Origin of the sequence: Tenacibaculum sp. 1B UA (assembly GCF_033978845.1) — a bacterium.
Lineage (GTDB): Bacteria > Bacteroidota > Bacteroidia > Flavobacteriales > Flavobacteriaceae > Polaribacter.
The window spans coordinates 115,344-173,014 of record NZ_JAKVUA010000003.1 but is presented as its reverse complement, the minus strand read 5'-3'; the positions used below and the strand labels follow the sequence as shown (position 1 = coordinate 173,014).

The 57,671-nt window shown below is 32.0% G+C and carries 56 protein-coding genes and 2 tRNA genes (1 of these 58 only partly in view); 25 read left to right on the top strand and 33 right to left on the bottom strand.

Annotated elements, in window-relative coordinates; genetic code table 11:
* From MK851_RS04900 to miaB, 9 genes are all read right to left on the bottom strand, one after another.
* Positions 1–6, bottom strand: partial view of a hypothetical protein gene (locus MK851_RS04900; protein ID WP_303509824.1) — the start only. 399 nt of this gene lie to the left of the window's left edge; 6 of the gene's 405 nt are visible here — the first part of the coding sequence; its start codon is at positions 4–6; its stop codon lies off the left edge, out of view.
* Positions 7–25: 19 nt separating this feature from the next.
* Positions 26–901: a hypothetical protein gene (locus tag MK851_RS04895; protein ID WP_320241950.1), complete on the bottom strand. Its 876-nt coding sequence runs from the start codon at positions 899–901 to the stop codon at positions 26–28.
* A gap of 125 nt (positions 902–1,026) precedes the next feature.
* Positions 1,027–2,664: a chaperonin GroEL gene (groL, locus tag MK851_RS04890; protein WP_303509830.1), complete on the bottom strand. Its 1,638-nt coding sequence runs from the start codon at positions 2,662–2,664 to the stop codon at positions 1,027–1,029.
* 107 nt (positions 2,665–2,771) lie between these two features.
* Positions 2,772–3,047 carry a co-chaperone GroES gene (gene groES / locus MK851_RS04885; RefSeq protein ID WP_047788560.1) on the bottom strand — a complete coding sequence of 92 codons (276 nt, stop codon included), beginning with the start codon at positions 3,045–3,047 and terminating at the stop codon, positions 2,772–2,774.
* Positions 3,048–3,207: 160 nt separating this feature from the next.
* On the bottom strand, positions 3,208–3,552 hold the full coding sequence (gene secG / locus MK851_RS04880; protein ID WP_047788559.1) for a preprotein translocase subunit SecG: 345 nt from the start codon (positions 3,550–3,552) through the stop codon (positions 3,208–3,210).
* On the bottom strand, positions 3,553–4,296 hold the full coding sequence (locus tag MK851_RS04875) for a hypothetical protein (RefSeq protein WP_303509835.1): 744 nt from the start codon (positions 4,294–4,296) through the stop codon (positions 3,553–3,555).
* A 2-nt stretch (positions 4,297–4,298) separates the two neighbouring features.
* A complete protein-coding gene (locus MK851_RS04870; protein ID WP_303509836.1) occupies positions 4,299–4,808 on the bottom strand; it encodes an LptE family protein in 510 nt (169 codons plus the stop codon).
* A 49-nt stretch (positions 4,809–4,857) separates the two neighbouring features.
* Complete coding sequence (locus MK851_RS04865; RefSeq protein ID WP_303509837.1) at positions 4,858–6,090, bottom strand: sigma-54 interaction domain-containing protein; 1,233 nt, start codon at positions 6,088–6,090, stop codon at positions 4,858–4,860.
* Between the two features lie 96 nt (positions 6,091–6,186).
* Positions 6,187–7,641 (bottom strand): tRNA (N6-isopentenyl adenosine(37)-C2)-methylthiotransferase MiaB, encoded by a 1,455-nt coding sequence (gene miaB, locus MK851_RS04860; protein WP_320241940.1) that lies wholly within the window; start codon positions 7,639–7,641, stop codon positions 6,187–6,189.
* Between the two features lie 199 nt (positions 7,642–7,840).
* Between miaB and topA the strand changes: the two genes are divergently transcribed.
* The 8 genes from topA to MK851_RS04820 all read left to right on the top strand — a co-directional run bounded on the left by topA (position 7,841) and on the right by MK851_RS04820 (position 17,641).
* The gene (gene topA / locus MK851_RS04855; RefSeq protein ID WP_303509841.1) at positions 7,841–10,327 is read left to right on the top strand and encodes a type I DNA topoisomerase; all 2,487 of its coding nucleotides are present in this window, start codon (positions 7,841–7,843) and stop codon (positions 10,325–10,327) included.
* A 58-nt stretch (positions 10,328–10,385) separates the two neighbouring features.
* Positions 10,386–11,546, top strand: a complete 1,161-nt coding sequence (locus tag MK851_RS04850) for a formimidoylglutamase (RefSeq protein WP_303509846.1) — start codon at positions 10,386–10,388, stop codon at positions 11,544–11,546.
* 97 nt (positions 11,547–11,643) lie between these two features.
* The gene (gene gldK, locus MK851_RS04845; RefSeq protein WP_303509849.1) at positions 11,644–13,023 is read left to right on the top strand and encodes a gliding motility lipoprotein GldK; all 1,380 of its coding nucleotides are present in this window, start codon (positions 11,644–11,646) and stop codon (positions 13,021–13,023) included.
* Between the two features lie 50 nt (positions 13,024–13,073).
* Positions 13,074–13,715: a gliding motility protein GldL gene (gldL, locus tag MK851_RS04840; protein WP_320241937.1), complete on the top strand. Its 642-nt coding sequence runs from the start codon at positions 13,074–13,076 to the stop codon at positions 13,713–13,715.
* A gap of 39 nt (positions 13,716–13,754) precedes the next feature.
* Positions 13,755–15,290: a gliding motility protein GldM gene (gene gldM, locus MK851_RS04835; RefSeq protein WP_320241935.1), complete on the top strand. Its 1,536-nt coding sequence runs from the start codon at positions 13,755–13,757 to the stop codon at positions 15,288–15,290.
* Between the two features lie 19 nt (positions 15,291–15,309).
* Entirely contained in the window at positions 15,310–16,170 is an 861-nt protein-coding gene (gene gldN / locus MK851_RS04830) for a gliding motility protein GldN (protein WP_115900185.1), read from the top strand.
* Positions 16,171–16,323: 153 nt separating this feature from the next.
* A complete protein-coding gene (locus MK851_RS04825) occupies positions 16,324–16,515 on the top strand; it encodes a hypothetical protein (RefSeq protein ID WP_115900186.1) in 192 nt (63 codons plus the stop codon).
* Between the two features lie 73 nt (positions 16,516–16,588).
* A complete protein-coding gene (locus MK851_RS04820) occupies positions 16,589–17,641 on the top strand; it encodes an FAD-dependent oxidoreductase (protein ID WP_320241931.1) in 1,053 nt (350 codons plus the stop codon).
* Positions 17,642–17,704: 63 nt separating this feature from the next.
* Here the strand turns inward: MK851_RS04820 and MK851_RS04815 are convergent, their stop codons facing one another.
* Positions 17,705–18,100: a DUF983 domain-containing protein gene (locus tag MK851_RS04815; protein ID WP_303509859.1), complete on the bottom strand. Its 396-nt coding sequence runs from the start codon at positions 18,098–18,100 to the stop codon at positions 17,705–17,707.
* Positions 18,101–18,219: 119 nt separating this feature from the next.
* On the opposite strand from MK851_RS04815, the gene MK851_RS04810 reads away from it, so the two are divergent.
* Positions 18,220–20,136, top strand: coding sequence for an ABC-F family ATP-binding cassette domain-containing protein (locus MK851_RS04810; RefSeq protein ID WP_320241928.1), 1,917 nt, complete (start codon positions 18,220–18,222; stop codon positions 20,134–20,136).
* Positions 20,137–20,196: 60 nt separating this feature from the next.
* On the opposite strand, the gene MK851_RS04805 is transcribed toward MK851_RS04810, so the two are convergent.
* The 6 genes from MK851_RS04805 to MK851_RS04780 form a co-directional block, all read right to left on the bottom strand.
* Positions 20,197–20,496 (bottom strand): type II toxin-antitoxin system RelE/ParE family toxin, encoded by a 300-nt coding sequence (locus MK851_RS04805; RefSeq protein WP_320241926.1) that lies wholly within the window; start codon positions 20,494–20,496, stop codon positions 20,197–20,199.
* Positions 20,489–20,740, bottom strand: a complete 252-nt coding sequence (locus tag MK851_RS04800) for a type II toxin-antitoxin system ParD family antitoxin (RefSeq protein ID WP_303509868.1) — start codon at positions 20,738–20,740, stop codon at positions 20,489–20,491. The genes MK851_RS04805 and MK851_RS04800 overlap by 8 nt, the downstream gene beginning before the upstream one ends.
* A 218-nt stretch (positions 20,741–20,958) precedes the next feature.
* Entirely contained in the window at positions 20,959–21,789 is an 831-nt protein-coding gene (locus MK851_RS04795) for a DUF4261 domain-containing protein (RefSeq protein WP_320241922.1), read from the bottom strand.
* Between the two features lie 223 nt (positions 21,790–22,012).
* Entirely contained in the window at positions 22,013–22,231 is a 219-nt protein-coding gene (locus MK851_RS04790) for a hypothetical protein (RefSeq protein ID WP_320241920.1), read from the bottom strand.
* A gap of 425 nt (positions 22,232–22,656) precedes the next feature.
* Entirely contained in the window at positions 22,657–23,148 is a 492-nt protein-coding gene (locus MK851_RS04785) for a hypothetical protein (protein WP_413788382.1), read from the bottom strand.
* Between the two features lie 92 nt (positions 23,149–23,240).
* Positions 23,241–23,615, bottom strand: a complete 375-nt coding sequence (locus tag MK851_RS04780) for a hypothetical protein (RefSeq protein WP_320241918.1) — start codon at positions 23,613–23,615, stop codon at positions 23,241–23,243.
* Between the two features lie 686 nt (positions 23,616–24,301).
* Here MK851_RS04780 and MK851_RS04775 point away from each other — a divergent pair.
* Positions 24,302–25,243: a 1-aminocyclopropane-1-carboxylate deaminase/D-cysteine desulfhydrase gene (locus MK851_RS04775; protein ID WP_320241916.1), complete on the top strand. Its 942-nt coding sequence runs from the start codon at positions 24,302–24,304 to the stop codon at positions 25,241–25,243.
* The gene (locus tag MK851_RS04770) at positions 25,243–26,037 is read left to right on the top strand and encodes a glucosaminidase domain-containing protein (protein ID WP_303511118.1); all 795 of its coding nucleotides are present in this window, start codon (positions 25,243–25,245) and stop codon (positions 26,035–26,037) included. The genes MK851_RS04775 and MK851_RS04770 overlap by 1 nt, the downstream gene beginning before the upstream one ends.
* Positions 26,038–26,211: 174 nt before the next feature.
* Here MK851_RS04770 and MK851_RS04765 read toward each other — a convergent pair whose 3' ends face one another.
* Complete coding sequence (locus MK851_RS04765; RefSeq protein ID WP_303511114.1) at positions 26,212–27,342, bottom strand: vWA domain-containing protein; 1,131 nt, start codon at positions 27,340–27,342, stop codon at positions 26,212–26,214.
* Positions 27,343–27,586: 244 nt separating this feature from the next.
* On the opposite strand from MK851_RS04765, the gene MK851_RS04760 reads away from it, so the two are divergent.
* Genes MK851_RS04760 through MK851_RS04745 form a run of 4 tightly spaced genes read left to right on the top strand, consistent with a single transcriptional unit; the run spans position 27,587 to position 31,741 of the window.
* Entirely contained in the window at positions 27,587–28,300 is a 714-nt protein-coding gene (locus MK851_RS04760) for a hypothetical protein (protein ID WP_303511111.1), read from the top strand.
* On the top strand, positions 28,293–30,482 hold the full coding sequence (locus MK851_RS04755) for a tetratricopeptide repeat protein (RefSeq protein ID WP_303511108.1): 2,190 nt from the start codon (positions 28,293–28,295) through the stop codon (positions 30,480–30,482). Before MK851_RS04760 ends, MK851_RS04755 begins: the two co-directional genes overlap by 8 nt.
* Positions 30,483–30,484: 2 nt before the next feature.
* Positions 30,485–31,219 carry a LytR/AlgR family response regulator transcription factor gene (locus MK851_RS04750; protein WP_303511106.1) on the top strand — a complete coding sequence of 245 codons (735 nt, stop codon included), beginning with the start codon at positions 30,485–30,487 and terminating at the stop codon, positions 31,217–31,219.
* 6 nt (positions 31,220–31,225) lie between these two features.
* Complete coding sequence (locus MK851_RS04745) at positions 31,226–31,741, top strand: gamma carbonic anhydrase family protein (protein WP_303511103.1); 516 nt, start codon at positions 31,226–31,228, stop codon at positions 31,739–31,741.
* Between the two features lie 80 nt (positions 31,742–31,821).
* Here MK851_RS04745 and MK851_RS04740 read toward each other — a convergent pair whose 3' ends face one another.
* Entirely contained in the window at positions 31,822–32,286 is a 465-nt protein-coding gene (locus MK851_RS04740; protein ID WP_303511100.1) for a hypothetical protein, read from the bottom strand.
* A 192-nt stretch (positions 32,287–32,478) separates the two neighbouring features.
* Here MK851_RS04740 and MK851_RS04735 point away from each other — a divergent pair, with 192 nt between their 5' ends.
* Entirely contained in the window at positions 32,479–33,366 is an 888-nt protein-coding gene (locus MK851_RS04735; protein ID WP_303511095.1) for an endonuclease/exonuclease/phosphatase family protein, read from the top strand.
* Positions 33,367–33,448: 82 nt separating this feature from the next.
* Here the strand turns inward: MK851_RS04735 and MK851_RS04730 are convergent.
* Together MK851_RS04730 and MK851_RS04725 are read right to left on the bottom strand one after the other, a co-directional pair.
* Positions 33,449–33,521 (bottom strand) — tRNA-Phe (locus MK851_RS04730).
* Between the two features lie 63 nt (positions 33,522–33,584).
* Positions 33,585–33,657: transfer RNA gene (locus MK851_RS04725), tRNA-Phe, on the bottom strand.
* Between the two features lie 109 nt (positions 33,658–33,766).
* Here MK851_RS04725 and MK851_RS04720 point away from each other — a divergent pair.
* The 7 genes from MK851_RS04720 (at position 33,767) to MK851_RS04690 (ending at position 41,380) form a co-directional block, all read left to right on the top strand.
* Positions 33,767–34,498 carry a type III pantothenate kinase gene (locus MK851_RS04720; protein ID WP_303510798.1) on the top strand — a complete coding sequence of 244 codons (732 nt, stop codon included), beginning with the start codon at positions 33,767–33,769 and terminating at the stop codon, positions 34,496–34,498.
* Positions 34,491–35,759: a hypothetical protein gene (locus tag MK851_RS04715; protein WP_320241907.1), complete on the top strand. Its 1,269-nt coding sequence runs from the start codon at positions 34,491–34,493 to the stop codon at positions 35,757–35,759. Before MK851_RS04720 ends, MK851_RS04715 begins: the two co-directional genes overlap by 8 nt.
* 15 nt (positions 35,760–35,774) lie before the next feature.
* Positions 35,775–37,085: a hypothetical protein gene (locus MK851_RS04710; RefSeq protein WP_303510794.1), complete on the top strand. Its 1,311-nt coding sequence runs from the start codon at positions 35,775–35,777 to the stop codon at positions 37,083–37,085.
* A 9-nt stretch (positions 37,086–37,094) separates the two neighbouring features.
* Positions 37,095–37,667: an LPS export ABC transporter periplasmic protein LptC gene (gene lptC, locus MK851_RS04705; RefSeq protein ID WP_320241905.1), complete on the top strand. Its 573-nt coding sequence runs from the start codon at positions 37,095–37,097 to the stop codon at positions 37,665–37,667.
* Positions 37,667–37,864, top strand: a complete 198-nt coding sequence (locus MK851_RS04700) for a hypothetical protein (protein ID WP_115900207.1) — start codon at positions 37,667–37,669, stop codon at positions 37,862–37,864. The genes lptC and MK851_RS04700 overlap by 1 nt, the downstream gene beginning before the upstream one ends.
* Complete coding sequence (locus MK851_RS04695) at positions 37,864–39,156, top strand: hemolysin family protein (RefSeq protein WP_320241902.1); 1,293 nt, start codon at positions 37,864–37,866, stop codon at positions 39,154–39,156. The genes MK851_RS04700 and MK851_RS04695 overlap by 1 nt, the downstream gene beginning before the upstream one ends.
* Before the next feature lie 106 nt (positions 39,157–39,262).
* A complete protein-coding gene (locus MK851_RS04690) occupies positions 39,263–41,380 on the top strand; it encodes a peptidylprolyl isomerase (protein ID WP_320241900.1) in 2,118 nt (705 codons plus the stop codon).
* 97 nt (positions 41,381–41,477) lie between these two features.
* On the opposite strand, the gene MK851_RS04685 is transcribed toward MK851_RS04690, so the two are convergent.
* Together MK851_RS04685 and lpdA are read right to left on the bottom strand one after the other, a co-directional pair.
* Positions 41,478–42,089: a hypothetical protein gene (locus MK851_RS04685; protein ID WP_320241898.1), complete on the bottom strand. Its 612-nt coding sequence runs from the start codon at positions 42,087–42,089 to the stop codon at positions 41,478–41,480.
* Positions 42,090–42,235: 146 nt separating this feature from the next.
* Complete coding sequence (gene lpdA / locus MK851_RS04680; RefSeq protein WP_320241896.1) at positions 42,236–43,636, bottom strand: dihydrolipoyl dehydrogenase; 1,401 nt, start codon at positions 43,634–43,636, stop codon at positions 42,236–42,238.
* Positions 43,637–43,733: 97 nt separating this feature from the next.
* On the opposite strand from lpdA, the gene MK851_RS04675 reads away from it, so the two are divergent.
* Both MK851_RS04675 and MK851_RS04670 read left to right on the top strand, forming a co-directional pair.
* Positions 43,734–44,204 carry a heme-binding domain-containing protein gene (locus MK851_RS04675; protein WP_303510771.1) on the top strand — a complete coding sequence of 157 codons (471 nt, stop codon included), beginning with the start codon at positions 43,734–43,736 and terminating at the stop codon, positions 44,202–44,204.
* Positions 44,205–44,208: 4 nt separating this feature from the next.
* Positions 44,209–45,441, top strand: a complete 1,233-nt coding sequence (locus MK851_RS04670; protein ID WP_320241893.1) for a glycosyltransferase — start codon at positions 44,209–44,211, stop codon at positions 45,439–45,441.
* Positions 45,442–45,465: 24 nt separating this feature from the next.
* On the opposite strand, the gene MK851_RS04665 is transcribed toward MK851_RS04670, so the two are convergent.
* The 11 genes from MK851_RS04665 to MK851_RS04615 all read right to left on the bottom strand — a co-directional run bounded on the left by MK851_RS04665 (position 45,466) and on the right by MK851_RS04615 (position 57,671).
* Complete coding sequence (locus tag MK851_RS04665) at positions 45,466–46,893, bottom strand: DUF3526 domain-containing protein (protein WP_320241891.1); 1,428 nt, start codon at positions 46,891–46,893, stop codon at positions 45,466–45,468.
* A 1-nt stretch (position 46,894) separates the two neighbouring features.
* Positions 46,895–48,298, bottom strand: a complete 1,404-nt coding sequence (locus tag MK851_RS04660; protein ID WP_320241889.1) for a DUF3526 domain-containing protein — start codon at positions 48,296–48,298, stop codon at positions 46,895–46,897.
* Positions 48,295–49,011, bottom strand: a complete 717-nt coding sequence (locus MK851_RS04655) for an ATP-binding cassette domain-containing protein (protein ID WP_320241887.1) — start codon at positions 49,009–49,011, stop codon at positions 48,295–48,297. Before MK851_RS04655 ends, MK851_RS04660 begins: the two co-directional genes overlap by 4 nt.
* An 18-nt stretch (positions 49,012–49,029) precedes the next feature.
* Positions 49,030–49,503 (bottom strand): DUF4625 domain-containing protein, encoded by a 474-nt coding sequence (locus tag MK851_RS04650; protein ID WP_303510756.1) that lies wholly within the window; start codon positions 49,501–49,503, stop codon positions 49,030–49,032.
* Between the two features lie 59 nt (positions 49,504–49,562).
* Complete coding sequence (locus MK851_RS04645) at positions 49,563–50,387, bottom strand: hypothetical protein (protein ID WP_320241884.1); 825 nt, start codon at positions 50,385–50,387, stop codon at positions 49,563–49,565.
* An 18-nt stretch (positions 50,388–50,405) separates the two neighbouring features.
* Positions 50,406–52,766: a TonB-dependent receptor domain-containing protein gene (locus MK851_RS04640; RefSeq protein WP_320241883.1), complete on the bottom strand. Its 2,361-nt coding sequence runs from the start codon at positions 52,764–52,766 to the stop codon at positions 50,406–50,408.
* A 165-nt stretch (positions 52,767–52,931) separates the two neighbouring features.
* Positions 52,932–53,270 carry a hypothetical protein gene (locus tag MK851_RS04635; protein ID WP_303510748.1) on the bottom strand — a complete coding sequence of 113 codons (339 nt, stop codon included), beginning with the start codon at positions 53,268–53,270 and terminating at the stop codon, positions 52,932–52,934.
* 135 nt (positions 53,271–53,405) lie between these two features.
* On the bottom strand, positions 53,406–55,439 hold the full coding sequence (locus MK851_RS04630; RefSeq protein WP_320241880.1) for a M3 family metallopeptidase: 2,034 nt from the start codon (positions 55,437–55,439) through the stop codon (positions 53,406–53,408).
* A gap of 79 nt (positions 55,440–55,518) precedes the next feature.
* Positions 55,519–55,998 (bottom strand): 5-(carboxyamino)imidazole ribonucleotide mutase, encoded by a 480-nt coding sequence (gene purE, locus MK851_RS04625; protein ID WP_320241878.1) that lies wholly within the window; start codon positions 55,996–55,998, stop codon positions 55,519–55,521.
* 38 nt (positions 55,999–56,036) lie between these two features.
* Positions 56,037–57,194 carry a 5-(carboxyamino)imidazole ribonucleotide synthase gene (locus MK851_RS04620; protein ID WP_320241876.1) on the bottom strand — a complete coding sequence of 386 codons (1,158 nt, stop codon included), beginning with the start codon at positions 57,192–57,194 and terminating at the stop codon, positions 56,037–56,039.
* Positions 57,195–57,260: 66 nt separating this feature from the next.
* Complete coding sequence (locus MK851_RS04615; protein WP_303510739.1) at positions 57,261–57,671, bottom strand: Rieske (2Fe-2S) protein; 411 nt, start codon at positions 57,669–57,671, stop codon at positions 57,261–57,263.

Below are 57,671 nucleotides of genomic sequence, written 5' to 3'. Positions count from 1 at the left end.
GAACATTTTACTAGTTGTTTAAAAATTAGTCTAAATTCCAAAATACATCATTCATAGTATCTGGATTAGTAGTTCCAGAAGCTTGTTCTAGCCAATCATCTTTATAAGAGTTATCCATAAAATTAGGGTTGTTATATTTGAGACTATCTTTACTATCCCATCTAGATTTCAACTCCTTTTCTATGTTTTTATACCATTTTTTTAGATTATAAATGAAATTACCATAATCATAAAAATATTTTAAGTAATTAAAATTTTCTGGAAACTTTTTGTTAGGGAATTTATATTGAAAATATTCAAACTCATTATAATCTAGTAGTAATGACTCAGTTTTATTTATTTCTTCTTTATAAATAGTATTTATGTAGTTTTTTATATAAGGGAGCTTAATGAAATCTTCATGATCTAAGTCAAACCACTCAAAATGAAAATACAACCAGTTTATATAGTTAATATCTTGTTTCATAAGTGAACTAACACTTTTATTGGGGTGTTTTTTAAAACCTTCCGGTAGTATTTCTTTTGAAAAGTTTTTAATATTTATTTCATTTTTCGATTTATTCTCTAGCTCCTCAAGTGATATTTTCTTTCTTTTAATTTCTGAAATTAAAAAACTGATCTCTATATAACAAGTCAATTGATAGTCATTATTGTTTGTTAAATCAATTTTTGAATCTATTATAAAAGAATTAGATAAATATTCAAGAATTTCATCTTTTAAAAGTTTAGAATCTTTGTAAAAGTGTGATAGGTTTTTAACTTGCTTTATTTTAAAACTTAGGTCTATTTTACTTTGAGATTCTTCATCAAAACTTAGTGTTATTTTATCTTTCCAATATTCATTTTCCTTGATAGATTTAATGTCTGTTTCAAAATCCAAAAAGAGTAAAGCAATTTTCATTAATAAACTTTTAAATTTTATAAATATACTAAAACTATTAAAGTATTAATCATGCTTAATTAAAAAGTGAAAAACCTCGAGACATGTCTCGAGGTTTTTAAATATTTAGGTGTCGAATTTCTCGACTACATCATTCCTGGCATTCCACCACCCATTGGAGGCATTCCACCACCTGCAGGAGCATCTTCTTTAATATCAACTAAAGCACACTCAGTAGTTAAGATCATTCCAGCAACAGAAGCAGCGTTTTCTAAAGCTACACGAGTTACTTTCTTAGGATCAATAATACCAGCCTCTAACATATCTACATATTGTTCAGATTTAGCATCATATCCAAAGTCTTTTTTGCCTTCTAATACCTTGTTAATTACAACAGAACCTTCACCACCAGCATTTTCAACAATCGTACGTAATGGAGATTCAATAGCTCTATTCACAATTTGAATACCTGTAGTTTCGTCTAAGTTCTCTGTAGTAATTGCTTCTAGCACTTTTTTAGCGCGTACCAAAGCAACACCACCACCAGCAACAATTCCTTCCTCTACAGCAGCTCTTGTAGCGTGTAAAGCATCATCAACACGGTCTTTCTTTTCTTTCATTTCTACTTCAGAAGCAGCACCAACATATAATACAGCAACTCCACCTGCTAATTTAGCTAAACGCTCTTGTAATTTTTCACGATCGTAATCAGAAGTCGTAGATTCAATTTGCGCTTTAATTTGGTTTACACGAGCTTTAATTTGTGTTTGCTCACCAGAACCATTAACAATAGTTGTATTGTCTTTATCAATAGTTACAGTTTCAGCAGTACCTAATAAATCTAAGGTTGCATTTTCTAAAGAGAAGCCTCTTTCTTCTGAAATTACAGTACCACCAGTTAAAATAGCGATGTCTTCTAACATTGCTTTTCTACGGTCACCAAACCCAGGAGCTTTTACAGCAGCAATTTTTAATCCACCACGTAATTTGTTAACAACTAAAGTAGCTAATGCTTGTCCGTCAACATCTTCAGCAATAATTAATAAAGGCTTTCCTGATTGTGCAACAGGCTCTAAAATTGGAAGGATTTCTTGTAAATTAGAAATCTTTTTATCAAATAATAAGATATATGGATTGTCTAAATCAGCAATCATTTTATCAGCATCTGTTACAAAGTATGGCGATAAATACCCACGATCAAACTGCATTCCTTCAACAACGTCAACATAAGTATCCATTCCTTTGGCTTCTTCTACAGTAATAACACCTTCTTTACCAACTTTACCAAAAGCAGTAGCAATTAAATCGCCAATAACTTGATCATTATTAGCAGAGATAGAGGCTACTTGTTGTATTTTTTCTGAAGAATCACCAACTTCTTTTGATTGTTTTGTTAAGTCTTCGGTAATAGCAGCAACAGCTTTATCAATACCGCGTTTTAAATCCATTGGATTAGCACCAGCAGCAACGTTTTTTAATCCTTCTTTTACAATTGCTTGTGCTAATACAGTAGCAGTTGTAGTACCATCACCAGCTAAATCGTTAGTTTTAGAAGCTACTTCTTTAACCATTTGAGCTCCCATGTTTTCTAACTCATCTTCTAACTCTACTTCTTTAGCCACAGTAACACCATCTTTGGTTACGTGAGGAGCTCCGAATGATTTAGAAATAATAACGTTACGTCCTTTAGGTCCTAAAGTTACTTTTACTGCATTTGCTAATGCATCTACACCACGCTTTAATCCGTCGCGAGCGTCTACATCAAATTTTATATCTTTTGCCATGTTTGTTGTTTTTAGCTTATAGCTATTAGCACTTGGGTGCTAGCTAAAAATTATTAATTTATTAAAGTTGTATCTAAAGGCTAAAAGCCAATAGCTGGAATCGATTTTTAGATAATAGCGAAGATGTCGCTTTCTCTCATAATTAAATAATCTTTTCCTTCTAATTTAAGTTCAGTACCAGCGTACTTTCCGTATAAAACAGTGTCACCAACTTTTACAGTTAAAGGTTCATCTTTTGTTCCGTTTCCTACGGCAACTACAGTACCTTTTTGTGGTTTTTCCTTTGCGTTGTCAGGGATGATAATTCCTGATGCTGTAGTAGTTTCTGCTGCAGCTGGTTCAACAAGAACTCTGTCTGCTAAAGGTTTAATGTTTAATCCCATTTTATATATTTTTGATTAAATTAATTTTTACTGGTTAAGTTTTGTCAGAAATTATGCCATTAGATTTTTGCTGACATTTTTTCTAACAGATTAGATTTATAAATAAAAAAAATGCCAACGTGTCATTTACGTTGGCATTTCATATTGTATTTTGTAAAAACTACTGAGCGCTATCTTTAGCAGTATCTGTTGCTGCCGGTGTAGCAGGAGTAGTTGTAGTTTCAATATTGTTTAAAGTTTCATTTAATTGAGGAGCATCAGCTGCGTTACCTCTTGGAATAGCAAAATTTGCTAATAAAATTAAAGCAAACATAGTAATAGCTAATGTCCAAGTAGTTCTGTCTAAAAAGCTATTTGTATTTTGTACACCTCCAATGTTTTGAGCACCACCTCCTCCAAATGATGAAGATAATCCTCCACCTTTAGGATTTTGAACCATTACAATTAAGATTAATGCTATTGCAACAATCAATATTAAAACTAAAAGTAAAGTATACGTTGTCATCTATTTATTGTTTTGTAAAATTTGTATTCTTTTAATTTGGTCTGCAAAGAAACCACTTTTTTCTGGATATTTCAAACTTAATATTTTATATGCTTGAATAGCACTGTCATATTTCTTCTGTTCTAAGTATACCTTAGCTAGGGTTTCGGTAGCTAATTGATTATTTTGCTGATTTTCGGATACTTTTATATCTGCAGTATTTGTTTTACTAGGACGAGATATTTTTGGAGTAGTTTCAATAAAACGATCAATAATAGCCTCGTGTTCAGATTTTACTGGAGCTTCTTGTTGCTGCTTGTTTGGAACCTTATTATCAGAAGTTCTTACAATAGCTTTTTTAGAAGATAATTGTAACCATTGATTAAAAGAAAAAGTTTCTTTTTCTGTAAACGAAAGAGGTTTTCCTATAGCTAAACCCTCTTCTATAACTGAAAATTTTGTTGTTTTTCTTCTGTTAAGAATTTTGTCTTTTAAGCTATTTTTTTCTTCTTTTTTAGGTATTTCTTTAAAAGTTTGAGAAGTAATAAAGTCAAATAAAACAGTTCTGTCATTAGTGTGAGAAGCTGTTATTTTTAACTCGTTATTATATTTATAGCTTTCTTGATTCTTTAAAACTTTTAAACGAAGGGCTCTAGCAGATTGAAAATAAGGATATTCTTGAATAATAGCAGTGATATCTGAAAGATGTTCTTGCGAAATTAATTCAGGTTTTTCTAATAATTGTATGTATGTGTCTTTTTTCAAAATTATCCCCAGTCTCCTACAGAAGCATTAAAAATATCTTGTGTAATTCGTTCTAAAATTTCATCTAACGCGGTTTCTAACACAGTACCTGTTAACTGTTGGTTAGCTCCATAATCGTAATAAAAAGAAAAACGTTTTTCAAAATTTTTCTTTTCATTTAAGTTGTTAACAAAATTTACGTTTACAGTAATTGTTAATCGGTTTTGAGCAGCAGTTTGCTGTGCGGTAGCACTCATTGGCGTAACACGGTAATCAACAATTTCACCTGAAAAATGTAAATCACCACCAGAAGAAACTAGAGTTAAGTTGGTTTGGCGTGTAAATAAATCTTGTAAGTCTTGTGTGAATTTTTGACTTAAAGTAGGCTCTACTAATGGAGCTTGGTTAGGGAAAAAATCAACCTGAATTGTTTTTGCATTTCCTGTATCTCCTCCTGTAAAAGAGTATGCTCCACAGCCTAACATTAAAATGATTGTGGTAATGAAAGTAATAGTGTAAAATAAATTTTTCATAAAATCAAATGTAAACAAATTCAAGTTTTATAATGGTATACGACTACTATTATAAGTCGTATTGTTTTATTTTTCGGTATAAAGTTCTTTCAGAAATTCCTAACTCTTTAGCAGCTAACTTACGTTTTCCGTTGTTTTTTTCAAGAGATTTTTTTATCATTTCAATTTCTTTTTCTTGTAATGATAAACTTTCATCTTCCTCAATAGTTTCCGCATAATCATACTCACTTTGGTGAGAAGATGATTTAGGTATTTGTACTACTTCGATGTTTGAAGCTTCTGACAACTCTTGATCTTGATATATACGTTCAATTAAACGATGATTGTCTTCTTGAACTTGTTCAGGGTCATCATTTTGCATTAAGTCTAACGTTAGTTTTTTTAGATCATTAATGTCGTTACGCATATCAAACAAGATTTTATACATGATATCTCGTTCGTTAGCAAAATCTGATTGATTTACAGTTTTACCCCCGACTACAGCAGGTAAATTACTACGATTTTCTGGTAAATATTGAACTAGTTTTTCAGGAGTAATTAATCTGTCTTCTTCAACGATTGATACTTGTTCAGCAATATTTTTTAATTGACGGATATTGCCAGGGAAACGATAGTTTAATAAAATTTTTACTGCATTTTCATTCAATCGTATGGTTGGCATTCGGTATTTTTGTGCAAAATCGGCAGCAAACTTTCTAAATAACAAATGTATGTCCTCTCCACGTTCCCTCAAAGGAGGCAATGGAATTTCTATAGTGCTTAAGCGATAGTATAAATCTTCACGAAATTTTTCTTTAGAAATAGCCTCGTGCATATTTACATTGGTAGCAGCTACAATACGAACATTTGTTTTTTGCACTTGAGAAGAGCCTACTTTTATAAACTCTCCATTTTCTAACACACGTAGCAAGCGTACTTGAGTTGTTAATGGTAATTCTCCAACTTCATCTAAAAAGATAGTACCACCATCAGCAACTTCAAAATATCCTTTTCTGGTCTGCGTAGCTCCTGTAAAAGCTCCTTTTTCATGCCCAAATAATTCACTATCAATAGTTCCTTCAGGGATAGCACCACAGTTTACAGCAATATATTTTGCGTGTTTTCTGTGTGATAATTGATGAATTATCTTTGGAATGTTTTCTTTTCCAACACCACTTTCACCAGTAACTAATACTGAAATATCAGTAGGAGCTACTCGAATCGACTTTTCAATTGCGCGATTGAGCTGAACATCGTTACCGATAATGCCAAAGCGTTGTTTTATAGCTTGTAAATTTTCCATATGCCTTTTTAATTTCCCCTAAAAGGGAAAATAGTTTTATAAATTTTTACCAACCACAATAGTTTTCTTCCTTTTGGGAAGGATTAAGGATGGGCTTTAATTATTGTCAGAATATCCAACAGCCGTACCTTTTAAAGTAGTTGAAGTACAGTTTTCAATTTTTACATTTACAAAATCACCTATCTTATAGTTCTCCTTAGGAAAAACTACTACGGTGTTTTGTGTATTACGACCTTTCCATTCGTTTTCGTTTCTCTTTGAAGTTCCTTCGATTAAAACTTCTTGAATTTGACCAATATTTTCTTTGGTTCTGTATAAACTGTGTTCTTGTTGTAAATCGATGATTTCCTGTAAACGACGTTTTTTGATAGCTAAAGGAACATCATCTTCCATTTTTTTAGCAGCTAAAGTTCCTGGCCTTTCAGAGTATGCGAACATAAAACCGAAACTATATTTTACATGGTGCATTAGGTCTAAAGTATCTTGATGATCTTGTTCTGTTTCTCCACAGAAACCAGCAATCATATCTTGACTTAGAGCCATTTCAGGAATAATCTTATAAATATCGTTAACTAACTCCATGTATTCTTCGCGAGTATGTTGGCGATTCATAGCTTTTAACATGGCGTTACTTCCACTTTGAACTGGTAAGTGAATGTATTTACAAATGTTTTGGTGTTTTGCCATTACATGAATTACATCCAAGGTCATATCCTGAGGATTGGATGTAGAAAAGCGGAAACGCATTTTCGGGAATTCAGTAGCACACATGTCTAGTAATTGAGCGAAATCTACAGCAGTCGCTTGTGCTAATTCTGAAGCTTTCTTGAAATCTTTTTTCAATCCACCACCATACCATAAGTAAGAATCTACATTCTGACCTAGCAAAGTAATTTCTTTAAAATTCTTTTCTTGCATACTGCGGATTTCTTCAATAATACTCTTTGGGTCACGACTGCGCTCACGACCACGAGTAAAAGGAACCACACAAAATGTACACATATTGTCACAACCACGAGTAATTGAAACAAATGCAGAAACTCCGTTAGAGTTTAAACGAACAGGAGAAACATCGGCATAGGTTTCTTCCTTGGATAAAATTACATTTACAGCATCACGACCTGCATCTACCTCTTCTATTAAATTTGGTAAATCACGATAGGCGTCTGGTCCTACAACTAAGTCGACGATTTTCTCTTCCTCTAAAAATTTCTCTTTTAATCGTTCAGCCATACAACCTAACACACCAACTTTCATAGTTGGATTTGTTTTTTTAACAGCGTTGTATTTTTGAAGTCTGTTACGAACAGTGGTTTCTGCTTTTTCACGAATAGAGCAAGTGTTTACCAATACCAAATCAGCATCTTCTAGGTTTTGTGTAGTGTTAAAACCTTGTTCAGCTAAAATTGACGCCACAATTTCGCTATCGTTCATGTTCATTTGACAACCATAACTTTCAATAAAAAGCTTTTTGCTGTTTCCTTCTTTGTGTTCTGTAACAAGGGCTTTCCCTTGTTTCTTCTCATCAATTACTTTCTCTACGTGTTCCATAAATCCTAAAATCGTACTAAATATAGGGTGCAAAGATACAACCAAAATGTGTAATTTGTGACAAATTGACATGGATAGTTTTTTTAATAAAAAGTAAAATTTTGTTAAAAATGATTCATTAAAAAAAAACTATATACTTTTGCAAACTGAATTACGCCTATATTAATAAGGTGTAAATGAGATAAGAGATATAAGACGTATGGCAAAAAATTTAGTAATAGTTGAGTCACCTGCTAAAGCGAAAACGATAGAGAAGTTTTTAGGAAAGGACTTTCGGGTTGAATCTAGTTTTGGACACATTGCAGACTTACCATCTAAAGAATTAGGTGTAAATGTAGAAGGAGATTTTAAACCGAAATATATAGTTTCTACTGATAAAAAAGCAGTGGTAAAAAAACTGAAAGATTTAGCAAAAAAAGCAGAAACTGTTTGGTTAGCATCCGATGAAGACCGCGAAGGAGAGGCAATTGCATGGCACTTAGCGGAACAATTAAAGTTAAAAGATGAGAACACAAAACGTATTGTTTTTAATTCTATTACTAAAAAGGCGATTTTAAAAGCAATTGAAAATCCGCGTACAATTAATTATAATCTAGTTGATGCACAACAAGCACGACGTGTGTTAGATAGAATTGTAGGATATGAGCTATCTCCTGTTTTGTGGAGAAAAGTAAAACCAGGATTATCTGCGGGTAGAGTACAATCGGTAGCAGTACGTTTGATTGTAGAGCGTGAAAGAGAAATAGAAGGGTTCACTCCTGTGGCTTCTTATCGAGTTGATGCAGAGTTTGTAAATGCAGAAGGTAAAAAATTTAAGGCAAAACTTGCGAAGAATTTCTCAACAAAAAAAGAAGCTGAAGACTTTTTGAATTCTTGTTTAGACGCAGAATTCTCTGTAGCAGATTTACAAAAAAAACCAGCAAAAAAATCTCCAGCACCGCCATTTACAACATCTACTTTACAACAGGAAGCATCAAGAAAATTAGGTTTTCCTGTTGCTAAAACGATGATGGTAGCACAACGTTTGTATGAAGCAGGGTTGATAACCTATATGAGAACAGATAGTGTGAACTTATCTGATGATGCAAAAAATGCTGCTCAAGCTGAAATCATTGCTTCTTATGGTGAAGAATATAGTAAACCACGTAATTTCTCTACGAAATCAAAGGGAGCACAAGAAGCACACGAGGCGATTCGTCCAACCAATATGGAGAACCATGAGATTACAGGCGAATACGATCAAACAAGACTCTATAGTTTAATTTGGAAACGTACACTAGCCTCACAAATGAGTGAAGCACAATTAGAACGTACTGTTGTAAAAATAGACAACAATAAAAACAAGAAGCAATTTACTGCAAACGGAGAGGTAATCACTTTTGAAGGTTTCTTAAAAGTATATTTAGAAGGAACCGATAATGAAGAAGAGGAACAAGCAGGTATGTTACCTAAAATGAAGGTGAAGGAGCAATTAATTAATGAGTTAATTACAGCAACTGAACGTTATACACGACCATCAGCGAGGTTTTCAGAAGCAGCTTTAGTAAAACGTTTAGAGGAATTAGGAATTGGTCGTCCTTCTACGTATGCACCTACTATTTCAACAATTCAAAGAAGACAATATATAGAAAAAGGTACTGTAGAAGGAAAGGAAAGGAATTACACACAATTAAGTTTAGCAAACCAAACAGTGTCAGAACAACTCTTAACAGAAAGAGTAGGTTCTGATAAAGGAAAATTAGTTCCAACAGATATTGGAAACATTGTAAATGATTTCTTAGTAGCTAATTTCGATACTATTTTAGACTATGGTTTTACAGCCAAAGTAGAAAATGAGTTTGATGATATTGCTGAAGGAAAAGAAGATTGGACAGCGATGATTAAAGATTTCTACAAAAATTTTCATGTAGTTGTAGAAGATGTTGCTGAAAATGCTGAAAGAGCAAAAGGAGAACGTTTGTTAGGGGTTGACCCAGAAAGCGGTAAAAATGTATATGTGCGTTTAGGGCGTTATGGAGCAATGGTACAAATAGGAGAAGCGACAGACGAAGAAAAACCTCGTTTTGCCAGTCTACAAGGAGATCAAACAATGAATTCGATTACCTATGAAGAGGCAATGGATTTATTTAAGTTACCAAAAACATTGGGAGACTATGAAGAAAAAGAGGTAATTGTAGCTAACGGAAGATTTGGCCCTTATATTAAGTTTGATGGTAAGTATGTGTCGTTAGACAAAGGAGAAAATCCAATGTCAGTAGACATGGATAGAGCTATAGAACTAATAGAAGCAAAACGGAAAGCAGATGCACCTATTGGAGAATACGACGGTATGCCAATTCAAAAAGGAGTTGGGCGTTTTGGACCTTTTATTAAATGGAATTCTATTTTTATCAATGTCAATAAAAAGTACGATTTTGATAATTTAAGTCAAGCAGACTTAGAAGAGTTAATCGAAGATAAAAAACGAAAAGAGCGTGAAAAATTAATACATAATTTTGAAGAAGTTGGTATTCGTGTTGAAAAGGCACGTTGGGGGCGCTTTAATGTAATAAAAGGAAAAATAAAAATAGAGCTTCCTAAAACCACAGAAATAGAAAAGCTAACACAAGAAGAGGCTGTTAAAATGATAGAGGCGAAAACACCAAAGAAAAAAACAACCAAAAAGAAAGCTGTCAAAAAAAAATAAAGAAGCTTTCAAAAAAAAAATAGTTTAGTATATTGCGACCCTTAAATTCCCCTTATCAATGAATATAGACTTCTTTACCCCTGTTGAAGATTCTGTAGCTGCTTATGTAGTTATACAACCTTCTGCTGTATTAGGTAGGAATATTCAGATTCATACTGTTCAAGATGGTTTTCCAGATTTAACGGAAGTTTCTATAGCTGTTTTAGGCGTTAAAGATGATAGAGGTGCAATAGATAATTTTGGTACAGGTAAAGAACTGCACGAAATACGTAAGCATTTATATCAATTATTCCCTGGTAATTGGCATACGCGTATAGCGGATCTTGGGGATATAGAGAAAGGAAATACACTAGAAGATACTTATTTTGCTGTTAAATCATCAATAGCATTTTTACTGAAAAAAAATATACTTCCAATTATAATTGGGGGAGGGCAAGATTTAACTTATGCGAATTATAGGGCTTATGATGAGTTAGAACAAACAGTTAATCTAGTCGCTGTAGATAGCAGATTTGATTTAGGAACATTAGAAGACGAGCTAAGTTCAAGGTCATATGTGAGTAGAATTGTTATGGAACAACCAAACAATTTGTTCAATTTTAGTAATATAGGTTATCAAACATATTTCAATTCACAAGAAGAAATAGATTTATTAGATAAATTATATTTTGATGCTTACAGATTAGGGCAAGTAAAGGATGTAACTTTAGTAGAGCCTATAATGCGTGATGCAGATGTTGTAAGTATTGATATTGGAAGTGTTCGGCAAAGTGAAGCACCTGGGAATAAAAATGCCTCACCAAATGGTTTTTATGGAGAGGAAGTGTGTGCTATTGCACGTTATGCAGGAATTAGCGATAAAGTAACATCCTTTGGGATATATGAGTATAATAGTAAGCTAGATTCAAATTGCCAGACAGCAAATTTAATAGCTCAAGTGATTTGGTACTTTATAGAAGGGGTAAACTCAAGAGCTAAAGATTATCCATTTGTCACAAAAGAAAGTTACCAAAAGTTTACAGTACTTTTGAATGATGATGACCCCATAAATTTCTATAAGAGTGACAAAAGTGGGCGTTGGTGGATGGAAATAAACTTAATATCAAATAATAAACACAAAAGACATGCGTTAATACCATGTAACTATCGAGATTATGAACAGGCGTTGCAACAAAAAACACCAGAAAGGTGGTATAAAGCTTTGCAAAAGCTTGTTTAGTAGAAAGTTGTATGTTCTGTAAAAAATAATAACTCGTAATTGTTTTTTAATAAAAAAAATAATAGGTTTACGCCTCTTTATATAAGAAAGATATAATATGAAAAAAATAACAGTACTTGCATTGTTAGCATCTATCATCTACTCTTGTGGTTCAAGTGGAGATAGAGGAGAATTGGTAGGAGTAAAGTCAAAAAGAAAATGGTTTGCAGAGAAGCCATACGGTATGGCTAAAATTCCAGGAGGATCTTTCACTATGGGGAAACAAGATGAAGACCCTATGGGGGCTATGAATGCTCCAACTAAAACGGTTACTGTACAGCCATTCTACATGGATGAAACAGAAATAACTAATAGTGAGTACAAAGCATTTGTTCATTGGGTTAGAGACTCTATTACAAGAACTAAATTAGCTTACCAAGCAGATTTTGCTTCTTTAGGAGGAGAAAATGCTGAAGCTACAGGTAAAAATGCACAAGGGATACAGTTATATGCTTTTGCATCAAAAGACACAGTAAATGAAACCCCGTATGAGAAATACATGCGTGAAAATTACTATGAGTTAGGTGAAGGACTAGATTCATTGAAACCATTAAATTGGGAAGAAGAACTTATTTGGGATTCTCAAGAATATCCAGATGCAGACTATGTTGAGGTAATGGATTCTCTATATATTAAGAAAGATGAAGCCTTAAATGGAATAAGAACATTTAATACAAAACTATTAAATTATAGGTATTACTGGTTTGATAATGAGGCGGCTGCAAGAACTGGTAAAAATAGAAAAGATTTCTTAAGAGATGAAGTTATAAATGTATATCCAGATACGACAGTATGGATTAAAGATTTTAACTATTCATACAATGACCCAATGCACCAAGAATACTTTGGTCATAAAGCTTACGAAAACTATCCAGTAGTAGGAGTTACTTGGAATCAAGCAAAAGCATTCTGTCACTGGAGAACTCAAACAAAAAATAACTTCCAACGATCAAAACAGAAATTAGGTTTAGTACCAGCATTCAGATTACCAACAGAAGCTGAGTGGGAGTATGCTGCACGTGGAGGACTAGATTATGGTAAATACCCTTGGGGTGGACCAAGTACGACAAGTGATAGAGGGTGCTTCTTAGCAAACTTTAAACCAGTTCGTGGAGACTATGCTGCAGATGGAGCTTTATATACTGTCGAGGCGATGTCTTATAATCCTAATGAGTATGGGTTGTTTAATATGGCAGGTAATGTTTCTGAGTGGACTAATACAGCTTATAACCAAATGTCTTATTACATGGGGTCTACAATGAATCCTAATGTAGAAATAAAAGAGAATAGAAGAAAAATTATCCGTGGAGGATCTTGGAAAGATGTAGCATATTTCTTAGAGGTAAGTTCTCGTGATTGGGAATATGCTGATACAGCAAGAAGTTATATTGGATTTAGAACAGTACAAGATTATTTAGGTACTAATAAAAGTAATTAACAAGAAAACAAGAATAAATATTAATCCCCAAAATTTAAAAATCAAGAATTATGGCACAATCAAAATCAACTAAGAAAATGTTCAATATGGCTTACGGTTTAGGAGCCGCAGTAGTTATTATTGGAGCATTATTTAAAATTTTACACTGGCCTTTTGGAAATGAAGTATTAATGGTAGGTATGATTGTTGAAGCAGCAGTTTTCGCATTGTCAGCGTTTGAAGCAGTTGAAGACGATTTAGATTGGACAAAAGTATACCCAGAGTTAGCAGATGGACAATCACTAGGAGGTAAAAAAGGTAAAGAAGCATCTCCAGAAGAAGCACAAAGCATGTTATCTCAAAAGTTAGATAATATTTTAAGCGAAGCTAAATTAGATGCTCAATTAGTTTCTCGTTTAGGTGATAGCATTAAAAATTTCCAAGGAGCAGTAGAACCATTAGCTTCAGCTTCTCAATCAATTTCAGCTACTAATAGTTACAATGAGCAAATGTCTAGAGCAGCAGCTCAAATGGAGTCTTTAAACAGTTTATATCAAACACAAGTAGAAAGCGCTAGTAAACAAGCTGATTTAAACTCTGCAATGGTAGAGAACTCTCAACGTTTACAAGAACAAATGCAATCGTTAGCAACAAACTTATCTTCATTAAATGGAGTATATGGAGGAATGTTAACTGCAATGTCTAATAAATAATTAGTTTATCTAATTTATTAACTAAACAAACTAATTAATATGGCAGGAGGACAACTATCACCAAGGCAGAAGATGATTAACCTTATGTACTTAGTATTTATTGCAATGTTAGCAATGAATATGAGTAAAGAGGTATTATCAGCCTTTGGATTAATGAATGAAAAATTAACAGTAGCAAACGAAAAAGCAACTGAGAAAAATAAAACAGCTTACGAAACGTTAGCTCAAAAAGCAGCAGAACAAGCTAAACAATATGGTGAAGCTAAAGAGAAAACTGATAAGTTAAAAGTAGCTGCGGATGAATTGTATGCTTATGTAGGAGACTTAAAGAGCCAAATGACTGGTGATTTAGAAGACAAGGAAGCATATGAAACAATGGATAAGTCTAAGTTTTTAGATGAGTTATTCTTTAAAGGAGGTAAAATATCAAAAGCAGGACAAGAGTTTGTAGCTAAGATAGATGCTTTCAGAAACGATGCGGTAACAGCTTTAGAAGGTACAGAGGTAGCTGATGTAATTGCAGCTCGCTTTAGTACAGCCAAAGAAGAAAACAAAGATGGTAAAAAAATTGACTGGTTAAAATATCATTTTGAAGGATTTCCTTTAATTGCATCTTTAACTAAGTTAACTCAAATCCAAGCAGACATTAAAGCCACAGAATCAGACGCTTTAACGGCTTTATTACAAGGAGAATTACAAAGTGCTGTATCTATGACCAAGTATGAAGCAATGGTTGTTTTTGATAAGAGTGCTTATTATCCAGGAGAAAACTTATCAGGTAGAATTGTATTAGGAAAAAAAGACCCTAATTTAACTGCTGAGAAAGTTATTATTAATGATAAAGAAGTTGAGCAAGAAAAAATTCAAGCAGGACAAGTTATTTTAGATGGTCCAGCAGGAAATGTAGGAGATAAGGAGTTAAAAGGAGAGTTCCAATTTAAAGAAGGTGATTCTATTGTAAAGATTGATATCAAAGGAGCTTATGCTGTAATTCCTAGACCAAATGAAGCGTTAGTTTCTGCCGACAAGATGAATGTTGTATACCGTGGTTTATCTAATCCATTAACAATATCTATTCCAGGAGTACCAGGAAACAAAGTTAGCGCAAGAGCTCCAGGACTGAAAAGAGTTAGGGGAGATAAGTATGCTATGTATCCAGGTAAAGGTAGTGAGGTAAACATCGTAGTTACAGGAACTCCAACAGGTGCATCAAAAGGTGTACGTTCTGTTAAGAAATTTAGAATTAAAGACATACCACCAGCAGTAGGTATGGTTAGAGGTCAATACGGTACAGTAAAAATGCCTAAAACTAGTTTAGGAAGAATAAGTGTAGCAGCTGGTTTACCAGATTTCTTATTCGATTTAAAACTAAACGTATCTAGCTTTAAAATTAAGGTACCAGGGCAAGTTGCTATTCCTGTGAATGGAAGATCTATGAACTCAAGAGCTAAAGCGGCAATTACTAAGGCAAGAAGAAATGATGTAATTACAATTTTTGATATCAAAGCATCTGTTTCAGGATCTAATTATAGAATCAAAAAAGTATTACCTGTTAGTGTAGAAATTACAAATTAATAAGTAAAAATAAGAAAGTATGAATTGGAAGCGTTTTTATATGGTTTTATTCGTATTTGCAGCAACAAGCTATGCAAATGCCCAAGCCAACCTTTTAAATGCAAAAAAGGTAGATGAAATTGGATTTAAATCTGAAGCTCAAATTGCTTCAGAAGATGACAAACCACTTCCTTATGGCTTTATTAGTGATAGAGATGTATTGTGGTCTAAAGTGGTGTGGGAATATGTAGATTTAAATCAAAAAATAAATCTTCCTTATTATTACCCAATTGATACTATGAATGCTGGGTTAACAAGGCGTTCTTTATTTGATACCCTATTAAAAGGGATTAAAAACGGTGAAATTACAGAGGTTTATAATGATTCTTACTTCACTACAAAAATAGGGATGGAAGAAGTTAAATTGATGACCTATAACCAACGACAAAATGGTGATTATGTAGATGACTATTACGTGCAATCTCTTGATATAAAGGGGTTTAAGTTGAAAGGTATTTGGTATTTTGATAAACGTCAAGGTGAGTTAAAATATCGTTTATTAGCTTTGGCTCCAATGGGACCAGATGTACAAGTGATGGGAGTTGAAGAAATTGATGATAGCGAAAGTGTATATCCTTTATTTTGGGTGTTTTTCCCAGATGCTCGTGAAACATTACATGAATCTAAAGTATTCAATCCAGAAAATTCAGCTCAACCACTTTCTTATGACAACTTGTTAAATGCAAGACGTTTCAACTCTACTATCTTGAGAGAGGAGAATATTTATGGAGACAGAGCAATTTCTGATTATGTTCGTGGTAACTCTTTATTTCAATTATTAGAAGCAAATAGGATTAAAGAAGGTATCCGTAATAGGGAAATGGATATGTGGAATTACTAATTATTCCTTTTCTATATAAAAAAAGAGCTTGCATTGCAAGCTCTTTTTTTGTTGTAATAATAGTATTTCAGGGTTAATAAAAAAACATATATAATTATTGTATTTTAAGTAAAAAGATAATATATTAGTTGTTAATTTAAAAATTTATATATTATGATAGGAAAAATTCTAGAACTAGAAGGAGTGACTAAGTTATCTAAATCAAACTTGAATGCAGTTAAAGGAAAAGGGTGTTCATGTACAGACCCAAGTGGGGGAGCAGATTATCATCCACCGTTACATCACCCATCACATAAAAGTGTACGAGCATGTTGGGATTACTGTGATGAATGGAGAGCTAGTTAATTCAATAGTAAAAGATAAAAAAAGAGCTTGCAATGCAAGCTCTTTTTTATTGCAATAGTAGTACTTTTGAATTATGAATGCAGAGGTAGATTATATCATCGTTGGTTTAGGGCTATCAGGAATAGCTTTTACAGAACAATTAATAAAAAACAACAAAAGCTTTATAGTTTTTGAAAATAACTCACAAGTATCATCGGTAGTTGCTGGTGGGGTTTACAATCCCGTAATTTTAAAACGATTTACTCCAGTTTGGAACGGACATGAGCAATTGCAAAAAGCAATCCCTTTTTATAAAGAATTAGAAGAAAAGTTACAACTTACCTTAGATTATAAATTTACCACAAAAAAAGTATTCACAAGTGTAGGAGATGAAAACAACTGGTTCATAGCATCAGATAAACCGATGTTATCTTACTACATGAATCCTAAGGTCTCAAAAGAAAGAATAAAAGGAATTATAGGTGATTATGGATTTGGAGAACTAAAAGGTACAGGGAGAATCGATACGCCTCTATTGGTGAAAACCTATAAAGAATATATCAAGTCATTAAAAAGTCTAGTAAAAGAAGCCTTTGACTATTCAAAAGTAAAGATTGAAAAAGAAATAGTTAGATACCAAGACATCACAGCAAAAAGAATTGTGTTTAGTGAAGGGTTTGGTTTGAAGAAAAATCCATTTTTTAATTATTTACCTCTAAACGGAACCAAAGGAGAAACCATAACAATACATGCTCCTGAATTGAAAATAGATTTTTTATTAAAAGGTAGTGTTTTTATAATGCCACTAGGTAACGATACTTATAAAATAGGAGCAACATTTAACTGGACAGATAAAACCTCGATTCCAACAGAAGAAGGAAGAAAAGAATTGGAGGATAAACTACAAAAAGTTATATCTGTTCCATATACAATAATAGAGCAATCAGCAGGAATACGCCCAACAGTTAAAGATAGAAGACCTTTAGTAGGAAAACATCCAAAATATCCAAAATTAGCCGTTTTAAACGGTTTAGGTACGCGAGGTGTAATGGTAGCTCCAACTGTAGCTGAAAACCTCTTTAATCACTTTGAAAGAAATGAAGAGTTAGATAAAGAAATAGATATTGAAAGATTCAGACAAGAATAATAGAATGTATTGTATAGAAAAAACGACTTCTTAAGTGATTAGGAAGTCGTTTTTGTTTTTTTATTATTTTTTTGATTGTAATTCTTCAGCCTCTTTTTTATAACTCACAAAAAGATTAATCCAAATAATTCTTGAAAGTCGTAAGGTAACAGGTGTTAGAATCAAAGAGACAGCAACAATAGCAATGAAACTATGTAAAATAGATAGTCCAATAAATACTTTAGCAATGATAAAAATAGCAACAAAAAGAGCAACTGCTAAACCATAATTAACATACATTGCACCAAAAAAGAAAGAAGGCTCCATCATGTATTTTAAATTACATTTTGGGCAGTTCTCGTGTAATGTAGTAACTTTTTTAGGGTTGAAGTTAAGCTTGTATTTAAAAAACTCCCCTTCATGACAACGAGGACATTTACCATTAAAAATACTATACAATTTACTTCCTTTTCCAAACATTTCTTATAGGTATTAAGTTCAATTAACTATTTGCTTTTTGTAAGTTTGCACAAATTTCAACAAAAATAAAACTATCATTTGTAACTCTAGTTACAAAACCAAAGTAATTTGCTAAAAATATGTTAAACGTACACGATGTATCAGTTTCATTTATGGGAACAGATTTGTTCTCCGGAATCACTTTTAAATTAATAAAAGGAGATAGAATTGGATTGATTGGAAAAAATGGAGCAGGAAAATCTACTTTATTAAAAGTTTTATCAAAAGATATTGAAAGTAGTGGTGGAACGCTAGCATTTGATAAAGATGTACGTATCGGATTTTTACGTCAGGATATTGATTTTGTTCAGGGAAGAACTATTTTAGAAGAAGCCTATCAAGCATTTACTGAAATTAAAGCAATAGAGTTAGATTTAGATGAGATAAACCGACAATTAGCTGAAAGAACCGATTATGAAAGTGAGTCGTATAATCAGTTAATTATTGATTTAAACGAAAAAACAGAACGTTACGAGTTACTAGGAGGTTACAATTATCAAGGCGAAACTGAAAAAATATTACAAGGTTTAGGGTTTCAACGAGAAGATTTTGATAAGTTGACAGATACCTTTTCTGGAGGTTGGCGTATGCGTATTGAGTTAGCAAAACTACTTTTACAGAATAATGATATCTTATTACTCGATGAGCCTACCAACCACTTAGATATCGAGTCGATTATTTGGTTAGAAAACTTCTTAAAAAACTATGCTGGAGCTATTGTGTTGGTATCGCATGATAAGATGTTTTTAGACAATGTAACTAACCGAACGATAGAAATTTCGTTAGGTCAAATTTACGATTATAAAAAACCGTATTCTGAGTTTTTAAAACTACGAGCTGAAATTAAAGAAAAGCAGTTACAAACGCAGAAAAATCAGCAAAAGGAAATAGAGCATACCGAAAAACTAATTGAGAAATTCCGTGCGAAGGCGAGCAAAGCTTCCATGGCACAATCGCTAATTAAAAAATTAGAAAAAGTTGAGCGTATTGAGGTAGATCAAGATGATAATTCAGTAATGAATGTTCGTTTTGCCATATCAAAAGAACCTGGTAAAATTATTGTTGAAGCTGAAAATTTAACCAAGAATTACGGAGAAAAAGAGGTCTTAAAAGATGTAGATTTGTTGATTGAGCGCAATAGTAGAATCGCTTTTGTAGGACAAAACGGACAAGGAAAATCTACGTTAGCTAAAATGATGGTGGGAGAAATTCCATTTGAAGGAAACCTAAAGCTAGGGCATAATGTTGAAATAGGATATTTTGCTCAAAATCAATCAGAAGAATTACCTCCTGAAAAGACTGTATTGGAAATTATGGAGGATGCTGCTACAGATAGTAATAGAATGCGTGTAAGAGACATGTTAGGTTCGTTTTTGTTTGGTGGAGAAGCGGTAGATAAGAAAGCCAAAGTGCTATCAGGAGGTGAGCGAAACCGTTTGGCGTTGTGTAAGTTATTGCTATCGCCATTTAATGTGTTAATAATGGATGAGCCTACCAACCACTTAGATATTGCTTCTAAAAATGTATTAAAAAAAGCACTACAAAACTTTGATGGAACGTTAATAGTAGTATCTCACGACCGTGATTTTTTACAAGGATTAACCACCACGGTTTACGGATTTAAAGACCGTGAAATAAAAGAATATTTAGGAGATATCGATTACTTCTTAGAGCAACACAAAATGGAAAGTTTGCGTGATGCTGAGAAAAAAACGGTAGTAACCAAAGAAAAAGATACTTCTAAAAAAGAAGCCTATCAATTATCGAGAGAGCAAGAAAAAGAGCTAAAAAAGCTAAAAAACAAGCTTAATAAAATTGAAACGCAAATCGCAAATTTAGAAGCTGAAATAGAAAAAATAGATTTAGAATTAGCTCAGAATTACGATGAAGTGTCTGCACGTCCTAACTTTTTTGAAAACTATAAAGCTAAAAAAGCCAAAGTAGACCAACTTATGGAGGAATGGGAACAAGTTGAGAAGCAGTTAGTTGATTTTTAATATTAAGAATAAAAGCAAAAACTTGTTTTTTACCTCAGTTCTTTGTTGTGCGTAGTTCTTTTATTTAGTTATTCTATTTTTTAAATCCATTTGTCCGTGTAAAATTCTCGTAATTTCAATCGGTAGGTTAATTCGCTTTCGGTAAAAAATGATATGTCGGCTTGTTTTAAGTCCGAATAAGTCATTGGTTATTCCTTCGTAATTTTTTCCTAAATCAGGATTATTAGCAATATATTGGCAACTATCTAATAGTAAGTTATAATATCTGTCAGCTTGTTGTTCAGACCACTTTTCAATTGTGTATTCCCAAATTCCAGTCAAATCTTCAACAGCTTTGTTAGTCAGTTCATATTTAGCCATTCTTTTTATGTCTAGCTTTTAATTCCTGAAGATGTTTCTCTGGGTCAAAATCGTGTGCAATTCCGCTATCAATTCCTTCTTGTATTGCATTTTTCAAAGCGATTACTTTACTTTCTTCGTTTTCTAAAAGCCGAAGTCCAGCTCTAACTACTTCACTTACATTTTTATATCGTCCAGCTGAAACTTGGCTACTTACAAATTGGTCAAAATAATTTCCGAGTGATATTGATGTGTTCTTACTCATAATTCAAATATTTACTCAAAAGTACCAAAAATTGGTAAGTTTTCCAAGTTACACCTAACGGCTCTGTATAGCATCCATGAAAAAGCAGTAAGTTGAGCATCTTTAAAGTTCATCAAAACAAGAGCACTCAACAATTCAACACCCTAAAATAATTATATAGTAACTTTGGAGAACTGGACTAGTACTTTTCATAGGACACGGTGTTGGGCACAGTATTTTTAATATTCAACTTTTAATGTTTTTCCTTCTAAGAATTTACCTTTTGATTCGGAAATTTTTAGTTTTTGTTCAGCCGAAATTCCAATTGTTTCTCCATCTTTTAACGTAACGTTATAAGCTATAACATAATGAGCTAAATTAAACATCATTTCATTCAACTCTTCGATTGAATTTTCTGACTCAATAATTTCCATTTCCATTTTACCAAAGTCAGCAAGTCCGTATGTGTATACAGATTGTTTTCCGTCTTCTTTTCTTAAACCAAAGTAAATCCAATTATATAGAGGAAGGTCTTCTTCGCTCATCATTTCCACATTCGCTTGATAGAATTCCTTTTTTAGAACTAAAGTTCTACCTCCAATATAAATTCCAATTGCTTTGCTATTATTCATAACAGAAGAAGCAATTTTACTATACAACAAGTTTTCTTGAACAGGATTTTTTCCAGCGTTCATAATTGATAAGACAATATGTCCTTTGTGTTTAGATGTTTCTTCAATTCCGTTTTCCCAGAAATAATTGTATTCAGCTGTTTTTTCAACTTCTCCTTCTGGAATTGCAGCAGGAATATTTGCTATTGCAACATTGTAATCTGCAATTACTAATACAGCAGCTTTATCATCAGCATTATTGTCGTTTACTTTCAGTTTCCATTTTGTTTTTAATTCATCTACAGTTCCTTTTAAGTCAAATGAATTTGGGTCTTCTAAAAGTACCATTCCTAAAATTGCTGAATTTGTGTTTGATTCAGTCTTTTTCTCTTTCTTTAAAAAGCTAAATAATCCCATTGATAGAATTCCGATTAATATTATGGTTAGTGATTTTCTCATATTGTGCCCAACTAGTTATATACCAAACTTTAGTTGTTTTATCCCGGTAAAAACATGGGATATCATAAGGTTTAGTATTTTTTTTCGCTATCAAATCCAATACTTTACTTAAAACAAAATTACTGTTATTTGTTAATTAATTATAAAAATCGGATTATTCTTACAACTCTTACGGAATCCCATAATCGCAGCTATTTAAGTACTAAAAGTAGTTTTAGTTTTTTTAACTTGATAATACAACAGCTAAAATTCCAAAAATAATTGGAATGACAATTAAAAACCAAACTAAATTCGAAGTGTTTGTTCTGATTTTTTCAAGTTTGTCAATAGTTAATTGCTGAGCGAATAATAATTCCCTTTGAATTTCACTGTCAGAAAAGTCATTATATTTTTCGTTAAATCGTTTTTTTTTTGGAGTCAATTTTTGTTCTTTTTTTTTCATTTTATGGTAGAAATTTGGTTTTTATTTTTTCGTATTAAATTTCATTTTTAATATTCTCAAAATTTAGAGAAATAAGAATTTGATTTCAAAACTCTCTAGTTTTAGATTTTTATGTACGATACAACTCTAAATTGGAATTTATCGATTTATAAAAATTGACTTAAAAAACTAAATTATTCAAGCTACTTTTTATGAGTTCTAATTAAATTCCAATATAGCTTTTCTGAAAATTTTTCCGCCATTGCTAAAATTCATTTTAAAAACTAAAAACTTGAATTTTTAACAACTTTCGCTAATGAAACCCAACGTGTTTGTGTATGGCTTCGTTGCGGAAAACAGCTATGATTTTCCGTCGTAAAACGAAGATAGCAAATTGAAATGAATTCCGATTAGGAATTCAGCCGCAATAAGCTATACATGGTGTTCTACACTGGCTTTTCATTAATTATACCCCAAATTTGATTTAGTTCGTCATTCCATTCATTCGCTAAATATTTATCTAATAATAACTTTCTAATTTTATGATATTTTGATAAACTTAAAATCTCGTTGGGTGGATTTTTCCATATGTTAAAAATCGCACCCGAATTGTTGAAATGAGAAACAAGATTTTTGTAAATTATTTCCGATTTCTCCATGATTTGATACATATCCTTTAATCGTAAGTCATAAATAATAGTATCTTTATTTTTGTCTAAGTGGGCGTAATGATTATTTCTTAAGTTTTTTACTTTTTGGAGATAGTTTTCAATTAACTCATCAATTTGGAGTTCAATTGTTTTTAAATGTTCTTGAGTAGGTTTTATGTTCCACTCAATTTTATTGATATTAGATTTTGCAAAATTAATAGTCTTTTTTAAGCTAAAATGCTCGTTTGGATTCAGAAGTTTATGAATGTCAATAACTAGAAGCTTTATTGAATTGAAATATGTTCTATAAAGAAATTTAGATTTATCAACGGCAATTCGGAAATATTCTTTCTCTTTATCCGATAAATGCTTAATTTCATTTATTTAATATTTATATTTATAAGTGAAATATTTCCATTTTCCTTTTTTCTTAATTTTACAGTATAATTACTTCTAATCATAGCTCCAAAACCATTTTGAGAATCAACATAAGATGATATTTTATATTCATTATTTGACTTTTCAACCTTTGACTTGTTCAACGAAGGAAATTTTGCAGTACTTGGAGATTTCAATTGTCTTTCAACAAATTTTTGCGCAGCATAAGCTGCTTTTTCATTACTGAAATAGGTGCTTGTTTTCTTTTTATGAGATGATTTAGAGGTTGGGTACTTATTTTCTATATGATTATTGTAAAGTAAAACTCCTCCAATGAACATTCCAATTATTCCGAGTATTATTAATTTTTTTTTCATTTTATTTTTTTTCAATTTTTAAGTTTTCGTGGATAATGAACACCAACTTGTTTATACATCGTTATACACCCATTTTGGTAGGTTTATAGTTGTGTTTTATGTTTGTTTATACTTTACGAACTTATTAATAATAATTTAACTTTCTTACGGAAACCCATAAGCTCAGCTATTTAGGTGCTAAAAGTAGTTTTAGTCGTTATTAACGACCTCTGATATCTTAATTTAGAAAACTAAAAATAAGTTGACACACTTTATTGAATAGTCTCCGCTATTGGGTCGCTGATATCACGGCGTGCTCCGCAGACACCGCGGCATGGGTCGCTAATATCACGGCATGCTCCGAAGACACCGCGGCACGGGTCGCTGATACCACGGCATGCTCCGAAGACACTACGGCATGGGTCGCTACTATCACGGCGTGCTCCGAAGACACCGCGGCATGGGTCGCTGATATCACGGCATGCTCCGAAGACACCACGGCATGCTCCGCAGACATCGCGGCATGGGTCGCTGATACCACGGCATGCTCCGAAGACACCACGGCACGGGTCGCTACTATTACGGCACGGTTAGTTAATACTTTTCACGACTATGTTATTAATTTTTTTAAAAAACTACTATTGGTATAGTAGGGTATAAGCTAAAAATAGATTAAAGGCTTATTTTTGCATTGATAATTTTTTAAAATGTTATTTCAACTAGAAATTCCCATACCAGAAAATCAACAAATTCATCTACCTATTTTAACAACAAAAGGTGTTGAACTTTTTATAAAAAGAGAAGACACTATTCATTCATTTGTTTCAGGCAATAAATTCAGAAAACTGAAGTACAATATTGCAGAAGCAAAACGACAAGGAAAAGAAACCTTGCTAACTTTTGGAGGTGCTTTTTCAAATCATATTGCAGCTACTGCTGCTGCAGGAAAAATGGCAGGTTTTAAAACCATCGGAATTATTAGAGGTGATGAACTAGGAAGGGATGTAACGAAAACACTTTTACAAAATGAAACCTTGAGAAATGCTTCCGAAAACGGAATGCAGTTTAAGTTTATTACCAGAGAAGCCTACCGAAATAAAACTTCCGAAGAATTCATTAATCAGTTAAAAAAAGAGTTTGGTGATTTTTACTTGGTTCCAGAAGGAGGAACAAATGCTTTAGCTGTAAAAGGTTGCGAGGAGATTTTAACAAATGAAGATGAAAAATTCAATTATATTTGTTGCGCAGTAGGTACTGGAGGAACGATTTCTGGATTGATAAATTCAGCCGAAAATCATCAAAAAGTAATTGGGTTTCCTGCACTAAAAGGAGATTTTTTAGTAGAAGAAATAAAACCTTATGTAAAAGGATGTGAAAATTGGAGTTTGCAAACCAACTATCATTTTGGAGGCTATGGAAAATATTCTGAGGAGTTAATCCGTTTTATAAATGAATTTAAAGAGCAAACAGGTGTTTTGTTAGATCCAGTTTATACAGCGAAAATGTTATTTGGAATACTAGATTTAGTAGCAAAAAATATGTTTCCGAAAAACAGTAAAATACTAGCAATTCATACAGGAGGTTTGCAAGGAATAGCAGGAGTAAATAAGAAATTAAAGAATAAAAATAAAGAGTTAATAAAGGATTAATGAGAATAAAGGTAGTTTTTTTAGTAGTATGTGCAGCAATATTTACAAGTTGCGGATCGGGTAAAAATGTGGTGAAAAACACACCAAACGAAGTGGTTTTAGAACCTAGAGAAGAAATAATGCCTGAGTTACCACAGTTAGAGCAAATACAAAAACCGATAAAAACTACGACAAACCATACCGAGGCATATATTCAAAAATTTGCACCGATAGCGGTAAAAAAAATGCACGAACATGGTATTCCTGCTAGTATTACCTTAGCGCAAGGAGTATTAGAATCGGGGAGTGGAAGAAGCCAGTTGGCTCGAAGATCAAACAATCACTTCGGAATTAAATGCCATAGAGGTTGGCAAGGTAATAGTGTAACTCATGATGATGATGAAAAAGGAGAGTGTTTTAGAAAATATAAATACCCTGAAACTTCGTATGAAGATCACTCACAGTTTTTACTAACTCGTAAGCGATATGCAAGTTTATTTAGATTAAGGCATACAGATTATAAAGGTTGGGCATACGGGTTAAAAAGAGCAGGCTATGCAACGGACAGAAAATATCCTCAAAAATTAATTTCTATTATTACAAAGTATAACCTAGATAAATACGATCGAGTTAGAAGAAATGGCTCTTTAGCAGCGAAAACACCAACGTATAAAACAACTTCACATAAAGTTCAAAAAGGAGATACGCTGTACTCTATATCAAGAAGATATAATATTTCGGTACAACGATTAAAAGAAGCAAATGGGCTAAGCGATAATAACATTAGCATTGGGCAAGATTTGTTGGTAAAATAAACGAAATGTTATTTCGAACTGTAGTGTAACGGAAGTGAGAAACCTGAAGGGCTTTGATTCTGTTTATTAAAAATATTTGCTGTTTCTTTGAATGAGATTCCTCTCGTTGGTCGAAATGAAGACATAAAAAAGCGGAGTAAAACTCCGCTTTAACTAACCAAACCCCAATTAAAACTACCAAGAGTAATTTTTCTTTTTCGCTTGTTTTTTAATAGCTTTAATCATAACACTTTCTAATTCATTTTTCTTAGAACTTTCACGTTGTTTTTTTGCTACATACGTTTTTCTTTTTTTGTTTAACTCTTGAATTTTTTGTTGAATTTCAGCACGCTCTTTACGTTTTTTCTCAACATACATTTTAATTTCTTTGGCAGATTTGTTTTGTAACTGCTTCGGAAGTTGTTTCTTTTTTAAAGAGCTATAATCAATTTCTTTTTCTTCTGAAGCATCCACCAAATCCCATTCAGCATTTTTATATAGTTTAGAACTTTTAGTTACGGCACGTTTTACCACCACAGCTTCATTTAAACTCTCAGCATTCATATCTTGCTTTGCTTGGTTGCTGTATTTAGAATATCCATAAGAACCATAGTGAATATAGGTGTCATTTAAACGTTTATTTAAAATAATAATATCGTTGTCATAAGGAGTTACAATATGTACAATATGTTTGTTTTGATTGATAGTCATATAATCACCACCTCCGTAAATAGCTCCGTCTTGCCATCTTCCAGTAATCCCCTGGTTATAGTCACCGCAGAATATTGTGTTAACTATAATATCTTTTTCTTTGGCATTGGTAATAGCATCTCTGTAATTAATTTTTCCTTGTGTAAAAGGTTCATTTCCCGCAATAAAAATCATTTTTAAATCACGCTTATTAGCTCCCCAATCCAATTCGTTTAAAGAAGTTTGTATTACCTGTCCACAATATTCACTTCCACCATTGGTGCTTAAAGAAAAAAGATGTTCAGAAATTTCATCCAAATCACTCGTAAATTGTAAAACTTGTTGAATGTATCCTTCTTTAGGAGATAAACTTGAATTTCCGTATTCGTATAAAGCAATTTCTAAATTAGGAGTAATACCATTGCTTTTTGCATACGATAGCTCATTTACAATTTCCCATAGTTGCGCTTTTGCTTGATTAATGAGTCCATCCATACTATTACTGGTATCCAGTAATAAAGCAACTTTTACGGTTTGCTTTTTAGCTTTTTTAGTAGGTTGCTTTTCATTAGCAAACGTAGTTGTTGTTAGTAATACTAAGCAAAAGAAAAATACTTTTAATGTGTGCGTTTTCATAATTTTTATTTTTTAGTTATTAATTGGGTATAAGTTTGATTGGTGTTAATTTCTATTCAAAATTACTTCTAACTTTTTTCTTAAAAAATACAGAATGAGTGAACAGGTTGTTTCGTTTAGGGAAATGATTAACTAAATGAGTAATCCCTATTTTTTGACTGTTTTTTATGGTGTTTTAGTGGTTTGGGTGTTTTTTTGTGTGGGTTTTTGTGAGTATGTTTACACAAATAAAAAATTAATGAACATGAGAAAAGAAGTGACTTTAATATTCCTTTTTTTAGGAATTATATGTTCGAGCTGTAAGTCGAAAACCAAAAATGAAGCTAATGAAGTAACAGTTTTGGATAAAACTAAAAAAGAAATTAAAGTCGATACTTCTTTAATTAAAATAGCTGATTTACCTATACATATTGATAGTACAAATTATCTTATACACCCTGTAGGATATGGAAATAATAAGGAAGTAAATAAAAGTTATTTTTCTTCAAGTAAAGGAGGAGAAACATATCATTTGACAGGTTTCTATGATAACGAAATTAATGGAATGATGATTAATCTTAAATTTCAGAAATTAGGATCAGATAGGTTTACATCATTAACGAAAGAAAATATTCAGATATCTTCTGTAAGCTTTTTAAGAGAAATGTTTAATGTTACAAAACAGCAAATATTGATGTATAAAGTTATTGATAGTGATACTAATGATGATAAAAAACTCGGTTATGAGGATGATATAAGTTTGTACTTAAGTAAAATTGATGGTACGAATTTTATCAAAATTTCACCTCAAAAACAAAAAGTAATAAATGTTAAGGAGTTGGTTGAAAATAAAAGACTGTATTTTAAAACAACAGAAAGTATAAAGTCAGAAGAAGATAAACTACAAATACATTATTTTTATGTTGATTTAACTAATGAAAATTTTAATGCTATTGAATATTATCCTATAAATGATTAAAAAAATATACATAGTATTTCTTTTCCTTTCATTCGCTGTTTTTTCTCAAACAGAGGAAAACACAACTAAAGAATTTTTAGTAAAAGTTCAAGTAGTGAGTAAAGAAACGCGACGAGCTATTAAAGATGCGAGCGTAGAAGTAAATGGAAGAACTTTTCGGTTTTCTGAAATAACGGGAAGCTATACTGTAAAAGCCACAGCGGGGAGTCAATTAGAGGTATCACATCCTAATTTTAATCGTGTTTTTTATACAATTAAAGATGATGAAGATATAAAGGTGGAAGTAGAAGATTTTACGCTCCAAAAAAAATCAAAACTAAGCTCTTATAGTACAAGAAAGCAAACAGGTTTATATTTACAATATTTAGATTCTGTTCAGTTTTATAAAAAGAAAGATATCGATAAAAGTTTGTCTTTTATTGAAAAAACATTGTTGACAAACCCCAGTAAAAATCAAAGAGCTACTGTATTTAAAGAATTAGCAGATGTATATTTTTATTGGAAACAATACGACTTAGCAATTGAGAATTACCAAATTTCTTTACAAGAAGTAAATTCGCCTAGAGTTCGTTTAAAATTGGCAAAAACAGCCTTTTTATCAGAAGATTATAATAGTAGTGAACAAAACTATTTACAAAGCTTACAAAGCGGAGTATTAAATAACTATTTGAGTCTAACTGCATATCAAGGATTGGGAGATGTGTATCTAGCTCAAAAGAACTACAATCAGGCAAAAGTTAATTATGAAAAAGCATTGGAGATCGCGAAAAAGAACTTAATTACTCCTAAAATAACAGATTTAAACTCCAAACTGGCAGAAGTTTTTGCAGCACAAGGGAACACTCAAAAAGCAGATGGGTATTATAAAAACTCATTAAAGCTAGCATCTGAAGAAAATAAAAAACGCTCGTTAAAAGAACAACAAAAAGTAGCCGATTTTTATAACAAATCTCAACGATACGATGAAGAAATTCAGTTGCGAAAAGAGAGCTTAAAAGAAGCAGATGATATAGTTGTTGAGGCAAAAAATAAAGAGTCTTTGGTTGATTCTATAACCTCGCAAAAAATCAACTATAAAATAGGAAATGCCTACATGCAAAAATCTGAATATGAAGAAGCAATTCCGTATTTAAAAAAGAGTATTGCAGACGCTGATAAAAATAAAGACTTAATCATTCAAAAAGATGCGACTAAGCGTTTGTCGGAAGTATATGCTACGGTTGGAGACTATACGGAAGCCTTAAAAACGTATCAAGATTATGTAAAATTGGTAGATACTTTGTATTCACGAAAAGAACAGGAAATTCAACAAGTAAAACGTTTTAGTAAGCGAATTTCAGATAATCAAAACAGAATAGTAAGTTTAGAAAAAGACAAAGAATTAACAGATAGTAAAATAAGTTTAGCATACAAAGACCAGCAATTGGTAGAGGAGAGTAACAGACGTCAAAAATGGATTATTTATTCATTAATTGGAGGTTTTTTATTAATGGTTTTGTTGGTGTATTTTATGTTTAGAACGAATAAACAACAAAAGTTAGCAAATAACTTATTAGCATTAAAATCGATGCGCTCACAAATGAATCCACACTTTATTTTCAATGCATTGAATTCAGTTAACAGTTTTATTGCAGTAAGTGATGAACGAAGTGCAAATAGATATTTGTCAGAGTTTTCGACATTAATGCGTTCGGTATTAGAAAATTCAGATGAAGATTTTATACCATTGCCAAAAGAAATTGAGTTGTTAGAATTGTATGTGAAGTTAGAGCACAACCGATTTAAAGATAAGTTTGATTATACTATCAATATAGATAAAAGTATAGCTTTAGATGAATATTCGATTCCGCCAATGTTATTGCAACCGTATATAGAAAATGCAATTTGGCATGGGCTTCGATATAAAAAAGAAAAAGGAAAACTTCAAATTTCAATGCTACCTAAAAACAATGATTCTATTACTATTTTAATTGAAGATGATGGGGTTGGAAGAGAGAAATCAATAGAAATGAAGACGAAGAACCAACTCAAACAGAAATCAAAAGGAATGAGTACAATAAAAAATAGAATTGCTATTTTAAATGATATGTATCAGGATAAAATATCTGTGGTGGTTTTAGATGCCTTTGAAGATAGAAGCGGAACTAAGGTAGAATTGACACTGAAAAAAGACGAAAATTAGTGATGAAGATAAAAGCAATTATAGTTGAAGATGAGCAAATAAGTAGAGATATTCTACGAAATTATATTACTAAATATTGCCCAAATGTTGAGTTGTTAGGTGAAGCAAGTAATATTGAAGAAGCACAAAAACTAATTGAAAAACACGAATTGGACTTGGTGTTTTTAGATGTAGAAATGCCTTTTGGAAATGCTTTTGACTTATTAGAAAAAGTAGAAAACCAAACTTTTGAAACAGTTTTTGTAACTGCTTACGATCATTACGCCATTGAGGCATTAAATAATCAAGCAACGTATTATTTGTTAAAACCTATTTCGATAGATGAGTTGATTAAAGCAGTAGGTATTGTAACTGAAATTAAGGAAAAAGAAAATGAGTTAGAAACTACTGTGTTAACTCCCAAAATGACTCATCAAGTAAATGGAAAAATTACGATTCCGCAACAAGATGGATTTGAAGTAGTAGCTGTTGAAGAAATTTTATTTTGCAAAGCAGATGATAACTACACGGAAATCTATTTTGATAATTCTAGAAAGGTGGTGAGTAAAACACTTAAATATTTTGAAGAAGCTTTAAAAGACAGTTCTTTTGTTAGGGTACACAAATCGTATTTAGTCAACGTTAATGAAATAGTAAAGTATAAAAAAGGAAAAGGGGGGAGCGTTATACTGTCAAACGGAAAAGAGATTATGGTTTCAGCATCCAAGAAAGCAAACTTATTATCATATTTTAAATAAAAATTTATGCCAATTATAAAACCAGTAAGAGGGAAGCACCCTCAAATTCCAAATGATTGCTACATTGCAGAAAATGCAACTATTGTAGGCGATGTGCAAATGGGAGAAGCGTGCAGTGTATGGTTTAATGCGGTTATTCGCGGAGATGTACACTATATAAAGATGGGAGATAAAGTAAATGTACAAGATGGTGCAGTAATACATGCAACGTATCAAAAATCACCAACTACTATAGGAGACAATGTGTCGATAGGTCATAATGCATTAGTGCATGGGTGCACTATTCATGATAATGTGTTAGTAGGAATGGGAAGTATAATTATGGATGATTGTGTAGTAGAATCTAATTCCATCATTGCTGCAGGAGCAGTTGTAACAAAAAACACACATATTGAAAGTGGAAGTATTTACGCTGGAGTTCCAGCAAAAAAAGTGAAAGATATTTCTAAAGAACTTATTTCAGGTGAAATTGATAGAATTGCTAATAATTACGTAAAGTATTCAAGTTGGTTTAAAGAATAAATAGAGAAAGTAAAAAAGCTCGGTTTTGGAAACAAAACCGAGCTTTTTTCAATCAAAAACTAATCTACTATAAATCGATATTACTTATCGCTTTTATTTTCTTTACGATGCTTTCTTTTTTTATGTGTTTTTCGGTCACCTTTCTTGCTATGTCTCTTCATTTTTCTAGCAGCCATTTTTTCATAACGTTCATATTGTTGCTCATTTAAAATATGTTTCATTTTAGTTTTGTAAGTAATTTGCTTGTCAAGCATTTTACTTTTCATGGCATATTTTTGATCAGCAGTAGGTTTATTACCGCTTTTTTTCATAGCTTTTCTTTTAGCCCACATTTCCTGTCTTTCAGAAATTTGCTCTGCTACTAAAGGCTTCACTTGTTTTTGTTGAGACTCCGTTAAATCAAGCTGTAAGGTCATTTTTTTTACAGCTAATTCTGTTTTTTGCTCTACAGTTAATTTTTCATGTTTAGTTTTATCTCTCTTTTGAGCTTGAGTAGTAACAGTAAAACCAACTGCTAAAATCAAGATTGTTAGTACTTTCTTCATGTTATTAAATTTAAAGGTTTATTAATTATTTACGCTTCTAAGACCGTTGCAGATTAAAAAAGTTTAAATTTGAAATCGTTTTTAACATTTTTTTAATTTTATATGAAGTCAAATTTCAGATTTTTTTTAAGGTTTTTATTACTAGTTGTGGGTGTGTTTGCACTATTTTTTTTCTGGGCATCCTCTCCAACAATGGACGAGGAAGAATACGCTAAAATTATTACGCATGAGTACGAAAATACTACTGATAATGATTCAATCTATAGTATAGTAACTTATAATATTGGTTATTTAAGTGGAATGACGAATAACCGAGCAATTGCTAAGCCTAAAGAATTATTTGATTCAAATTTAAAAAAGGTACTTACAGAGGTTAAAAAAGTGAATCCAGATATTATAACACTTCAAGAAGTGGATTATAATGCAGCAAGATCTTATGAAGTAAATCAAGAAAAAAAATTAGCAGAGCTAGGTTATAATTATGTAGCAAGAGGTGTAAATTGGGATGAGCATTATGTGCCTTTTCCTTATTGGCCACCAAGTATACACTTTGGTAAAATAGTTTCAGGACAATCAATTTTGAGTAAATACGAATTAAAAGATTATCAGCGCATAGTTTTAGAAAGAGTAGCTGATAACCCTTTTTATAGAGATGCGTTGTATTTAGATAGGTTAGTGCAAGTGGTAAAAGTTACTTTAGAAGGAAAAGAGGTTGTAGTAATAAATTTACATTTAGAAGCGTTTGATAAAACAACAAGAGTAAGACAGTTTGAGTATGTGTTGAACCTTTTTAATAAGTATAAAAAAGAGTATCCAACAATCTTACTAGGAGACTTTAATTCAAAAGCAAGGGATAAAGAAGCTATTATTCAAAAAATGTTTGCAATGGATGGAGTAGGAAATGCGGCCTTTTTTGTTGAGAACCCTGAAAATACATTTGACACAAAAAATCCAGTAGAACGTATCGATTATATTTTTTATACAGAAGATTCTATAGAGTATGTGGAGGGAAAAGTACTAACTCAATTTGGTCAAGCATCCGATCATTTACCAATTGAAATGAAATTTAGATTGAAATAGTAAAAAAAAGACTCAATAGCTTGTTGAATCCTATAATTTTAAAAACTAAAAAACCCGAACAAATTTGTTCGGGTTTTTATCGTGGTGCCTCCAGGAATCGAACCAGGGACACAAGGATTTTCAGTCCTTTGCTCTACCAACTGAGCTAAGGCACCAGTCATTGCTTAAAAGTAACATCTTTAAAATAAAACTCGTAACAGGCGCTACGAGCTTTATTGTGGTGCCTCCAGGAATCGAACCAGGGACACAAGGATTTTCAGTCCTTTGCTCTACCAACTGAGCTAAGGCACCAGTTGCTACTTTCGTTAAGCGGATGCAAATATACAATCGTTTTTTAATTTTACAAAGTAAAAACTTTAAAAAAATGTATCGTAAATTTACAAGCTCAAAGAAATGAAATATGTGCCTAATTATTGATGTTGGAAATACAAGAGTTAAAGTAGCTGTTTTTGAAATAGATACTGTTAAGGAAGTATTTGTTTTTGAGAAAGCAAAAATAATTTCTGAACTAAAAAAAATTACTTCAAGATTTTCAGTTTCCAATAGCATTATATCTTCTGTTGCTAATTTTACAGAAAAAGAAAAGCAAAAAATTGTAGAACTCTTAAATCCAGTTTTTTTGGATTCAAACACAAAAGTTCCGTTTAAAAATTTATACAAAACCCCAAAAACATTAGGAGTCGATAGAATAGCATTAGCATCAGCAGCGATAAATAAGTTTCCTAATAAAAATGTACTGGTGTTAGATGCAGGTACATGCATAACCTACGATTTTATTACTAATGAAGGGAAATACTTAGGAGGTGCAATTTCACCAGGAGTAGCTATGAGGTATAAGGCATTACACACTTTTACCTCCAAATTACCGTTACTAGAAATGGAGGAAGTAGAAAACTTTATTGGGGTTGATACAAAAAGTTCAATCCATTCAGGAGTTATCAATGGGGTTTCTAATGAAATAGATGGAATTATAGCACAATATCAAAAAAAATATCCAGATTTAACAGTAGTTTTAACAGGAGGGGATACATATTTTTTGTCAAAACAATTAAAAAGTGTCATATTTGCCCATCCAAATTTTGTTTTGGAGGGGTTACATACTATTTTGATACACAATTTAGCGAATGATTAAGAGATTTATATTAGGAGTTTTTGTACTAACTACGTCAACAATATTAGCACAAAGAAATAGTGCTTCACCATATTCTTATTTTGGTATAGGTGAAAATTTTGAGGCAGTAACAGTAGAACAAGCTTCTATGGGAGGTATTGGTGTTGCAATGAAAGATTATCATCACCTAAATTTTACAAACCCAGCGGCGAATGCTGATTTAAGGGCTGCAACCTATGCTATAGGAGGTAGCTTAACTTTTTTGACAGTTAAAGAACAAGATGCTTCTCAAACAGGAAACTCAACAAGTTTAAGGTATATTTCATTAGGTTTTCCAGTTGGAAAAAAAGCAGGTTTATCTGTAGGTTTACAACCTTTTTCATCTGTAGGGTACTCATTGTTAGATGATAATGATGCTGATAATGTTACTTTGTTTACAGGAGAAGGAGGGGCGAATAAAATATACGCTAGTTTTGGTATGTATGTTTATAAAGGTTTGTCTATTGGGGCAGAAGCTGGTTTTATTTTTGGAAATATAGATAATAGCGTTTTAAATCAAAGAGCAGATGTCGCATTAGCAACTAAACATGAAGAATCTTTTAATGTTAGAGGCGGACAGTTTAAGCTGGGGTTACAATACAAAACAGAACTAAAAAATAAATTGCAATTATCTACAGGAGCATCATTTACCATGTCTACAGATTTATCTGCAAAAGGGTCGGAGAAAATGTATTCATTATCATTTAGTGGATCTGGGCAAGAAGTTCCAAGAGATGAACTATTCAATAGAGCTTTAAATGGAAACATAAATGCACCTTTGAAAAGTGTTTATGGTTTCGGTCTAGGAAAAGAAAATAAGTGGTACGTAGGAATCAACCAAGAATTTCAAAGTGCTTTAGGAAGTAATAGTGTTTTTATAGCTGATGGATCATCTCATAAGTATGATGATTCAAGTAAGTTTGCAATAGGAGGGTACTATATTCCAAAATTAAATTCAATTTCAAGTTATTGGGATAGAGTGACGTACAGAGCAGGTTTGCGTTTTGAAGATACAGGGTTGTTAGTGAAAACTACCAATAATTTTACTGCTGTAAAAGACTTTGGCATAAATGTTGGATTAGGATTGCCATTACCGAGACAATTATCAAACGTAAATGTAGGATTTGAGTACGGGCAAAGAGGAACGACTAACAATAACTTGATAAAAGAAAACTACTTTAACGTAAGGTTAAGTTTATCTTTAAATAGTCTTAAGTGGTTTCATAAGAATAAAATAGATTAACAAAAACTGAGAACGATGAAAAAAATTACGTATTTACTAACAGGATTATTTTTGTTTGTAGCCGTAAATGGAGCGAAAGCGCAAGCAAGCCAAGAGTGTCATATAAAGTATAACCTATTTAAAGGAGATGCTACAACTAAAAAATATACTCAAGCAAAACCTAATTTAGAATACTTATTAGATAACTGTGCTACATTATCTGTTAATATTTATAAATATGGGGCTAAAGTTGCTGAAAACTTAAAAGATCCAGTTTTAGCTAAAAAAGTATATGAAACGAGGTTAGTTAATTTTCCAGATAAAGATCCAGCAAAAGCACATAGTGATTATGCAGAGTTTTTAATTGAAAATAAGTTAGCGACAAATGATAAAGTTTTTGAAATCTTAAAGAAAGCTTATGATCTTTCTCCAAAAGATATGGGAGTTAAAAATATCTTTAGATATTTCCAAATGATAGCAGATAAGTATCAAGATACAAATCCTCAAAAAGTATTTGATACGTATGATGATGTTATGGAGTCTGTAGATGAAAAATTAGAAGATTATAGCAAGAAAATAGCTAAATTGCAAGAGAAAGATTCTGTAGGAACTATTACCTCTAGGGAAAAAAGTCTTTTAAGAGCATATACTATTAATTCATCATCATTAGGTCAAGTAGAAGGAGGTTTAGATGCTAAAATATCTAAAATAGCAACTTGTGAAAGATTAATACCAATTTACTCTAGAGATTTTGAGCAGAACAAAACTGATGGTGTTTGGTTAAAAAGAGCAGTGTCAAGAATGTATAATAAAGGATGTCAAACAGATCCTTTGTTTGAGAAATTAGCAAATGAATATGCTAAGGTTACACAATCTGCTGATGCATATAACTTCTTAGCTGGTGTGTTAGCTAAAAACGGAGACAATGGTGGAGCTGCTGAAATGAGAAAGAAGGCATTCGACTTAGAAACAGATCCATTTAAAAAGGCTAAGTATAAGCTAAGAGAAGCACAAAATGCTGGTGGAAGTAGAGCTAGAGCTTTAGCTTACGAAGCATTAAAGTATAACCCTAATATGGGAAAAGCATATTTATTCATTGCAAGTTTATACCAAAGAAGTGCAAATTCATGTGGTAGTGATGAGTTCGAAAAAAGAATGGTATATGTAGCAGCTTTAAATAAAGCTTTAAAGGCTAAAAAAGTTGATCCAGGATGTGGAGCTAACAGATACATTTCTAGTTATAGAAAAAATGCACCATCTAAAAAGTTAATATTCCAAAAAGGAATGTCTTCAGGTGCTAGTTATAGAGTAGGGTGTTGGATTGGAGAAACTGTTCGTGTACCTTAATAGAATTTAATGCTTAAAAAAGCAACACATATATACAATAGCATTGCTACCATTTGTTTGGTGGCAATGTTTTTTTCTTGTACCAACTCTAAAAAGGAGGTACGGGATTTTTTAGCAGATAAAAATTTACCAGTAGGTTCGGCAGTAAATATTTATCATGTTCATAAAGATTCTGGAAGAATAAGTTCAAAAACCAAAGCACCTGTTTTTTATGATTATTCAAATAGGAAAGAACACCCTTATAGTGAGTTTCCTAAAGGAATTGAAATTGTAACTATAGATAAAAACGGAATAGACTCAACCACAATATCAGGTAACTATGCACTAACCTATAATAAGACAAAAGTATCTGAAATTAGAGGGAATGTGGTAATTACGAATCATACGAATCAAACAAAACTTGAAACTAATCAATTATTCTGGGATCAAAATGAACACTACTTTTTTACAGAAGACGGTTTCAGGTTGACAATGCCTAATGCAGTTATAAATGGGTTTGGTTTTGAATCTAAAGAGGATTTATCAAAACACACAGCTAAAGATATTACAGGAGATATAGAAACAACACAAAAAGATATATAATGAATGCACTTTGGAAATATTTACAATATGGATACTTAGTTATAGGAGTAGTCTTTTTTGTTGAGGGAATCTTAAAATGGAATTCTGATAGACAAGAAGCGTTTATTATGTTTGGATTTGCTATCTTTATCATATTAATTTTCTTCTTTAAACGACATTTTAGAAGAAAAGTAGAAAAAAGAAACAAAGAACGTTAATGCAACCCGAACTCTTAATTATTCTTACTTCTATTTTGTTTTCAGCCTTTTTTTCTGGCATGGAAATAGCCTTTATATCGGCAAATAAACTTCACATAGAATTAGAGAAAAAGGGAGACGGTATACTCTCTAAAATTCTAACCAAACTAACAGAAAAATCTTCAAAGTTTATTACCACTATGTTAGTAGGTAATAATGTAGCTTTAGTTATTTATAGTTACTTTATGGGAGAGCTGTTAATGAGTTGGTTCCAATCCTTTTTACCTTCTGATTATACAGTTGTAAATTATGTGTTGTCTGATATAAGTTTATTAACGCAAACACTTATTTCAACAGTAATTATCTTGGTAACAGCAGAGTTTTTACCAAAAGCTATTTTTAGAATTTATGCAAATGAGATGCTTAAATTTTTTGCTATACCAGCCTATATTTTCTATGTTATTTTTTACGGATTTACATGGGTAATTACTAAAATTTCAGATTTTTGCTTGCATGTTTTTTTTCGAATAAAAGAAAATGAAATTCAAACAGAGTTTAGCAAAGAAGAGCTTGGTAATTATATTTCTGAACAATTAGATGCAGGAAATGATGAAGAAGAAGTAGATTCTGAAATTCAAATTTTTCAGAATGCTTTAGAGTTTCATAAAGTGAAATCTCGTGAAATTATGGTGCCAAGAACAGAAGTTGTTGCAGTAGATTTACATGAGACAGTAAGCAGTCTTAAGAAAATATTTATTACAACAGGATTGTCAAAAATCTTGGTTTATAAAAACTCGTTAGATGATATTTTAGGATATGTAAATGCCTTTGAGCTGTTTAAAAAACCACGTACTATCAAGTCAATTTTATTACCCGTAGAGTTTGTACCAGAGTCTATGATTATTAACGATGTACTTAATAATTTAATAAAAAAACGAAAGAGTATAGCGGTTGTAGTTGATGAATATGGTGGAACTTCAGGTATCATTACAGTTGAAGATATTGTTGAAGAATTATTTGGAGAAATTGAAGACGAACATGATACCCAACAATTATTGGAAGAAAAAATTAGTGAAAACGAATTTAACTTTTCAGCACGTTTAGAGGTTGATTACCTAAATGAAGAATATAATTTAGATATACCGAAAGAAGAAGCGTATGAAACCATAGGAGGGTTTATCTTAAACCATACTGAAACAATACCACTACAAGATGAGGTATTAGATATAGAAAACTTCCAAATCAAAATCTTGCAAGTAAGTGCAACTAAAATTAATGATATTTATTTTAAAGTAATTCATAAAGAAGATTAACTTTTCTCCTTTTATAGAGAGAACTCCCTCAAAAACAGCATAAAAAACATTGCATTATTTACTATGAAATTGTATTTTCGCACACTGTTAATAAAATAAATGACGTATGGCAATTTTATCGAAGATTAGAGAACGTTCAATGTTCTTAATTCTTGTAATTGGTTTAGCACTTTTTGCTTTTGTATTAGACCCTTCTACAATATCAGACTTTTTTAGTGCAAGTAAAGTAAATGAAATAGGTGAAGTTAATGGCGAGGCTATATCTCGTCAAGAGTTCGCTGAAGCTCTGGATGCTTACAAAGCACAGACAGGAAATAACATGTCTGAAATGCAAGCTGCAAAAGCAGTATGGAATAACTTAATCCGTCAAAAAATATACAAAAAACAACTAGAAGAAGCAGGAATTACAGTTGGTGATGCTGATATTTTAAACGCCTTATATGAAACTCCAGTAGTTCAAAATGATGCTAGATTCCAAACTTCAGGTATTTTCGATAAAAACAAGTTAAAAGAACACCTAGCTACTATAAAAGAAGAAAATGGACAAGAGTGGGCTGCTTGGCAAAAATATATGGCTTCTATTAAAAGCAATATAGAAAAAACAACATACGACAACTTAGTTGCTGCTGGCTTAGGTGCTTCATTAAAAGAAGGAGAGTCTAGATATTTATCAGAAAACACTAAAGTGTCTGGTAAATATGTATATGTACCTTATACTACAATTGCAGATAGTTTAGTTACCTTAAAGAAAAGTGATGTTCAAAATTATATAAATAAGCATCAAGAAGCTTTTCAAGTTGAAGCTTCAAGAGATATTAATTTTGTAAAATTTAACATTGAACCTACAACAGAAGATGAAGAAGTTATTAAGGCTAATATAGCTAAGTTAATAGAAGACTCAGTAGTGAACAATACACCAGTTAAAGGATTAAAGAATACTACAGATTATAGTGAGTTTTTAGAAGAAAACGATTCTGATGTAAGATTAGATGATAGTTATAAGTTTAAAGTTCAAGTTCCTCAAGTAATTGCAGAAGAAGTTTTCAACGGTAAAGAAGGAGATGTTTTTGGACCGTATAAAGATGCAGGGTTCTTTAAATTATCTAAAATTACAGAAGTAAAACAGTTACCTGATTCTGCGAAAGCAAGTCATATTTTAATCCCTTTTGTAGGTTCTGCTAGTGCAGATGAAACAGTTGTTCAGACTGAAGAAGAAGCTAAGAAAACTGCGGATAGCTTATTAGCAGTTGTAAAAGCAGATAAATCTAAGTTTGCTGATTTAGCTAAAGAAATGTCATCGGATCAAGGTTCTGCTGAAAAAGGTGGATTCTACGATTGGTTTGCATATAATAGAATGGTGCCGTCATTTAGAGACTTTGTTTTTGAAGGAAAAGAAGGAGACATGGGAGTTGTAAAAACTCAATTTGGGTTCCATGTAATTAAAATTGATGGACAAAAGAACTTCCAAACAGTAGTGAAGTTAACTACTTTTGGACGTAAGATTGAGGCTTCAGAAGAAACAGAAAATACAGTATTTCAAAATGCAGAAACATTTGCTTTAGAGTTAGCAAATGGAAAAGCTTTTGAAGAAGCTGTAAAAGAAAAGAACTTAAGTTCTTTGCCTGCTGTTGGATTAAAAGCATTAGATGAAAGCGTACCAGGTTTAGGGAATGAAAGACAAGTCATTACTTGGGCGTTTGATAAAGAAGTAAACGAAGGAGATTTCAAACGTTTTGATATTGAAGGAGGGTATGTAGTAGCTGTATTGACTTCAAAAACGGCAAAAGGATTAATGCCTGTTGATAAGGCAACTGCTAGTGTACGCCCTATCTTAACAAATGAGCGTAAAGCAAAAATGATTGAAGATAAAATTAGTGGTTCAACATTAGATGAAATTGCTAAATCTGTAAATCAAACAGTAAGAGTTGCTACCGATGTAAACTTACAATCACCAACGATTTCTGGCGTAGGTTTCGAGCCAAAAGTAGTAGGAGCAATGATTAATGCAAAAGAAAATGAAGTAGTTAAAAATGTAGTAGGAGATAAAGGAGTATTTACCTTTGTTATTGAAAAGAAAGGATTACCAACAGCATTACCTAACTACGATACATATAGAAAGCGTATTGTAGCTGAAAGACAGAATAAGACATTTCAAATGTATGAGGCGGTTAAAAAAGCGTCTGAAATTGAAGATAACATGAGTTCTTTCTACGGAATTCAATAAGAAATAACGTCATACCAATAAAAAAATCCCGAACTATTTAGTTCGGGATTTTTTGTATAATATAACAAACTAGTCAATTATGAATTTACAGTTGTTTTTAATTTAATCTAAGTGTCTGGATATAGTAGTCACTCTTATTAAATCTAATAAATTGAGAGTCTGTTTTTAGAATTAATGTAATATCTTTAAAAGAAAATTTCTTTTTTCCAGATTTGACCATAATAGGTTTAAGTTTTTGTAAATAATAGTAGTTAACGCATATAAATAGCGCGCAAATAGCATTACGAGTATTTTCTAAATTGGCTTCAGTGAAGTATTCATTTCTTTGGTGTTTCACCTTATTGTGCATTTTCCACCATTTAGGAGTTTTGTTTTCTTTCCAAATTTCAAATGGTTGAATATCAAAAAAATAAAGACCTATATTAACTTTTTCATTAATAATTTCACCTAAACCTTCTCGAATAATTCCTCTATAATCATTAATTTTTTGAGGAGAAGAGGATTCATTTATTTGATAGCAGATATCTTTTAATATTGCGTCCAGCTCTGAACATGCTGATAGTAATATTCTAGTCAGTTCAATAGAGTAGACTTTTAAATTTTCTTCAGAGAAATCTATAAATCTAGAAATTTGCTTAAAATCAGATTCTAAAGCACAGTAATAATCCCAATATTGCATAGATATTTCACTATTTTCATTGTCTTTCATGGTAGCATTATTTTTGAGAAATAATATTATATAATAATTAGTGTGTTACAATTTAAATGATTTTATATTAACGAAGTTAATTTAAGTAAAACAAAAAAGCAATCTCATATGAGATTGCTTTTTTAAGTATATTTTAAAGAATTTTATTAAGCGTTTAATGGTTTACCATCCCAAGCTGCTTTCGCTGCTTCTTTTATAGCTTCAGAGTAGGTTGGGTGTCCATGACAAATACGAGCTAAATCTTCCGCAGAAGCTCTGTATTCCATTGCTACGGCTGCTTCCATAATTAAATCAGCAACACGAGCACCTACCATATGAACTCCTAATATTTCATCTGTATTTTTATCAGCTAATACTTTTACAAATCCATCAGTATCTCCACTTGCACGAGAACGCCCTAATGCACGCATTGAGAATTTTCCAGACTTATAATCAACACCAGCATCTTTTAATTCTTGTTCAGTTTTACCAACAGCCGCTACTTCTGGCCAAGTATAAACAATACCAGGAATTAAGTTATAGTCAATATGAGGCTTCTGTCCTGCTAAATATTCAGCAACCACAACACCTTCTTCTTCTGCTTTATGTGCTAACATAGCTCCACGAACTACATCACCAATTGCATAAATGTTAGAAACGTTGGTTTGTAAATGATCATTTACATCAATCATTCCTCTTTCAGTAACTTTAACACCCGCTTTTTCTAAAGCTAATCCTTCAGTGTACGGACGACGACCTACTGAAACTAAACAGTAATCTCCAGTGAAAGTAACCTCTTCACCTTTTTTATTAGTAGCTTTTACCACAACTTCGTCACCGTTTCTTTCAACAGAAGTTACACCGTGGCTAGCATTAATTTTCATTCCTTGTTTCTTTAAAACTTTAGTTAGTTCTTTAGAAACATCTTTATCCATTGTTGGAGTGATTGTAGGAGCGTATTCGATAACAGTTACATCAGCACCTAAACGCTTGTAAACAGAACCTAGTTCTAACCCAATAACACCACCGCCAATTACTAATAAGTGCTTAGGAACTTCAGGAAGTTTTAAAGCTTCAGTAGAAGTAATTACGCGCTCTTTATCAATAGTAATAAAAGGTAAAGAAGATGGTTTAGAACCAGTAGCTATAATAATGTTAGTACCTTCAATTACTTCTTCAGTACCATCATTTTTTGTGATTTTCACGTGCGTAGCATCTTCAAAAGAACCTAAACCTTCGTAAACCTCAATATTGTTTTTATCCATTAAATATTTGATACCTCCAGTAGTAGTTTCTACTACATTTGCTTTACGAGCTACCATTTTTCCGAAGTCAAAAGAAGGTTTCTCAACAGAGATACCGTGCTCTTCGAAATGATTTACTGCATCATAGTAATGGTGCGAAGAATCTAATAAAGCTTTTGAAGGAATACATCCAACATTTAAACAAGTTCCACCTAAAGTTGAGTATTTTTCGATAATAGCAACTTTAGAACCTAATTGAGCGGCTCTGATAGCAGCAATGTACCCTCCTGGACCAGAACCAATAACGATTAAATCGTATTTCATGAGTTGTGTTTTATTTTTTCATAAATAATGAAGCACAAAAATACAATTATTTGTCGATAAAATTAGTTTTCATATCTTTAAAACTTAAATTCGTCGCATGAAAATTTTCAAAAAAATTATAGGTTTCTTATTACTATTATTAATAATCGCGCAGTTTTTACAACCAAAAAAAAATCAAGGAGAAATAACTACTGTTGACCCTTTTATTACAGAAACCAAACCGAACGATGTAGTACACAAAATACTAAAAACAGCTTGTTTTGATTGTCATAGTAATTCAACTCGCTATCCTTGGTATAGTAGAATAACACCTGTGAATTATTGGTTAGCTGATCATATAAATCATGGAAAAGAAGAATTGAATTTTTCTGAATGGGCTACCTATTCTTTAAAAAGAAAAGAGCATAAGATGGAAGAAGTTTGGGAAGAAGTAGAAAAAGGAAAAATGCCGTTAGATTCATATACGTGGACACATGCAGACGCTCGTTTAACTAAAGAAGAAGTTGAGCAAGTAATTAATTGGGCAAAAAGCGTACAAAATGACTACAAAAAACAGTTAGGGAACTAAATTAATGCAAGAACTTTTAATAATTGGATATGTTTGGATAGAAAAAACGACTGGAGCTGGTAACCGAATGTTACAGTTGCTTAATGTTTTTAAAAACCAAAATTATAGCATCACTTTTGCAACTCCTGCCCAAAAAACTGAGAATTCTTTAAACTTAACTGAATTAGGAATAGAGGAGAAATCTATTGAGTTGAATTCAAGTTCTTTTGATGATTTTGTTAAAGAACTACAACCAGATGTTGTCTTGTTCGATAGGTTTATGATGGAAGAACAATTTGGTTGGCGTGTTGCAGAACATTGCTCGAAAGCTCTAAGAATTTTAGATACTGAAGATTTACACTTTTTACGCAAAACACGTCATCAACAATTAAAAAAGAAGGAACAATTTTCTACAGAGGCATTGTTACAATCGGATGAGGCGAAGAGAGAAATAGCAGCAATTTTACGTTGTGATATGAGTCTGATTATTTCAGCTTATGAAATCAAGCTTTTAAAAGAAGTTTTTAAGATTGATGAAGCTTTATTATATAATTTGCCTTTTTTGTTGGATAGAATAGATGCTGAAGCTATTCAGAATTGGAAGTCTTTTGAAGAACGAGCGCATTTTGTGTTTGTAGGTAATTTTTTCCACGCTCCGAATGTCGATGCTGTTTTACAATTGAAGTCAATTTGGAAATCCATTAGAAAACAATTACCTGAAGTAGAATTACATATTTACGGAGCGTATGTTACAAAACAAATTCAGCAATTGCACAAGCCAAAAGATGGCTTTATTATAAAAGGATTTGCAAAAGATGTCTTAGAAGTAGTTAAAAATGCTAGAGTAGTGTTAGCGCCAATTCGTTTTGGAGCTGGAATTAAAGGGAAGTTAACTGAGGCAATGGAATGCGGAACTCCAAGTGTTACTACTTCAATAGGAGCAGAAGGAATGCACGCTAATTTACCTTGGAATGGATTTATAGAGGATGATTTTGAGAAGTTTGCCAGTAAAGCTATAGAACTGTATACCTACGATATTCTTTGGAAAAAAGCGCAACAAAAAGGAATTGAAATTATCAATTTGATATATGATAAAGAAAAATTAGTAAATTCTTTTACAAATAGAATAAATGAAACCCAAGAAGATCTAGAGACACATCGCACACAAAATTTTCTTGGAAGTTTGTTACGACATCAAACCTTACAGGCTACAAAATTCATGAGCAAGTGGATTGAAGAAAAGAATAGAAAGACCTAATGAGAAAACATTAGGTCTTTTTTGTTAATTGATAATAGTTCCCTTTTTACTTTTATTGTAAAAAAGTATTCGTGTAATTAGTAAGAAAGCTACCGACATTATTAATACTATACTTATCTTAAAAAACAATGATGTATAGCTTGGACTTTTGTATTCAAAAGTTGGTAATTGCTTGTATAATTTTGTGTTTATTTTTTCATTATTATAAAGAAGAGGAACAAAAAAGTCTCTCCACCTTGTAGAAAATTCAGCCACTTGACTTCTATACTGTTGGTAATGTGTTGTAGAAGTTCCAGCTATATCGTTAAAGCTTTGCTGTAAAATTATAGCAGGAGAACTATATTGCCACAACTTAACCCATTTTTGCTGTTTTAGTAGCTGTGTTTCGTATGATTCTACTAGTGGTTTAACCTCGTCTTCAACCAAATCTTGTGAAGCTAAATACTTATGCCAAAAAGAATAGTTTTGATTATTATTAGAAGCATATTCAGGATGATCTCTTAAAAAATTATCAAGTATTTTATCTTGTTTTTTAGAAATTTCATCTTTTAATGCTCTTACTTCAGTAATCATTTTTGTTCGAGATGGTATTGGATAAAAAGTATTTGCAGCTTGTGCTATAATAGCAGGAATAATTAGAATTATAAAAACCCAGATAGCTAATAAACTTACTGCATTTTTAGCAGAATTATTTACTTTTATATTGATAAATAAAACAACAGTAAACCAAAATAACATGTAAGTTAACGTAAGTAGTAAAAAGTATAGGTACTCAGTTAGATTTTCTGCAAAATTATAATTGTTAATTATAAAAGAAATTGTTAAAACCAAGACAACTATAACAGATAGTACAAAGAATTTAAGCATTGTTTTCTGTAGTATCCATTTGTAAATAGAAATAGGTTGAGAAGCCATTAATTTTAACGAACCATTTTCTTTTTCTAAAGAGAAAATATGATAGCTAAAAGCTATTATAATCAAGGGCAAAATGTATATAATTACAAAGGCTAAATCAAAACTACCAAAAAGAAGTTGAATAGGGTTTGAAAGTTCTGTATGATTAAAAAAGAAACTATCGCCGTACGCTTTTGGTTGCACATAATGTGTAAATAAATCACTTTGTCCTGTAGCAATAAAAGCAGTTTCTTGAGGGTACATTGCCGCAACACGAGGATGTGAATATCCAATATTCATGGGGTTGGTAGGTAAGCTCCTCGAGTTTTGATTAACGTCAAGTCCTTTTTCAATAGAATCAAGAGTTTTTAGTACTGCTATGTCTTGTTTTTTAACAGTATTATTCGCTTTTTCAATGTCAGAAACACGCTTATTTACTTTTTCTTTACCATTATACCCAGCAAAAAGAACAAGGGTTAATAAGATTATAGTTAATAAAACAAGCCATTTACTCCGTAAAAGAGACTTTAATTCGTATTTAAAATTATATGAAAACATATTAATGATTTTTATTAATAAAGAATACTAGTACTCCTGTAATTGCAAACCACATGATGAGAATTAACATCATAGATGTATTGTTACTCAATATTTGATAGAAAGGAGCGTTTGTGTATTCGAACTTAGGAAGTTTTTTCCATGCGTTTGCAGAAGCAATATAACGTTCACCATATTTAGAGTTTTTTTCAGTAAGTCCATTTAAAAATTCTTGTGTTTTTACTCTGTAAGTTTCTGCTGTTTCAGAAAAGTCACGATGTGATTGATAATCGGTTCTAGAAATAGCCATAGATAAAAAACGAGTAGGAAGGAAAGGAGAAATTATTGAAATGGATTTGTAAACCTTTTCTTGTTTTTGAGCCTGATCATCTAACCAATTATAATGTTTAGCATATACTTTAGCTTGATATTCTTCTCCTTTTTGCATTCTATAGGCATTGTAATTAAAGGGAAGCTTATGCACGCTATCAACATTGTATTTCTTTAGAGCTTCTTCTTCAAGTTTTTTAGCTTCCTCATTCCAAGGGTTATGTCCGTCAAGCCCTTTTTTTCGGTCTTCTGCTATTCTTTTAGAAAACTCTTGGTGGGTTGGATATGGATATTTAGAATCAGCTAGATTACTAGCTATTTTAGGTGCAATAAAACAAGCAAGAACCCAAAATACTAAACTAGAAACCAAAGCAACTCCTGATTTTTTTGCAACTAATGATATGAATAAAATAACATTAGTAAAAATCAAATAGTAGAGTAAATAGGCTATATACAACACTCCTAAGGTACTCCAACTAAATACTCCAACATCATTTGTGTTAGAAAGAATTAAACCAGCTATTAAAAATAGAAGAGTTGTAATTGTTATTATAGGTATTAATACTGCAAACCATTTTCCAAAAAGTAGTTTTGTGTTACTAATTCCTTGACTTTTAAGTATCGCAAAAGTTCCTTTTTCTAATTCTTTAGTATAAGAATCGTAACCAATTAGAATTAAGATTAAAGGGAGTATATATAATAAAATAAAACTAAGGCTTAGTTCTCCAAAACGAGACAGTGATGTTTGGTCTGAAGCATTACTAAATTGAGCTTCGTTTCTATTATGAGCCTCTAAAAAAATAGAAATTCCTGTATATTTTTCAATACCTTGATCTATCAGTGATAAAGGAGATTTTGGTTTGAAAACATAGTTTCCGTAATGGGCTGCCGAATGCGGATTTTTTTCTCCTTGTTCCTCCCAAAGAGATCGTTCATTTTTTTGAGCTTCAACGTACTGTTGGTTACTATGTTGGTATTGATTAAAAGTTAACACCAAAGCAACTACTAATAAAATAAATACGATACCTGTTGAGATTTTAAAGCGACCGTCTCTTAAAATCTCTTGAAGTTCTTTTTTAACTACGTGAAAAATCATAATACACTTTCTTTTAAACTCATCGTTTCTAAGTAAAGGTTTTCAATCTCTTGTAAAGACTTATCACTACAAGGGAAATTATATTTTAATTGCCCTTGTTTCATAATTCCAATGTGCGTTCCAATTTCTTTAGCTCTAAAAATGTCATGAGTAGCCATTAATATAGCAACTCCATTTTTTCTCATTTTTTGTAGCAGTTCTCCAAATTCATTGCTAGATTTTGGATCCAAACCAGAAGTAGGCTCATCTAGTAGTAAAATATTAGCATCTTTTGCTATAGCCAAAGCAATTCCAACTTTTTGTCGCATTCCTTTAGAAAAGAATTGAACTCTTTTATGAAAAGCTTCTGATTGTAAACCAGCTTCATGTAAGAAAAACTCAAGTTCTTTTTTAGTGAAGTTTTTACCACCAATACCTAAAAAATAATCAAGGTTTTCTATGGCAGTTAAAGTAGGGTACAACATTAAGTTTTCTGGAATGTAAGTTAAAAAAGCTTTAGTTTCTCTTGCGTTATCAGTAATATTTAAACCGTTTATAAACGCTTTTCCAGAAGAAGGAGCAATAAAATTTAAAAGTAAATTTATAGTCGTTGACTTTCCTGCTCCGTTAGCCCCAAGTAAGCAAAAAATTTCTCCTTCGTTTACTTTTAAATTTAACTTATTAAGGGCGGTGAAGTCACCATACTTTTTTGTTAAGTCTCTTGTTATTATCATTATTGTAGCGTTAAATAGTTATTCAATTTTAATATCTACGGAAGTTCTACTTTGCCATCCAGTAACATCAATGACAGAAATTTGACAATGGTAGTCGCCAGAATCAATATCTGTTGGAATTGTAATACTTTGGGTTATTTCAAATTCTATAGGATTATTATCAATAGTGTAATTCTCCATAAAAATTAAAGGAGAAACAGGATCTTTTATAGGTGATAGTTCACAACTAGAACCTTGATCATCGTGTGTGTGATGATCAAAATTATGATGAATATCAATGGCATAAGTAGCTAAAGCTATATTGTCAGATACTTTTACACGTATTGTATACTCTTTCCCTTTTTCTAATACAGAGCAAGATTTAGGAAAACCTTCGTTGTAATTTATGGTAATGGTTGGCTTTACAGTATCTGGCTCTTCTGAATCACTGCTACAGCTTATGTTTAATAAGGTTAGGAGTAGTAATGCACTCGTTATTTTTAATAATTTCATAATAGTTTGTTATTTATAAAAGACTACTTGATTTTCTCAAGTAGTCTTTTGCGTTATAATTATTTTATTTCAAGAGGAATAGATAGCTTTACAGTTTCGCTTTCGCCACTTTCTTTAGCATAAATATTCAACCAGTAACTTCCTACTGGAGCACTAGGAATTAAATCGTAATGATAGTGTATATGAGGGTTTTTAACTCCTTCATATAATTCTTTAGGTAAAACGGTAATTACTTTGTCCCACTCTCCAACTTCAACATTTTGTCCCTCTCTCCATTCTTCGAACCAAAATTCATATTTAATTTCGGTAACAGTATTATTACCAGAAACATATTCAAATTCGGTATGTAATTCATTTTTACCAAAGGTAATTGAATTGTTATCACCAACCTCTAAGTCTTTAAACTTTTGAATAATATGTAACTTTTTAGTGATGGCACTTTTAGTTCCATCTTCATGTTCAACTGTAATTTTAAATTTATAAACTCCTTCGGCAGGAATAAATGAAGGACCGTATTTGTTGTCTTCATCAAAATATACATGGTAGTGTATGTGGGGATTTAATTGACCTTCATAACGATCAACAGGCACTAAGTGGTTTTTTAATTCCCAAATTAACTCACCTGTCTTAACTTTCGGAACATCGTAAGCTTCTACGTCAAAATAAATTTTAGAAACTTTGCTAGTTCCTTCGTAGCCAAATTCAATATGAACATCTACGTTTGATTGTGGTAAAACAAAATCAGAGTTACCTAACTCTAAGTCTTTAAAATTTTCTGTATTAATATTTTCATCAAAAGTATCTGGGATGTTGTCTTCATCACTACAAGAAATGATTAAAAGACTTACGAAAAATAAGATTGCTGATTTAAATGTGTTTTTCATGATTAAAAAATTAAATAATTAAAATGTTTGTATAATTGTTATTGAAAAGTTTCTTCCAGGTTCAGGAACCTCTATCAGCCTGTAGAAGCTCGTATGGTCGAATACTTTGTTGTTTAAAATGTTATTTAACCTTCCTTGAATTTTAAGAGGCTGCTTTTTTGAGAAAAGATCTACACTAGTATGTAAACCGATGTTTAGTAAAGAATACCCTTCTGTCGTTTTTTCAGGAGGAACAATATTGTTTTGATCCGAAACCAATCGTACACTTGAGAATATTTTAGTTTCTCCAAAAGTAGACCAAGGATTCAATGCGTATTCAAGCGAAACAACTCCTGTTAATGGAGGAGAAAAAGGAAGTGTGAAGTTTTTCTTTTTTCCACTTAATTGTCTTGCTTTTACATACTCTAAAGAACTTGTAATAGATAATTTATCAATAGGTTCATATTGCGCCATAATTTCGCCACCATATCTAAAAACGCGACTTTGATTGTATTGATACTTCTGAAGTGTTTCGTAATACTCTGACGTTGGACTTAAATAAATATAATTATCAAAATAATTGACAAATGGCGTGATTTGAATAGAGCCTCTGCTAAAATTAGTTTTAAACTCTCCATCTATCTGATAAGAACTTTCAGGTTCTAAGTCAAGACTTCCTTCTTCATATCGATACATGTGATAGTTTACTCCGTCTGAAGCCAATTCGTTTGCTAGTGGAATTCTAAAACTCTTGCCTACATTTATTTTATACGATGTGTTTTTTCGTCCATAACTTAATCCAGCTGAAGCGCTAAAACTTCCAAAAGTTAAACTCTTTCTTTCTGAACGCTGTAGTTGTTGCTGAGTAGTATTTCCGTTTTCGTCAGTAACAGGAGATAAAAACCATTCGTAATAAGGCTGTGTTTTTATTACACCATAATCGTAACGTACACCACCATCTAAATATAAATTGTCGTTGAGTTTTATTTGATCGTATACAAAAGCTCCAGCTGTAAAACGAGTATATTCAGGAATAAGAAACCCCCAACCATCAATAGTATTATCTTGATACTCTAAATTAACACCTGTAGTAACTTTATGTTTATTAAAGTTATGTAATTGACTTTTTACATTAAGGCTATAGGTATTCTTTTTAAATAAGCGTTCCATTGTAGATGACGGCTTGGGCATATAACCATGCGGAACAGGTTCTGAGTGTTCTTCACGATAGTTATTTTGAAAACCAAGCTCAATATCCAACGTATAACTAGGGAATAGAAAACTGGTATTATTCGTTATTTTAAAATGATTGACCTTATGATGTGGTAAATCAATATCTCTATTGTCAGCATCGTAATCTATTTTAGAAGTTCTCACTTCCAGACCATGTGCATTAGCAAAAAAACCATTTTTAGAATTTACATTGCTAAAAGAAGTTATAGAGCTAACATTATCTGCTACATAACCTATAGAAACTCCAACATTATGATTGTATCCTGCTGTATTTCGCAAGTAGTTTTTATGTAAATCAAAAATGTAATTATCGTACGTAATTTTTTGAGTAGGAACTTTATAGTCGCCGTAATCTTCGTGGGTTATTCTTGCCTTGTAATACCAATGATTATAACGTTGTTTAACACCTAAAGACACTCCATAAAAATCATTGTTACTTCTATTGGTGAGGTTTACTTCTCCTGAAAAAGAATTAACATCAGGTAGTAAATTGTTTTTCAAACTAATTACCCCAGAGATTGCATCAGAACCATAGAGTAGAGAAGCAGCTCCTTTAGTAACCTCAATGTTATCAATGTTGTATTGGTCTATTTCCAAACCATGGTCGGCTCCCCATTGTTGTGCTTCGTGTTTTATACCGTTTTCAACAACAACAACTCTATTAAATCCTAATCCTCTAATAGTAGGTTTAGATTGCCCAGAACCAATAGTTATTGTGCTAACACCAGGAATATCTTTAAGAGTTTGCATTAAACTATTGTCTCTGTTTTTCTCTAAAAAACCAACATCAATCCTTTGTGTATTGCTAGAGAACTTTGTTAGTGTTTTTTTAGGGTTTTGTGCAATAACCACTTCATTCAATACTGAATTGTCTTGTATTAGAGTAATAACTATTGTAGAAGAAGTAGTAGAAATGTTCTCTTGATAAGTAACATATCCAACATGAGTAACAGTTAAGAGATACTCTTTGTTTAAAAGTTTGTAAAAAGTACTACTTCCCTGAGTGTTTGTGTACGCGTGCTTTGAACCAATACTTACGTGAGCATTGGGTAACTCTTTTTGTGTTGTTCCATCAATTACCTTAATAGTAAGAGAATTGGTATTCTGACTAAAAAGAATTGCGTGAAACAATACACAAAATAAAGCGCCTAAGCTTTGTTTTGTCATTGTAAACAGAATTAAAAACGAATTGTAGTAGTTGAATTGTAAGATTCAACTATTAATTAAATAATATAGAACAAGCGTGTTAACTGATTGTAATGCACCGTAAACCTAGCTTTAGGGATACATAAATCACACTCCGATAAAGTACAAATGTTCTAAACTAAGATGTTACAAGTTTGTAGGAGGTCCTCTAAGTTTTCTATTCAGAGAGTTGTAAGAAGGTAAAATAATCGACTTGTAATTGTCTACTATAGTCTTACCAGGAAGAATAGCTAAAACTTGTGAGAAGTTTGTTGTAGGTATATTAAAAGAAGCAAAAGAAAAATAACAAATATCACAATGGTCATTTACCGATTCGTGTAAGTGAGTAGATTTTTCTTTACAGTTATGATGATGTGCTTCGTTTTCATGATGGTGAGTAGCTTTTATAAGAATAGGAAGCATAAGAAGAACCACCAATGATAAAGAGGTGATTTTACTAAATATGCTATTTTTATTCAAGCTCATTTCTTATAACTGTAAGGAAACAAAAGTAAGTGCTTAGCAAACTTTATATATGTTAAAATCTGTTAATTTTTTTCTAAAAAAAATAGTTCCTTTTACATAAAAAGGAACTATTTAAAACATTAAAATTATGAGGTGTTAATTCTTGTCAATCAATCCAGCACGTCTTAATAAAGCATCAGGTTTCGGTTCTCTACCTCTAAAACGTTTGTATAACTCCATAGGTTCTTCTGTTCCACCTTTAGACAATACATTATTCTTAAACTTATCAGCAACCTCTTTATTAAAAATACCTTTCTCTTTAAAGTACTCAAAAGCATCGGCATCTAAAACCTCTGCCCATTTATATGAATAATATCCAGCTGAGTATCCGCCTTGAAAAATATGAGAAAAAGAAGTGCTCATACAGTTTTCTGCTACATCAGGGTATAATTTAGTCTCAGCAAAAGCATTCGTTTCAAACTCTTTTACACCAGTAATAGTTTCAGGAGAACCTCCAGAGTGCCAAGACATATCTAATAATCCAAAACTTAATTGACGCAAGGTTTGCATTCCTTCATGAAAACTCGCAGATTCTTTAATTTTCTCAACATACTCCATAGGAATAATTGCTCCTGTTTCGTAATGTTTTGCAAACAACTCCAACGCTTCTTTTTCGTAACACCAGTTTTCTAAAACCTGACTAGGTAATTCCACGAAATCCCAAGAAACAGAAGTTCCTGATAAGCTCTTATAAGTAGTGTTAGCCAACATTCCGTGTAAGGCATGACCAAATTCGTGGAAAAGGGTAGTAACCTCATTAAAAGTTAATAAAGAAGGCTTGGTTTGTGTAGGTTTGGTAAAGTTACAAACGATAGAAACTTGAGGTCTTTCGTTAGTATCGTTACTCCTATATTGTGATTTGTAAGAAGTCATCCACGCACCATTACGTTTTCCTGGTCTTGGATGAAAATCTGCATAAAAATATGAAATAAAATTACCATCAGTATCAGTTACAGCATACGTTTTTACATCTTCATGGTACTTATCAATAGTGTCAATTTCTTCAAACTGTAAGTTGTACAATTTGTTAGCCACAGTAAACACACCATCAATTACATTCTCTAACTTAAAATAAGGTTTCAATAACTCTTGATCTAAGTTAAATAACTCTTTTTTAAGCTTCTCAGAATAGTAAGCACCATCCCATTTTTGTAGCTGGTCTATTCCGTCAAGTTTTTTAGCATAGGTCTCTAAATTATCAAACTCACGCTGCGCAGCAGGTTTCGCTTTTTCTAATAGTTCATTTAAAAACTCCATAACCTTTCCAGGAGTTTCAGCCATACGCTCTTCTAATACAAAATGAGCGTGGGTTTTATAACCTAATAGGTTGGCACGTTTGTGGCGTAAGGTTACAATGTCTTTTACAATTTGCTCATTGTTGTATTCATTTTGTTGAAACCCTTTTTTACCAAAAGCTATTGCTAACTTTTTTCTCAATTCTCTATTATCAGCATAGGTCATAAAAGGAATATAACTTGGATAATCTAAGGTAATCATCCAGCCTTCTTTACCTTTAGAGTTAGCGAGTTCTTTAGCTGCTTCTTTTGCACTTCCAGGTAAGCCTGCTAAATCATCTTCATTGGTAATTAATAATTCAAAAGCATTGGTTTCAGCTAATACATGCTCTCCAAACTGTAACGATAATTTTGCTAATTCAGCATCAATTTTACGAAGCTCAGCTTTATCAGTTTCATTTAAATTTGCTCCGTTACGTGCAAAACTTTTGTATTGTTTATCTAACAACATTTCTTGTTCAGGAGTCAAATTTAAATCAGACAATTGATCGTATACAGTTTTTACACGTTTAAACAATCCTTCATTTAAAATCATGTCGTTTCTAAACTCACTTAACCAAGGCGAAATATCTTTCGCTATTTTTTGAATTTCTTTATTGGTTTCAGCAGAGTTTAAGTTGAAAAAGATAGAAGTAGCTCTGTCTAATTTATTACCAGCGTTGTCTAAAGCAACTGTAGTGTTTTCAAAGGTTGGAACGTCAGAATTCTTAACAATAGTATCAATTTCGTCCTTAGCTATTTGTATAGCTTCTTTTATTGCAGGTTTATAATCTTCTTCTTTGATTTGAGAAAAAGGAGGGGTATTAAAATCTTGTAAAAGTGGATTCTTAGTCATAAAAAATTCGTTTTAAAAATTGAAGAAACCTCACAAATAAAATTTATGAGGCTCTCAAGTTAATATTGTACTAAAGTACTTATTTTTTTACGTTTTCAGAAGCTTTTTCAACCTTCAGTTTTAAGCCTTCTTTATAAGCGATTATTTTGTCTAACACACATTTGTCAGAAGCACCAATAATTTGTGCAGCTAAAATACCTGCATTTTTAGCTCCATCTAAAGCAACTGTAGCAACAGGAACACCTCCTGGCATTTGAAGAATAGACAGCACAGAATCCCAACCATCAATAGAGTTTCTACTTTTTACAGGAACTCCAATTACTGGTAATGGGCTCATACTTGCTACCATACCAGGTAAATGAGCAGCACCTCCAGCACCAGCAACAATAACTTGTACTCCGCGTTTGTGTGCATTGTTAGCATAGTCGAATAATTTTTCAGGAGTTCTGTGTGCAGATACAATATCTACTTCTACTTGAATATCAAAACTCTCTAAAATATCAATTGCTTCTTGCATGATTGGAAGATCTGAATCGCTTCCCATGATAATTCCTATCATAATTTTATGTTTTTGTCATCTCGAGTGTAGTCGAGAGGTTACTTTGCTATTACCTTAATAGTTTCTTTTACTTGTTGAGCGATTTTTCTCGCTTCGTTTATATCTTTATTTACAATAGTTACGTGTCCCATTTTACGGAAAGGTTTGGTTGTTCTTTTTCCGTAGACGTGAGGAGTAACACCGTCAATTTTTAAAATTTCTTCGATGTTTTCATATACCACATCACCAGTATATCCTTCAGCACCTACTAAATTCACCATAATTCCAGCAACCTTACTTTCAGTACTCCCTAACGGAAGGTTTAAAATACTGCGTAAGTGTTGTTCGAATTGGTTGGTATAACTTGCTTCTATAGAATAATGCCCAGAATTATGAGTTCTTGGAGCTGCTTCATTTACTATGATTGTATCATCTTCAGTTTGAAACATCTCTACTGCTAGTAATCCAACAAAATCAAAAGCATCCGCAACTTTTAAAGCAACTTCACGCGCTTTTTGGGCAACTAAATCTTCTATTCTTGCAGGGCAAATAACATACTCTACTTGATTCGCTTCTGGATGAAACTCCATTTCAACTACTGGGTAGGTCTTAGTTTCTCCATTGGCATTTCTAACTACAATAACTGCTAATTCATTTTTAAAAGGAATTAGCTTTTCAGAAATACACTCACCAGTAGGTAAATTTTCTAAATCGCTGATAGAACGAACTATTTTTACACCATTACCATCGTATCCAAATCGAGCAGACTTCCATACAAAAGGAAGCGTAACAGCATCATTACTAATAGTATGTTTTAATTCTTGTAAAGAAGTAAACCTAGAAAAATCAGCCGTAGGAATTTGGTTGTCATGATAAAACACCTTTTGATGTGCTTTGTTTTGGATAGTTCTTAAGTTTTTAGGCTTCGGAAAAATAGTTAACCCTTCAGCTTCTAAAGCGTCTAAGGCGTCAATATTTACATTTTCAATTTCTATAGTTAATAAATCTACTTGCTTCCCAAAGTTGTAAACAGTGTCATAATCCAATAAATCTCCTTGATGAAATTCATTACATATTTGAGCACAAGGAGCATCAGAATTTCCGTCTAGAATAACAGTATAAATATCGAATTTTTGAGTTTCGGTAAGTAACATTCTTCCTAATTGGCCGCCTCCTAGAACACCCAATTTAAAGTCTGAAGAAAAGTAATTTTTCACGATAAATGTGTTAATTGTGTTGTTGTTGCTGCAAAAATAAGAATCTAATTGTTAGTACAAATAGTATTAACGAGATATTCTTAACTGATTGTTACCAATAGAAGTAACAAAATACATTAAAGCATTACAGCCTTCGCCATCTAAAGGAGTACCTCCTGAAAGATAGTTGTATTTTTTATCATCACAAGGGCAGGTAATTTCTACACCATTAAAAGTCATTAAAGAGCTACATTTTTGCTCAGGACATTGTCGGTCAAAAGCTCTATAGCCAGAAGTTCCTGTTCTAAAAATAAAAACATTTCTTCCTTGTATTGTATTTTGAGATTCCCCTCCAGGAACTAACAATCCGCTAAATTCTGGGAGAGACAAATCAATAATAGCATTCATTTTTACTCCAGAAAAACAATTGTTAATAGGGGTGTTATCACTACAACTAAAACAAATTAGAACAAGAATTAAATAAAATTTTTTTTTCAT

What these genes read in the sequence shown, in the direction of transcription:
- gldN (WP_115900185.1), top strand. Translation starts at nt 15,310, where the DNA reads ATGAATTGGAAGCGTTTTTATATGGTTTTATTCGTATTTGCAGCAACA.
- MK851_RS04800 (WP_303509868.1), bottom strand. Translation starts at nt 20,740, where the DNA reads ATGAGTAAGAACACATCAATATCACTCGGAAATTATTTTGACCAATTT.
- secG (WP_047788559.1), bottom strand. Translation starts at nt 3,552, where the DNA reads ATGACAACGTATACTTTACTTTTAGTTTTAATATTGATTGTTGCAATA.
- MK851_RS04850 (WP_303509846.1), top strand. Translation starts at nt 10,386, where the DNA reads ATGAATATAGACTTCTTTACCCCTGTTGAAGATTCTGTAGCTGCTTAT.
- MK851_RS04780 (WP_320241918.1), bottom strand. Translation starts at nt 23,615, where the DNA reads ATGAAAAAAAAATTAATAATACTCGGAATAATTGGAATGTTCATTGGA.
- MK851_RS04740 (WP_303511100.1), bottom strand. Translation starts at nt 32,286, where the DNA reads ATGAAGAAAGTACTAACAATCTTGATTTTAGCAGTTGGTTTTACTGTT.
- MK851_RS04805 (WP_320241926.1), bottom strand. Translation starts at nt 20,496, where the DNA reads ATGGCTAAATATGAACTGACTAACAAAGCTGTTGAAGATTTGACTGGA.
- MK851_RS04655 (WP_320241887.1), bottom strand. Translation starts at nt 49,011, where the DNA reads ATGATAATAACAAGAGACTTAACAAAAAAGTATGGTGACTTCACCGCC.
- MK851_RS04720 (WP_303510798.1), top strand. Translation starts at nt 33,767, where the DNA reads ATGTGCCTAATTATTGATGTTGGAAATACAAGAGTTAAAGTAGCTGTT.
- MK851_RS04670 (WP_320241893.1), top strand. Translation starts at nt 44,209, where the DNA reads ATGCAAGAACTTTTAATAATTGGATATGTTTGGATAGAAAAAACGACT.
- groES (WP_047788560.1), bottom strand. Translation starts at nt 3,047, where the DNA reads ATGGGATTAAACATTAAACCTTTAGCAGACAGAGTTCTTGTTGAACCA.
- MK851_RS04660 (WP_320241889.1), bottom strand. Translation starts at nt 48,298, where the DNA reads ATGATTTTTCACGTAGTTAAAAAAGAACTTCAAGAGATTTTAAGAGAC.
- MK851_RS04745 (WP_303511103.1), top strand. Translation starts at nt 31,226, where the DNA reads ATGCCAATTATAAAACCAGTAAGAGGGAAGCACCCTCAAATTCCAAAT.
- MK851_RS04895 (WP_320241950.1), bottom strand. Translation starts at nt 901, where the DNA reads ATGAAAATTGCTTTACTCTTTTTGGATTTTGAAACAGACATTAAATCT.
- gldM (WP_320241935.1), top strand. Translation starts at nt 13,755, where the DNA reads ATGGCAGGAGGACAACTATCACCAAGGCAGAAGATGATTAACCTTATG.
- MK851_RS04870 (WP_303509836.1), bottom strand. Translation starts at nt 4,808, where the DNA reads ATGAAAAATTTATTTTACACTATTACTTTCATTACCACAATCATTTTA.
- MK851_RS04735 (WP_303511095.1), top strand. Translation starts at nt 32,479, where the DNA reads ATGGACGAGGAAGAATACGCTAAAATTATTACGCATGAGTACGAAAAT.
- MK851_RS04700 (WP_115900207.1), top strand. Translation starts at nt 37,667, where the DNA reads ATGAATGCACTTTGGAAATATTTACAATATGGATACTTAGTTATAGGA.
- MK851_RS04790 (WP_320241920.1), bottom strand. Translation starts at nt 22,231, where the DNA reads ATGAAAAAAAAAGAACAAAAATTGACTCCAAAAAAAAAACGATTTAAC.
- topA (WP_303509841.1), top strand. Translation starts at nt 7,841, where the DNA reads ATGGCAAAAAATTTAGTAATAGTTGAGTCACCTGCTAAAGCGAAAACG.
- MK851_RS04645 (WP_320241884.1), bottom strand. Translation starts at nt 50,387, where the DNA reads ATGAAAAACACATTTAAATCAGCAATCTTATTTTTCGTAAGTCTTTTA.
- MK851_RS04765 (WP_303511114.1), bottom strand. Translation starts at nt 27,342, where the DNA reads ATGAAAACGCACACATTAAAAGTATTTTTCTTTTGCTTAGTATTACTA.
- MK851_RS04675 (WP_303510771.1), top strand. Translation starts at nt 43,734, where the DNA reads ATGAAAATTTTCAAAAAAATTATAGGTTTCTTATTACTATTATTAATA.
- purE (WP_320241878.1), bottom strand. Translation starts at nt 55,998, where the DNA reads ATGATAGGAATTATCATGGGAAGCGATTCAGATCTTCCAATCATGCAA.
- MK851_RS04650 (WP_303510756.1), bottom strand. Translation starts at nt 49,503, where the DNA reads ATGAAATTATTAAAAATAACGAGTGCATTACTACTCCTAACCTTATTA.
- MK851_RS04630 (WP_320241880.1), bottom strand. Translation starts at nt 55,439, where the DNA reads ATGACTAAGAATCCACTTTTACAAGATTTTAATACCCCTCCTTTTTCT.
- MK851_RS04810 (WP_320241928.1), top strand. Translation starts at nt 18,220, where the DNA reads ATGTTAAACGTACACGATGTATCAGTTTCATTTATGGGAACAGATTTG.
- MK851_RS04770 (WP_303511118.1), top strand. Translation starts at nt 25,243, where the DNA reads ATGAGAATAAAGGTAGTTTTTTTAGTAGTATGTGCAGCAATATTTACA.
- MK851_RS04760 (WP_303511111.1), top strand. Translation starts at nt 27,587, where the DNA reads ATGAGAAAAGAAGTGACTTTAATATTCCTTTTTTTAGGAATTATATGT.
- MK851_RS04755 (WP_303511108.1), top strand. Translation starts at nt 28,293, where the DNA reads ATGATTAAAAAAATATACATAGTATTTCTTTTCCTTTCATTCGCTGTT.
- MK851_RS04665 (WP_320241891.1), bottom strand. Translation starts at nt 46,893, where the DNA reads ATGTTTTCATATAATTTTAAATACGAATTAAAGTCTCTTTTACGGAGT.
- lpdA (WP_320241896.1), bottom strand. Translation starts at nt 43,636, where the DNA reads ATGAAATACGATTTAATCGTTATTGGTTCTGGTCCAGGAGGGTACATT.
- miaB (WP_320241940.1), bottom strand. Translation starts at nt 7,641, where the DNA reads ATGGAACACGTAGAGAAAGTAATTGATGAGAAGAAACAAGGGAAAGCC.
- MK851_RS04690 (WP_320241900.1), top strand. Translation starts at nt 39,263, where the DNA reads ATGGCAATTTTATCGAAGATTAGAGAACGTTCAATGTTCTTAATTCTT.
- MK851_RS04815 (WP_303509859.1), bottom strand. Translation starts at nt 18,100, where the DNA reads ATGTTTGGAAAAGGAAGTAAATTGTATAGTATTTTTAATGGTAAATGT.
- MK851_RS04820 (WP_320241931.1), top strand. Translation starts at nt 16,589, where the DNA reads ATGAATGCAGAGGTAGATTATATCATCGTTGGTTTAGGGCTATCAGGA.
- lptC (WP_320241905.1), top strand. Translation starts at nt 37,095, where the DNA reads ATGCTTAAAAAAGCAACACATATATACAATAGCATTGCTACCATTTGT.
- gldL (WP_320241937.1), top strand. Translation starts at nt 13,074, where the DNA reads ATGGCACAATCAAAATCAACTAAGAAAATGTTCAATATGGCTTACGGT.
- MK851_RS04635 (WP_303510748.1), bottom strand. Translation starts at nt 53,270, where the DNA reads ATGAGCTTGAATAAAAATAGCATATTTAGTAAAATCACCTCTTTATCA.
- MK851_RS04825 (WP_115900186.1), top strand. Translation starts at nt 16,324, where the DNA reads ATGATAGGAAAAATTCTAGAACTAGAAGGAGTGACTAAGTTATCTAAA.
- MK851_RS04795 (WP_320241922.1), bottom strand. Translation starts at nt 21,789, where the DNA reads ATGAGAAAATCACTAACCATAATATTAATCGGAATTCTATCAATGGGA.
- MK851_RS04615 (WP_303510739.1), bottom strand. Translation starts at nt 57,671, where the DNA reads ATGAAAAAAAAATTTTATTTAATTCTTGTTCTAATTTGTTTTAGTTGT.
- MK851_RS04750 (WP_303511106.1), top strand. Translation starts at nt 30,485, where the DNA reads ATGAAGATAAAAGCAATTATAGTTGAAGATGAGCAAATAAGTAGAGAT.
- MK851_RS04775 (WP_320241916.1), top strand. Translation starts at nt 24,302, where the DNA reads ATGTTATTTCAACTAGAAATTCCCATACCAGAAAATCAACAAATTCAT.
- gldK (WP_303509849.1), top strand. Translation starts at nt 11,644, where the DNA reads ATGAAAAAAATAACAGTACTTGCATTGTTAGCATCTATCATCTACTCT.
- groL (WP_303509830.1), bottom strand. Translation starts at nt 2,664, where the DNA reads ATGGCAAAAGATATAAAATTTGATGTAGACGCTCGCGACGGATTAAAG.
- MK851_RS04715 (WP_320241907.1), top strand. Translation starts at nt 34,491, where the DNA reads ATGATTAAGAGATTTATATTAGGAGTTTTTGTACTAACTACGTCAACA.
- MK851_RS04695 (WP_320241902.1), top strand. Translation starts at nt 37,864, where the DNA reads ATGCAACCCGAACTCTTAATTATTCTTACTTCTATTTTGTTTTCAGCC.
- MK851_RS04710 (WP_303510794.1), top strand. Translation starts at nt 35,775, where the DNA reads ATGAAAAAAATTACGTATTTACTAACAGGATTATTTTTGTTTGTAGCC.
- MK851_RS04640 (WP_320241883.1), bottom strand. Translation starts at nt 52,766, where the DNA reads ATGACAAAACAAAGCTTAGGCGCTTTATTTTGTGTATTGTTTCACGCA.
- MK851_RS04865 (WP_303509837.1), bottom strand. Translation starts at nt 6,090, where the DNA reads ATGGAAAATTTACAAGCTATAAAACAACGCTTTGGCATTATCGGTAAC.
- MK851_RS04685 (WP_320241898.1), bottom strand. Translation starts at nt 42,089, where the DNA reads ATGAAAGACAATGAAAATAGTGAAATATCTATGCAATATTGGGATTAT.